Raw genomic sequence first — 44,405 nt, forward strand, 5'->3', positions numbered from 1 at the left:
AAGAACTTGTGCTGAGCATCTGCCGCTACAGCCCCCGAGGCACCAAAGCCGTAGAACTCCACACGCTGAGCCTGCGCCATGGCGCTCACCGCCTGCTGCAGCGCCAGCGGGTCGAGGTGCTCGCGCACCTCCATCAGGGTGTGCAGGGTGGTGTCGAAGATTTTCAGGCTGTAGTCGGCGACCGAGTCGTCTTCGTGGATGGCGAACTGGCCGAAGCTGGCCCCGGCGGCCAGGCTCTGCGCCAGCTTCAGCTTGAGGTCCTGAAAGCCCGTGCAACCGATGGCCCTGCAGAAACGCACGATGGTGGGTTCGCTGATACCTACGCTGTGCGCCAGGTCGGCCATGGAGCTGTGCATGACGGCAGCCGGGTCGAGCAGCACGTGGTCGGCCACTTTCAGTTCCGATTTGCGCAGCAGGTGGCGCGATTGGGCGATATGTTGCAACAGATTCACGGGCTGGACTCGGTTATGATCGGCTGGCCGGGTTGTAGCTTTCTTGTAGTTATACTACATGGACGCCAACCCGCCCAGTTAAACGAACGTGGAGAGTGGCGGTTTGACTATTCCTTGCGACATTCTGGTATTCGGCGGCACCGGCGATCTGGCCCTGCACAAACTGCTTCCGGCGCTCTACCACCTGTTCCGCGAGGCCCGCCTCAACCCTGCAGTACGCGTCATCGCACTGGCCCGCCGCAACCTGCCACGCAATGACTACCTGAAGCTCGCCGAGCGCCACTGCCGGGCACAGGTTGCCCGTACCGATTTTGACGAAGAAGTGTGGCAGCGTTTTTCCGCACGCCTCGACTACTTCCCCATGGACGCGTCACAGAGCGCCGATTTCGGCCGCCTGGCGCGCTACCTGGGTGAACCCGGCGGGCTCACGCGCATCTTCTACCTGGCCACCGCACCCAAGCTGTTCGTCCCCATTGCCAACCACCTGCACACCGCCGGCCTGGCCGACGGCGAAGCACGCATCGTGCTGGAGAAGCCGATCGGCCACTCGCTGGAGTCGGCCACCGCCATCAACGAAGCGATTGGCGCGGTGTTCGAAGAAACCCAGGTATTCCGTATCGACCACTACCTGGGCAAGGAAACCGTGCAAAACCTGATGGCGCTGCGCTTTGCCAACGCCCTGCTGGAGCCGGTGTGGCGCAACAACCAAGTCGATCACGTGCAGATCAGCGTGTGCGAAACCCTGGGTGTAGAGAACCGGGGCGGCTACTACGACAAGGCCGGCGCGATCCGCGACATGCTGCAAAACCATTTGCTGCAGTTGCTGTGCCTGGTGGCCATGGAGCCACCTGCGCAGTTCGAGGCCGAAGCGGTACGCGATGAAAAAGTGAAGATACTGCGCGCGCTCAAGCCGATCACTGGCCAGGACGTGCAGGACAAGACGGTCCGTGGCCAATACGGCCCGGGGCGCATCGGCGGCCAGGAAGTGCCGGCCTATTACTTCGAAAAAGACGTCGACAATGACAGCGACACCGAAACGTTCATCGCCATCGAGGCACACATCGACAACTGGCGCTGGGCTGGGGTGCCGTTTTACCTGCGCACGGGCAAGCGCATGGCACGGCGCTCGTCGCAAATCGTCATTCAGTTCAAGCCGGTGCCCCATGAGCTGTTCAACGGTGGCCAGGTGAACCAGCTGCTGATCCAGTTGCAACCAGAGGAACGCATCAGCCTGCGCATGATGACCAAAAGCCCAGGTAAGGGCATGCGCCTTGAGCCGGTCGACCTCGACCTGAACCTGGCCCAGGTTTTCAGCCAGACCCGCCGCTGGGAGGCTTACGAGCGCCTGTTACTGGATGTGCTGGAGGGCGACTCCACGCTGTTCATGCGCCGTGATGAAGTAGAAGCCGCCTGGGCCTGGATCGACCCCGTGATCAAGGGCTGTGAAGAACACTTCCAGGCCCCACGCCCGTATGCGGCTGGCAGCAACGGGCCAGAGCAGGCTACCAGCCTGCTGGCACGCCATGGCAGGGTCTGGCATAGCTGAAAAGTTTCATGCTGTGGCTGGGCTGGGGCTTGTTGCAGGCTCTGGTCGGAAGGCGCATTTCGCCCTTCGTACTAATGGAGCTGCAGACATGATCAACAGCAAGAACTGGAAAGCCCAACATGACAGGATGCCCCCAGGGGCGCGGGTGCGGGTTGCAGGTTCCGTCACCGTCGCCAACCCTGGCGTCGACCCCGTGCTGGTCAAGCGCGACGGGCAACCGGGTACCCTGGCCCTGGACCTGGAATTGAAATCGGAAGGCGGCAGCTTCATCCAGGTGTTGTGTGACAAGGAGGTGCATTTCGAGATGCCAACCGGCGCTGAAGCCATCGCCAGCGTGGAAATTTTCCACGAAGGCGCGCTGCTTGCCGAGATCGACGAAATCCTGATCACTGCTTGATTTCGCTGACAACCGCCACGTCGGCTTGCACGCCCGGCGCGGCGGCCTTGCGCATGCACCGTTCGGCGCTTGGGCAGGTGAGTATTTATACAGTACCATTTACCCCTTCCCTGCCGCGCCCTAGAATGGCCGGATGCACACAGACGACCTCTCCCTCCTGCTGAACTCCCTCAACGATGCCCAACGCCAGGCCGTAGCGGCCGCGCTTGGGCGTCAACTGGTGCTTGCCGGCGCCGGTTCCGGTAAAACCCGCGTGCTGGTGCACCGTATCGCCTGGCTGATCCAGGTAGAGCAGGCCTCGCCGCACTCGATCCTGTCGGTGACGTTCACCAACAAGGCCGCCGCGGAAATGCGCCAGCGGATCGAGCAATTGCTGGGCATCAACCCAGCTGGCATGTGGGTCGGCACCTTCCACGGCCTGGCCCATCGCCTGCTGCGGGCACACTGGCAGGAAGCGCGGCTGGTGCAGAACTTCCAGATCCTCGACAGCGACGACCAACAGCGCCTCATCAAGCGGGTGATGCGCGAGCTGGGCCTGGATGAACAGAAGTGGCCGGCCCGCCAGGCCCAGTGGTTCATCAACGGCCAGAAGGACGAGGGGCTGCGCCCGCAACATATCCAGGCCGGTGGCGATCTGTTCCTGGCCACCATGCGCGAGGTGTATACCGCCTACGAGCAGGCCTGCGAACGCGCCGGGGTGATCGACTTTTCCGAGCTGCTGTTGCGCGCACTGGACCTGTGGCGTGACCACCCCGGCCTGCTGGAGCATTACCAGCGGCGCTTCCAGCACGTGCTGGTCGACGAGTTCCAGGACACCAACGCCGTGCAGTACGCCTGGCTGCGCCTGTTGGCACGCGGTGGCGCCAGCCTGATGGCGGTGGGCGATGACGACCAGTCGATCTACGGCTGGCGCGGCGCCAAGATCGAGAACATCCACCAGTACACCGCCGACTTCCCCGACGCCGAAATGATCCGCCTGGAGCAGAACTACCGCTCCACCGGCGGCATCCTCAAGGCTGCCAACGCGCTGATTGCCAACAACAGCGGGCGCTTGGGCAAAGAGCTGTGGACCGACCTGGGTGAAGGCGAACCCCTGACCCTGTACGCGGCCTACAACGAGCACGACGAAGCACGCTACGTGGTGGAAACCATCGAAGGCCTGATCAAGCAGGGTAACGCGCGCAACGACATCGCCATCCTGTACCGCTCCAACGCCCAGTCACGGGTGCTGGAAGAAGCCTTGCTGCGCGAACGCGTGCCGTACCGCATCTATGGCGGCCAACGCTTCTTCGAGCGCGCCGAAATCAAGAACGCCATGGCCTACCTGCGCTTGATCGAAGGGCGTGGCAACGATGCCGCACTGGAGCGGGTAATCAACGTACCCCCACGCGGCATTGGCGAAAAAACCGTCGAAGCCATCCGCGAGCACGCCCGCCACAGCCAGCTTTCCATGTGGGGGGCCATGTGCCAGCTGATCGCCGCCAAGGCGTTGAAAGGCCGCGCCGCCAGCGCATTGGGGGCCTTCATCGAACTGATCGAAGGGCTGGCTGCCAAGGTTGCGGACATGCCGCTGCATACCATGACCCAGACCACCATCGAGCAGTCCGGGCTGATTACCTATCACCAGGAAGAAAAGGGTGAAAAGGGCCAGGCACGGGTAGAAAACCTTGAGGAACTGGTCAGCGCAGCGCGCAACTTCGAATCCACCGAAGAAGATGCCGACCTCTCTCCGCTCTCGGCTTTCCTCGGCCATGCTTCGCTGGAAGCCGGCGACAGCCAGGCGGACGAACATGAGGACAGCATCCAACTGATGACCTTGCACAGCGCCAAGGGCCTGGAGTTCCCCTACGTATTCCTGGTCGGCATGGAAGAAGGGCTGTTCCCGCACAAGATGAGCCTTGAGGAACCTGGCCGCCTGGAAGAGGAACGCCGCCTGGCCTATGTCGGCATCACCCGTGCGATGCGCCAACTGGTCATGACATATGCCGAGACACGCCGCCTGTATGGCAGCGAAACCTACAACAAGGTGTCGCGCTTCGTTCGCGAAATTCCACCGGGGCTGGTTCAGGAAGTACGCCTTTCCAACAGCGTCAGCCGCCCGTTCGGCGCCCCCAAGACAGCCACCAACAGCCACCTGTTCGACAATGCCAACATCCCGCAAACCGCCTTCAACCTCGGCCAGCGGGTGCAGCACGCGGTGTTTGGCGAAGGTGTGATCCTCAACTTCGAGGGCTCCGGCGCCCAGGCACGGGTGCAGGTGAATTTTGCCGAAGGCAGCAAATGGCTGATGCTGGGGTATGCCAAACTCGAGGCGATCTGACGCCTGTGCCAGTACCGTTCCTTGCAGCGGCTGCCTTTTTGGGGGCGCGCTCAAGGGCGGTGGTGCCGGCGTTGTAACATTCAGGCAAAAGCTGGAAACATTATGTCGCTGGTCATGTGCCCGGGAACCTGTGCACCATGACGCGCGTGCAATCCACAACAGGGGATATCCCAATTATGCAACGTTTTCTTAGCATCGCACTGGCGCTTTGCGTCGGCCTGACGCTGAGCCTGGACGCCAACGCCAAGCGTTTCGGCGGCGGCAAGAGCTCGGGCTCCGCGCCTATTCACCAGACCCGCCAGGCCACACCAACCGCGCCAGCCGCCGCGCCGACCGCACCTGGTCGTGCCGCCCCGGCCGCCAGCGGTGCTTCGCGCTGGTTGGGCCCACTCGCTGGCCTGGCCGCCGGCGGCCTGCTGGCGTCCATGTTCATGGGCGACGGTTTCGAGGGCTTCCAGATCATGGACTTCCTGATCGTGGCGCTCATCGCCTTCCTGGTGTTCCGCTTCATTGCCGCGCGTCGTCGCCAGCAGCAACCGCAAATGGCAATGCCAGGCCACGCGCCGATGCAGCGTGAAGCCCACGGCCAGCCTGCACAGCCGTCGGTGTTCGGTGGTTCGGCCGCGCCTGCCGCCGCCCCGGTGATCAACGCACCTGCCTGGTTCAACGAACAGAGCTTCCTGGCTGCCGCTCGCAACCACTTCCAGTCGCTGCAGCAGCACTGGGATGCCAACGAGATGGACAAGATCGCCGAGTTCGTCACGCCGCAGATGCTTGAGTTCCTCAAGCGTGAGCGCGCCGAGTTGGGTGATGGCTTCCAGTCCACCTACATCGACAACCTCGAAGTGCAACTGGACGGCGTCGATGACCGCCCGGACCGCACCGACGCCACCCTGACCTTCCGCGGCGTGTCGAAAAACTCGCGCTTCGACCAGGGCGAAGTGTTCAGCGAAAGCTGGCACATGGTGCGTGCCCCAGGTGAGAACCAGCCTTGGCTGGTAGCCGGTATCCGTCAAAACAGCTAACCGCTGCGCGCCGTACCAAGAACCCCGGGCCTGCCCCGGGGTTTTTGCTTTTGTCAGAGTGGCCTACTAGGGTATAACGCGCAAAGTTGTCATCTAGGTCAGAGGAAGTGAACCGTGGAAGAAGTGATCGAACAACTCCGTGAAGCCAACGAGCCGGTACCGGTACCTTTGGAGCTTCCCGATGAGGACCAGCTGGTGGAGATCGAAGAGCAGCTGTTCATCAACATTCCATACGTGTTCAAAGAGTTTTTGCTGACTGTGAGCGATGTGGTGTACGGCTCACTGGAGCCGGTAACTTGCACCGATCCACAGTCGCACACCTACCTGCCCGATGTGGCGGCCAACGCCTGGGATGCCGGCGTACCGCGTGAGCTGATCCCGTTGTGCCAGGACGGCGACAACTACTACTGCGTCGAGGAAGATGGCACCGTGGTGTTGTGGGATGCCGAGGAAGAGCTGGTCGGTGAGGACAGCTGGGAATCGGTATGGCACTGGGCACGGGATGTGTGGCTGGAAAGCTGATCTTCCCCACCAATTCCGGTGCAGCGGCGCCTACAGGTACCCACAACGGCCAAGCGTGTGGTGAACCGGTAGGCGCCGCTGTCGCTGCGGCCGGGTGGCACTCAGTGCGAGTTCTCGCGGCTGTTCTCCAGCGTTTCCAGCAAGGCGATCTGCATGCGCGTGTGCACGCGAATGAGCCAGCGCCACAGCAAGGCCACCACCACCGCAGCGACCACGGCAATCACCAACAGCAATTCGTTGGTCGGCAAGATGCTCGCTGACAATGCCGACAACAGCAGGAAAATCACCAGTAACGACAACAGCGGAATCACTTCGGCAATCACCCGCCGCACCCGCTGGGTATGCCGCCCGGCCATTTCCGGCTTCACGCCCATCTCGGCCAGCAGCATCGACAGCGCCTTGAGCTTGCGGTAGGCCGCGATCAGGAACGGCAGCGACAGCAATAACGCCGCGCCCCAGATCATCGCCTTCTGCTGGCTGATGTCGCTGACCCATTCGCTGAGCCAGTTACCGATGCGCCCGGCAAAATAGCCGCCGCTGAAGAAGATCGCGATCACCAGCGCCAGGTTCACCCCAACCTGCAGGAGGATGCGCCGGATCATTGCCGCGAGCATGGCACCCTCGCCCTGCGGTTGAATGTTGCGCAACCACTCGCCATACAACGACAGCACCCGCGCCAGGCGCCCGGGCACGACATTGCCCAGTTTTTGCGAAAGCGGGTCGGCTGCGCGGATCAGGTAGGGCGTAAGCAGGGTGGTGATAGCCGATACGGCGACCGCCACGGGGTACAGGAAGTCGCTGGTTACCTGCAGGGTCATGCCCAGCGCGGCAATGATGAAGGAGAATTCGCCAATCTGCGAAAGCCCCATGCCCACGCGCAGCGAGGTACGCCCATCGTTACCGGCAATGAACGCGCCCATGCCGCAGGACACCATCTTGCCCAATACCACCGCCAGGGTAATGACCACAATCGGCCAAGCGTATTCGACCAGCACCTGCGGGTCGATCATCAAGCCGATGGCGACGAAGAAAATGGCGCTGAACAGGTCGCGTACGGGTTCGATCAGGCGCTCGATCTTCAGCAACTGGCGTGACTCGGCCATGATCGCGCCAATCAGGAAGGCGCCCAGGACCATGCTGTATTCCAGCTTGACGACCAGCAGGCAGAAGCCGAAGCACAGCCCCAGCACGGTAATCAGCAACATCTCGTTGCTCTCGAACCGGGCCACATAGGCCAGCAGGCGCGGCACCAGCAGAATACCGATGACCAAGGCAACGATCATGAACAACGACAGCTTGCCGACAGTGGAGAATACCTCCCCCGAGCTGACCGTGCCGCTGACGGCGATACCTGAGAGCAGGGCAATGATGCCAATGCCAAGAATGTCCTCGACGATGAGCACGCCAAAGATCAGCTGGGCAAAGCGCTCGTTCTTCATCTTCAGGTCGTTGAGCGCCTTGACGATGATGGTGGTCGAGGAAATGGCCAGGATGGCACCCAGGAACAGCGAGTCCATGGTGTTCCAGCCAAACCAGCGGCCGATCTCGAAGCCGATCCAGATCATCAGCACAATTTCGAGGAACGCCGCGATGAACGCCGTGGCGCCCACCTTGAACAACTTGCGCAGGCTGAACTCGAGCCCCAGGCAGAACATCAGGAAGATCACCCCCAGCTCGGCGAGGGTCTTGATGGTGTCTTCGTCGTGGATAAGGCCGAATGGCGGGGTGTGCGGGCCGATGATGAAGCCGGCGACAATATAACCAAGCACGACCGGCTGTTTGAGGCGGTGAAACAGGATGGTGACCACGCCAGCGACCAGCATGATGACTGCCAGGTCCTGGATGAAGCTGATGGCATGCATGGCGTGATACTCCTTTTCTCGTCTTTTATGAATGCCTGGGCAAACCGCTCCTCTGCCGGGGCAAACCTGAGCGAGCAGCAAGTACATACTGTATTGAATGCAGGAACGCCCATGGTGCATGGGCGTACTCAGGTTAACATCGCGATCGGCTGCAAAAAGCCGGCGCAATATGCAGAAACAGATCGGCTGGAAAAGCGCCGCTGATGGCATGATCAGCGTGACCGCTACGCCCCCGGCAACGTCCCGTAGCAACGAGGCAAATTCACAAGAGGGAAAAACCGTGTCAGCAGATCACCCCCTCCATTCGCCCGATTCAGCGCAACCTAACCGTGAGCACCTTATGGAACCTGGAAACGCCCAGCTGAGCATGACCGTCCTGATGACCCCGGACATGGCCAACTTTTCTGGCAACGTACATGGCGGCACCCTGCTCAAATACCTCGACGAAGTGGCCTATGCATGCGCCAGCCGTTATGCAGGCAGCTATGTGGTGACATTGTCGGTGGACCAGGTGATCTTCCGCGAGCCAGTACACGTGGGCGAGCTGGTGACGTCCCTGGCGTCCGTCAACTACACCGGCAATACCTCGATGGAAGTGGGCATCAAAGTGGTGACCGAGAACATTCGCGAGCGCTCGGTGCGCCACTCCAACAGCTGCTTCTTCACCATGGTAGCGGTGGACGACAATCGCCGCCCTGTGCCGGTACCGCCGCGTCAGCCGCAAAGCAGCGAAGAAAAGCGCCGCTTCCTGCAGGGGCAGCAGCGCCGCCAGATCCGCCAGGAACTGGAAAAGCGCTACCAGGACCTGAAAACCGACGCTATTTAAAAAGCCAGCAACTGCGCTTCGAAGCGCACACGCGGGTGGGCGATGCGATCCTGGGCCCGTACCAGCTGCAGCTCGTAGCTGGCGCAGGCCTGGGTTTCCAACAGCACTTCATGCACCGCGGCGGCAGTGAACTCGAATGCCTGCACCCAGCTGTCGCCCAGCAATACCCTGGCCAGGAACAGCCCGGAAGTCAGGTCGCCGACCCCCACTGGCTGACGCGGAAACGCCAGCAGCGGGCGCCGCAGGTGCCAGCAGTGCTGGGCCGTCACCAGCAGCATTTCGAACTGGTCCTCGCACCGCCCGGGGTAGGCCAGGTGCTTGACCACGACCACCTGCGGCCCGCGCTGCAGCAAGCTGCGCGCCATGTGCACGCAATCCTCCAGTGACTGCGCGCGGCGCCCACAGAAGCTGTCCAGCTCCAGCTGGTTGGGGCACAGGATGTCGGCCTTGGCCACCGCTTCGTCGAGCAGGAACTGGCTGACCTCTGGCGGTACGATGCAACCCTTCTCGGCGTGCCCCATGACCGGGTCACAGAGGTACAACGCCTTGGGGTTCACCGCTTTGATCCGCTGTACCCCGGCCAGGATCGCCCGCCCTTGTTCGGCACTGCCCAGGTACCCGGAAAGCACCGCATCGCAGTGCCCCAGTTCACCGATGTTGGAAATACCTTCGACCAACGCAGGAATTTGCGCTGGAGCAAGCACATCGCCCGCCCACTGGCCATACTGTGTGTGGTTGGAGAACTGCACGGTATTGAGCGGCCACACGTTGACCCCGATCCGCTGCATGGGGAACACCGCGGCGCTGTTGCCGGCGTGGCCGAACACCACATGGGACTGGATGGCGAGCAGGTGCGGAGTACGTTTCATGCGGGTGTTTTCCAAAGCTGTTTCAAAGAATGGTGCGCGACGCAGTATGAACTCGATTGTTACCTGTACGACAGGCCAGGGACGCAGTTAAGCTGGATCTACCTGTTTGGAGCATAAGCAAATGTTGACCCTGGAGAACCTCTTCGTCCTGATGCTGGTAGCCACGGCAGGCGCCTGGTTGTGGCACAACCATGGGTTGCGCGAGAAAGCCCTGGAACGGGTCAAACAGCATTGCGCCAAACTGGACCTCGAGTTGCTTGACGACGCCGTGGCGCTCAAGCGCATCGGCTTTGTGCGCGATGCCAATGGCCGCAAGCGCCTGGCCCGCATCTATGCCTTCGAGTTCACCGTCACTGGCGAGCAGCGCCACCCCGGTAGCGTGACACAGTTCGGTGCGCACAGCGTGCAGATAGAACTGGCACCCTACCCGTTCGAGATCAAGACCCCGCCGCGCACCGACAACGTTATCGAGATGCAGCAATGGCGCCAGGAACACAACCGCTGGCGTAACTGATCAGCTGATGCAGCATTCACGCAAAGCGGCCTGCAGCGCCGCTTGCGATTGCGCCTGATCGAAAATCAGCTCGATGCGGCTGTCCCGGCGCCACTCGCTGGGCTGCCAGGCGGGCAAGCCCCCATCCAGCCCGTTGAAAGCCTGCCACCCCTCCGGACTGTGGATAACCCCCTTGGCGCGTCGCCAGGGCAAATTTTGCAAGAACGTGCTTAACCGCTGTGGATAAAACTGCTGGCTGGGGTGCCAGCGCCAGCCAATACTCCAACCACCCTCGCCATGCTGGGCCAGGCAGACCGGCTGGGTGGGGTCGGCCCAGACCGCACCTGGGGTTATTTCCAGATTGTCGACAATCCTGACGGCGGAAAGCGGGCTGTCAACAATCTGTGAAGGTGCCTGGGGTAGGCCACGAAACGCTACTTCACCCTGCACCGCCCACAGCACTCTCCTGTCGATAAATTTATTACTTATCAACAACTTAGTTGATTCATCCACAGCCTCTGACTTATTCAGAATCACACATTCGCAGGCGTTCAACGCCTGATGTTGCGCATCGGAAAGCCGCTGGTTGCGAACCACCGCCTGAGCATCCAAAACCATGACAAGTGGCTGAATTGTCAGCACTCCAACCCATGGCGCTGCCTGCAGCTGTGCCTGCAATTGCAACGGGTGACCCAAACCTGAAGGCTCGATGAACAAACGGTCAGGGCGTGATTTGCGCAATAGACGCCCTAGCCCGACCTGAAACGGCATACCGTTCACGCAGCACAGACAACCACCGGCCACTTCACCAATGGCTACACCGTCTTCATCCCGGCTGAGCAACGCCGCATCCAGGCCAACCAGGCCGAATTCATTGATCAGCACCGCCCAGCGCTCATTGGGCGGCCGCTGCGCCAGCAAATGGCGGATCAGGGTGGTTTTGCCGGCGCCGAGCGGGCCGGCAATCACGTGGGTAGGTATGTTCTGCAGCATGGCCTGGTTCAAACAGTGGCAAAGCCTAACTATGCGCCGTCAGGCCAACCAGTCAAGGCTCAGCAGCAGACGCCCCTGCTGGCCCGAAGGCGAGCGGTGAACCAGACCTGCGCCTTCGTTGCCTTGCCAGTTCTCGCCCTTGAGCAGCGCGACATCACCGGCTTGCAGGGTTTGAATTTTATCCACAGGGGGCTGTGCTGTGTGTAACTCCCGCCGGTGGCTGATCGCCTCAGGCAACCATTCACTGCCCGGCCCCACGTAGGTTGTGAGCAAGCGCAATGGTACGTTATCCACATGGAAGCGCGGACACATGGGGCCATCCAGCACGCGCAGGCGTAAACCCACACGGCGCGCACCCACCAGGCAGGTGTAGGCCGCGACCAGCCAGGTCACATCGGCTACAAATGACTCATAGCCATGCAGGTCAGCGGCTTCGCGCAGCAGGTCCGGCAGGACCGGCGCGTGCTGCTCGTCCACCTCGATTACCCGTTGGTCGGTCAAAGGCTGGCCAAGGCTGAGTACCAGTTCAGCAAAGTCCTGCAACTGCGCCGGCAGCCGCCGCCGCCACACGGCCAGGTTGACACCATCCTGCAGGACCTCAGCCAATATTTGCGGCGTTTCGCCAAACACCTGAAAGATATCCACAGGCCTGAATGCCAGGCTCATGCTGCGGACTCCGCATGCCACGGTCCGAACGGATCGGGCAGCCGCAACCAGCCCATATGCCCAAGCTGCATTTCCTCGTCGGTCAACAAGCACGCGTCAAGGGCTGTGGATAACTTGGCAAAGTCGATGTTCTGCCCAATGAACACCAATTCCTGGCGGCAATCGCCGGTTTCAGCGGTCCAGTGTTTAAGGATTGCACTGGTGTTATCCACATCCTCAGGCCACTGGTCGCGCGGTACGAAGCGCCACCAGCGCCCCGCCAGCCCATGGCGCATCATCCCGCCCGCTTGCGACCAGCTACCGGCTTCCTGGTACTTGCTGGCCAACCAGAAAAAGCCTTTGGAACGGAGCAAGCGGCCGTTGGTCCAGTGCGTGTGGATAAAATCGTAGAACCGTTGTGGATGCAGCGGGCGCCGCGCTTGCCAGGTCATGGCTGCAATCCCGTACTCTTCGGTTTCCGGTACGTGCTCGCCGCGTAGCTCCTGCAACCAGCCTGGCGCCTGGGCCGCCTGGTCGAAGTCGAACAGGCCCGTATCGAGAATGCGCTCCAGTGGCACCTGGCCCATGACCATCGGCACGATCTCTGCCCGCGCATTGAGGCTGCGCAAAATGGCCACGAGCTCTTCGCGCTCATGCTGGCTGATCAGGTCGATCTTGCTCAGCAGCAGTACATCGGCAAATTCCACCTGTTCGATCAGCAGGTCACTGATCGAGCGCTCATCGTCCTCGCCCAATGTTTCGCCACGGCTGGCCAGGCTGTCTGCAGCCTGGTAATCGCGCAGGAAGTTCAGGCCATCGACCACCGTGACCATGGTGTCCAGCCGGGCCATGTCGGACAAGCTGCGGCCTTGTTCGTCGCGGAAGGTGAAAGTCTCTGCTACCGGCAGTGGCTCTGAAATGCCCGTGGACTCGATCAGCAGATAGTCAAAGCGCCCTTCTGCGGCTAACCGCGCTACCTCTTCTAGCAGGTCCTCACGCAGGGTGCAGCAGATGCAGCCGTTGCTCATCTCGACGAGCTTTTCTTCAGCGCGGTTGAGGCTGACGTTGCGCTGCACCTCGCTGGCATCGATGTTGATTTCGCTCATGTCGTTGACGATGACGGCAACCCGCAGGTTGTCACGGTTACGCAATACATGGTTGAGCAACGTGCTTTTGCCGGCACCCAGAAAGCCGGACAGCACAGTAACGGGAAGACGATTGGACATGGCGAAACCCCTTCAGGCGAGCGCATTCGAAACGATGCATTGCACAATGTTATAAAGTAACAATACAATTTCGCCAAGTCGTTCTCGACGGACGAATGCTCACCAGGGACAAAACATGAAACTGTCACGCGCCATGGCATTGGTGTTGTTCGCCATGCCCACCTCACTGGTTGCCATGCCGCAGAGCACTGCACTGGCGTTGTGTACCCGCAGCGCCACGCTGCTCTCCTGCCAGGACGGCAAAGGGAGTTACTACAGCGTACGCACGCACGGCAATGAACTTTTCCTGCGCGGTTTCGACTCGGTCACGCGGCGGCTATGGGCTCAAACCAACAGCCGTTACGGTTCGTTGACCTTCTTCACCGGCCTGGCCAGTGATGGCGAAGCCTGGGTGGGTTACAGCCGCCGCGTAGGCTGGACCACGTTGAACCGGGTGTCCAGTTCCAGCGGGCAACGTTTCAATTTGCATTGCAGCATGATCGGCGGCTGCCGCTGACACCTTTTTCTGTGGAAACCCCAATGAACCAGCACACGCTCCCCGATATCGCCTCACAGACTCATGCGTTCGCCTTGCCACTGAACTGGGTGGGCATGTGTGGCATAGCCTTGCCCGTGCAGTTCGAAGGGCGCCCCGCTGCTGCCACCGTCGACGCAGGCGTCAGTCTGATAGACGGCCATTCACGTGGCATCCACATGTCGCGGCTCTACCTTGCATTGGAGGCCCTGGAAAACCAGCCCCTTACGCCGCTGGCAATTCGGCAGCTTTTGGCGGATTTTTTGACCAGCCACGAAGGGCTGTCTTCCGCTGCTTATCTGCGCCTGGGCTTTGATCACCTGCTTAAAAGACCAGCCTTGATCAGCCCATTGGCAGGCTGGAAGAGCTATCCCGTGACCATCGATGCACGCATCGAGAATGAAATGTTCCACGTGGAACTATCCGTTAGCGTGCCCTATTCGTCCACCTGTCCATGTTCGGCGGCGCTTGCCAGGCAACTGATACAACAGCAGTTCCAACAGCAATTCCCCGGGTCGCAGGTCGACACCGCGGCGGTAATGAACTGGCTGGGCACTGCCGAAGGCATCGTCGCTACCCCACATAGCCAACGCAGTAGCGCGAAAATTCAGGTACGGCTGCGCAGCAGCCAGCGTGATCTGCCGATTACCGAGCTGATTGATTGCATCGAAATGAGCTTGGGCACAGCGGTACAGACTGCGGTCAAGCGTGCAGACGAACAGGCCTTCGCTTTAGCCAACGGGCAAAACCTGATGTTCTGTGAAGATGCTGCCCGGCGCCTGCACCAGGCGCTGCGACAATTGGAGTGGAGTGCTGCTTTCAGGCTGCGGGTGGAACATGCAGAAAGCCTGCATGCCCACGACGCTGTTGCCACCAGCCAGTGGCAGTGGGACCTCAACTGCGCGGTTTGACCGTACCGCAATCACTGCCCAGCCACACCGCACGGGTGTTCATGCTGCCTTGCTGCTGAACACCCGACGCGTTGAAGGTGCCACTGACCTGGGTGGTGAATTCCCGATCACTGAGGAACGTCGCCTGGCCACTGCCCTGTGCCTTCGGGCAACTGAACTCGAACTTCCACACGTTGCCGGTACGGTCTGTGATTTTCTGCGTGCAACCGGATTTGGGATCCTGCAGCGGGATGTCGTTGGTCGCCACCTGTTCGGCGGTCAGGCAGGAACGCACGCCATTACCAGCCACCGTCACCCCTTGTTTGGCCAGCACGCCTTCCATCATCGCGCGCTGCTCCGGCGGCAGGTTCTTGAGCTGGCCCAGCATGAACCCCATGTCAGGTAACGGCTTGCCATCGACCTGCATGTTGCTGGTGGTCAGCTCCCACAAACCGGGTTGCAGCATCTGGGCATGCACCAGCGGGCTGCTCATACCGAGGACCAGGGCCAACAGTGGCAGACGAATCTTCATGGGTGAACACTCCTGAAAAAAGCCGGCCAAGCGGGCCGGGCTGAGCCTTAGACGCCAAAACCATCCGCAGGTTGCAAGGTGCACCGGGAACGTGTTCTGTTAGCCAACAGTACTCGGTGAGCAGGATGCATATGGATTACCACAGCCCCTATTTCTTTGGTTATGTAATTGGCCTGATTCATCTACTGGGTATCGTAGCCGCACTGCACGCGTTGTTCACGGTGCGCACGGCCCAAGGCGCAATTGCCTGGGCGATGCCGTTGTTCTTCATTCCTTATTTCACCCTTATACCGTACTTGGTGTTCGGCGCCCGTTCGTTCAATGCGTATATCAAGGCGCGGCGCCAAGCCAACCAGGAAATGCACGTTGCAATGGCCAACCTCAACTGGCGACCATGGGTTGAAGAAGCCCTGACCGCCCGCGAGTCGGAAAGCTACGCCGCGCTACGCGCCATGCCCAAACTGGGGCGCATGCCTTGCCTGGCGAACAACCAGGTGAAGCTGCTGATCAATGGCAAGGCCACCTTCGATGCCATTTTCGCGGCCATCGAAAAAGCCCGCGATGTGGTGCTGGTGCAGTTCTTCATCATCCATGACGACAAACTCGGCAAGGCATTACAGCACCTGCTGCTGCGCAAGGCGGCTGAAGGGGTTCAGGTGTTTGTGCTGTACGACCGTGTCGGTAGCCATGCCTTGCCAGCCAGCTATAGCCAGGCGCTGCGTGATGGCGGCGTACAGGTTCACGCTTTCGCCACCCGGCGTGGTTGGTTCAACCGCTTTCAGGTCAACTTCCGCAACCATCGCAAGATCGTGGTGGTGGATGGCTTGGTCGGTTTCATCGGCGGGCATAACGTAGGTGACGAGTACCTGGGTGAAGACCCGCAGCTTTCACCATGGCGCGATACTCATGTGCAGATCGGCGGGCCAGTGCTGGCCTGCCTGCAAGAGTCGTTCGCCGAAGACTGGTACTGGGCCTCGCGCCAGCTGCCGCCGCTGATTCTGCCAGATGCCTACCCGGACGACGGCGTGCTCTGCCAGGCCTTGGCCAGTGGGCCGGCGGACCCACAGGAAACCTGCGCACTGTTCTTCCTTGAAGCCATTCACTCCGCCACGCGCAGGGTGTGGATAACCACCCCCTACTTCATCCCTGACGAAGCGGTGTTCGCGGCATTGCGCCTGGCAGCACTGCGAGGGGTGGATGTGCGCGTATTGATCCCGGCACGCCCCGACCACCGGGTTGTCTATGCCGCCTCCAGCCTGTTTGCCTTCGAAGCGGTACGCGCAGGCGTACGCATGTTCCGCTACCAGCCGGGTTTCCTGCACCAGAAGGTGGTACTGGTAGATGACGAGGTGAGCGCAATCGGCAGTGCCAACCTGGACAACCGTTCATTCCGCCTGAACTTCGAGATCACCCTGCTGACGGTCGACCGTGGCTTTGCCGACCAAGTGGAACGTATGTTGAATGAAGACTTCGAGCAGGCGCGCGAGATAACCGTTGAGGACAGCCGCGACACCCACCGGCTACAGCAATTGGGGATGCGCATTGCACGCTTGATATCCCCAATCCTGTAACCGGTGCCGCCGGCCAGAGGTAGGTGTCAGCGGTACAGATCCTCGCGTGTCCAGGGCAGGTCGTGATGCCCGTCGGCATAGGGCTTCACTGCCAGAATCTGGTGCAGGTTGATCCAGCCCTTCTGAAACGCATAGGCACACCCGGCCAGGTACAAACGCCAGATGCGCAGGGTTTTCTCGGGGACAAGTGCCGCCGCCTTGTGCAGCTGGTTCTCCAGATTCTCGCTCCAGTGGTGCAGGGTCTTGGCGTAGTGCAGGCGCAAGCTCTCCACGTCCACCACCTCCAGCCCTGCTTCGCAGATGCTGGCACTGATCATCGACAGGTGGGGCAGCTCACCATGTGGGAACACGTAGCGATCGATGAACTCGCCTGCACCTCGCCCCACCGGCCGACCATCCACATGCTTGGCGGTGATGCCGTGGTTCATCACCAGCCCCCCTTCCCTCACCGCACCGAACAGCTTCTGGCAATACAACGCCAGGTTGGCATGGCCGACATGCTCGAACATGCCCACGCTGACAACCTTGTCGAAGCGGCCGTCTTGCGGCAGGTCGCGGTAATCGAGTATCTGTAAATCGACCTTGTCGCTCAGACCCTCTGCCTTGACCCGCTGGCGGCCGAGCTTCAACTGTTCTTTGCTGAGGGTGATGCCGAATACCTTGGCGCCATACTCACGGGCAGCGAAACGCGCCAGCCCTCCCCAGCCACAGCCCACATCGAGCAGATAGTCGCACGCATCGAGCCGCAGCTTGCGGCACAGGTGCTCGAACTTATCTTGCTGCGCCTGATCGAGGGTATTGTCCGGCTCGCGAAAATAAGCGCACGAGTACACCATGTCCTGGTCCAGCCACAGCTGGTAGAACTCATTGGAAACGTCGTAGTGATAGGAAATGGCCTGGGCGTCGGTGGTCTTGTCATGCGCCAGGCGCTGGGGCGGCGTGTCGTCTTCGTCGGTAAGCAGTGCCTCACTCAGCTCATCGCAAACGCGTATGGCCTCACCGATATCGCCTTCCAGTTCCAACTTGCCTTCGACGAATGCCGTGCCCAACTGGTCCATGCTCGGGTGGGTCAGCTGGCTGATCAACTGGGGTTCCCTGACCAGTATGGTGACCTGCGGGCTGGGCCCGAGATCGAAGTGGTTGCCGTCCCAGAGTTTCAGCCGCAGCGGTAGATGCAAGCTCTGCAGTGCCGGTGGAAGTTGCGCAAGCATGAACGACCCTCCTATCCGTAATTGGCCACGACGCCCGAAATTTCGAACGTCGTCGAATCAGAGTAGTTCATCCATGGGATGTTTCCTCCCGATCAGACCATGGTCTAGACCCTGCCGCGCTGGTATGCGCAGCGAATTGTATACAATTCCACGGGCTCAGCCTAACCTAATGCCCCTGTCGCGTTTCTACATCCCTGGAGTTGAACCATGAAGACCTATGACGTGGTGATCATCGGCGGCGGCCCTGGCGGCTACAACGCAGCCATTCGCGCTGGCCAACTTGGGCTAAGTGTCGCCTGCGTGGAGGGCCGCTCGACCTTGGGCGGCACTTGCCTGAACGTCGGCTGCATGCCGTCCAAGGCACTGCTGCATGCTTCCGAACTCTACGAAGCCGCCAGCGGTGAGGCGTTCGCCCACCTCGGCATCGAAGTCAAACCTACGCTGAATCTCGCCCAGATGATGAAGCAGAAGGACGAGAGCGTGGCCGGCCTGACCAAAGGCATCGAGTACCTGTTCCGCAAGAACAAGGTCGACTGGGTCAAGGGCTGGGGCCGCCTGGATGGCGTCGGCAAAGTGGTCGTGAAGGCGCAGGACGGCAGCGAAACCACGCTGCAGGCCAAAGACATCGTCATCGCCACCGGTTCCGAGCCGACGCCGCTGCCAGGCGTGACCATCGACAACCAGCGCATCATCGACTCGACCGGCGCGCTGTCGTTGCCGCAGGTGCCCAAGCACCTGGTCGTCATCGGTGCCGGGGTGATCGGCCTCGAGCTGGGGTCGGTGTGGCGCCGGCTGGGTAGCCAGGTCACGGTCATCGAATACGTCGATCGCATCTGCCCTGGCACCGACAGCGAAACCGCCAAGATCCTGCAGAAGGCATTGGCCAAGCAAGGTATGGTGTTCAAGCTGGGCAGCAAAGTGACCCAGGCCACCGCCAGCGCCGACGGCGTGGCCTTGACCTTGGAGCCTGCAGCGGGTGGCGCGGCAGAAACACTGCAAGCCGATTATGTATTGGTGGCGATCGGTCGCCGCCCCTATACCAAAGGCCTGAACCTGGAAAGCGCAGGCCTGGAAACCGACAAGCGCGGCATGCTTGGCAACGAACACCACCGCACTTCAGTGCCCGGGCTCTGGGTAATCGGCGACGTCACTTCCGGGCCGATGCTGGCGCACAAGGCCGAAGACGAAGCAGTGGCCTGCATTGAGCGCATCGCCGGCAAACCGCATGAGGTCAACTACAACCTCATCCCTGGCGTGATCTATACCCGGCCGGAGCTGGCCAGCGTGGGCAAGACCGAAGAGCAGCTGCAGGCCGAAGGGCGTGAATACAAAGTGGGCAAATTCCCCTTCACGGCCAACAGCCGCGCCAAGATCAACCACGAGACCGAAGGCTTCGCCAAGGTACTTGCCGATGCCAAAACCGACGAAGTGCTGGGTGTGCACCTGGTGGGCCCGAGCGTCAGCGAAATGATCGGTGAATTCTGCGTGGCCATGGAGTTCTCGGCCTCGGCCGAAGATATCGCCCTCACCTGCCACCCCCACCCCACCCGCTCCGAAGCGTTGCGCCAGGCAGCGATGAATGTGGATGGCATGGCCATGCAGGTTTGAGTCGACTACGCCGAGGGTAACAGCGAGCGGGAGCTTGCGTCCGCTGCTTCCCCCTTCGGCGCAGGCAAGCGTTTGGTGCGTTGCAGTTACTCGATCCTGCTGGTTGATGAATACTGCTCAGCGCTGCCTTGCAGACCCCGGCAACAGATACGCTGCACCGCCGGGGTCGGCAGGCTTCAGGCCACCGAGGCTTGACGCGGCACGCGCACGCTCAGCATGCCCGACAACGAGATCAACCAAAGCACCAGAAACACGCAGGCAATTGCCAGGTTCGAGGTCAGCGGCAAAGCGCTGACCAGCGCCGAGGCCAATGACCCGAATACCAGCATCAGGCAGCCTTGCAGGCTGGCGGCAACACCGGCGCGGTCGGGGAACAGCGACATCGAGTTGGCCATGGCGTTGGAGAAGATGAAGCCCTGACCGAACGCGACCAGCATGATGCCGCCCAGGATCAAGACCAGGTGAAGGTCCTTTGCCTGCGTGGCGATGGTCACCACGCCGAGCAGAAACACCGCCATTCCTGCCCTCATCAGCAGCCGCGGCTTGACCTGCCGGATAAGCGCACGGTTGACCAGAGTGCCCACCAGGTAGCAGCTACCCACAGCCAGCGCGGTGGTGCCAAAGTACTGCGCGCTGTGCCCCAGGCGTTCCTGGACGATGTGTGGGCCGAACACGTTCCATAGCAGAAACGCCGAGAAGCTCGAGCCGAGCACAACCACCGAGGCCCGAAAGCGGCTGTCCGCCAGGATCGAGCGGTAGCCGGCACAGGTTTGCAAAGCGCTGCGTCTGTTCATGGCGGGCAACGACTCCTTGAGCCCTGCCAGCACGAAGGCCAACACGATCACGGCGTATACCGCGTACAGGACGAAGTTGTAGCGCCAGCCAAGGTGCACTTCGATCACCCCGCCAATGTACGGCGCGATCACCGGCCCCAGGCCGAAGGCCAGGCTCAGGTAGATGATCGCTACGTAGAAACGCGGCCCTTTGACGATGTCCACCAGCAGCGCTCGGGCAACTACCTGACAGGCGCCGATGGCGAAGCCTTGCAGGGCGCGGGCGAGCAGGAGCATCTCGATGGACTTGGCCACGGTTGCCAACACGCTGCCCGCGAGGAACACCAATAGCCCCAATTGCACCGCCGGCCGCCGCCCACGGGCATCGGCCATGATGCCGAAGAACAGCTGCCCCAGTGCATAGAACAGCAGGGTGATGGTGATGGTGTTCTGCATCAGCGCCGGGCTGGCTGACAGTTCACGGCCAATGGAGGGGATACTCGGCGCGTACAGGTCGATGGCGATACCGCCCACGCTGTTGATCAGCGGCGCCAGGAAGACAATGAAATTCTCGTAACGCTTGGTCGCGTTCATGCTTACCTCCGGCGCACCGGGCAGCGGATGCCCGGCGCGCGTCGTGGTCAGGCCGAGGCCTGGCGGTTGAAAGTGGGCAGGGCCTTGTTTGTGGTAGGAACCCCGATTGACCTGCGGATCCTTGACCAGGGATTGATCGGCGCTGCGAAACGACGCGAAGGCTCGGGGGTGGCGTCGTAGTGGCTGAGGTAGTGGCAATCATGTAGCCCACGGTCGGTATCCATTCAGTTTTCAAGCTGCGAAACACACGCTCCATCGGCGCGTTATCCCAGCAGTTTCCACGACGGCTCATGCTTTGGCGCATGCGGTAACGCCAGAGCCGCTGGCGGAACTGACGGCTACCATATTGCGAGCCCTGATCCGAGTGAAACAGAAGGCCTTGAGGCCTTCCACGCTGTTCATAAGCCATGTCCAACGCTTTGATGACCAGAGATCCGCATCCGGCTTGTTCGACAGCGCCCAGCCCACCACTCGGCGCGCATAAAGATCCATAACGACACCCAGGTAATGCCACCTCCCTTGAGCCCAGATGTAGGTGATGTCGCCACACCAGACCTGATTCGGTGCCGGCACATCAAACTCTCGATTCAAGATATTCGGAATGTCAGGCTGCTCAACCGTCGCTCGTTTGTAGGCATGTCATCCAGGTTGTTTGCTGACCAGCTCCAGTTCCCGCATCAAGCCTCGCACCTTGAACCGCCCGATCTGCTCGCCGTCTTCCTGCATCATCGACACGATGCTGCGGCTACCGGCAGCGCTTCGACTTTGCGTAAACAGTTCGTTAACCCGGCTGCGCAACCGAAGCCGCTCAACGTCTGGAGTTCGGCGCCTGAGACGGTGGGCGTAGTAACACGAACGAGTGACATCAAAGACTCCGCAAAGCCAATCAACCGGCTCGTGAGGGCTCAGTTGATCAATCAGCGCTTGCGCTCGTGCTCTTCCGACATCAAGAGCGCGGTAGCCTTTTTTAAAATGGATTTCTCCCGCTCAAGTCGAGCGATTCGAGCTTCCAATTCCTGGATTTTCTGTTGCTCAGGCGTCAGCGCCTTACTTTACGGAGTAACGCCGGTGCGCTCCTGCTGCAGTTGATTGACCCAGCGACGCAACGCGGACTCGACCACCCCAAGCGAGCGGCTGGCTTCGATATGGCTATAGCCTTGATCGAGCACGAGGACTGCGGCCTCGCGTTTGAATTCAGCGGAAAAGGAACGACGTTGTTTGGTCATCAGACACCTCTATCTGGCGAGCATTCTCGCCTAAATGGGTGTCCGGTTTCATTAGACCACTACATCTAATACTTTCTCGAATCGAAGCGACGGGCGTCGAATTGCGCATAGTGCAGGAGGTGGAGAACCTACAAGCTGCTCTAGGCTTGACCAAGTCCGGCGTAGGACTGACATTCGTACCCCACAGCGTCGGCGCCGAGCAACGCCAAGGCATCGTTTTCTTACCGATTCGTCGTGAACCGCTGCACTCTCCCTTGAGTGCGGCCTGGCTGCCAGGATCTCAGTCGCTCGCCCTGCGCAACTTCCTTCCCCTGCTTACCATGGTTGGGCAAGGCCGCCACGTTTCACCGCCCCCCGGCAACCGGGATGATGGCTCCAGTGATGTAACTCGCTGCCTCTGAGGCCAACCAGCACACGCAATCGGCGACCTCCTCCGGCGATCCTGCTCTACCTGCTGGTAGTGCAGCCGCCATTTCGGTCAGCCGCTCGGGCTTGCCGGCGGCGGCGTGCAAATCTGTCTCGATCAAACCTGGGGCTACCGCGTTGACCCGGATGCCCTCGCTGGCCACCTCCTTGGCCAGGCCGCGGGTCAGACTGTCGATAGCTCCTTTGGTCGCTGCATAGTGGATCCACTCCCCGCCGCCACCCAGCTCGGCGGCCCGAGAAGAGAGATTGACGATGACCCCGCCCACTCCGCCATGGGAACGCCCCATGCGCCGTACTGCTTCGCGAGCACACATGAATGACCCGAAAACGTTGACTTGGAATACATGTTCAAGACGTTCGTAGGACAGCGTTTCAAGCCTGGAGAACCCTTCGGTGATGCCAGCGTTGTTAACCAGCAGCGCAAGGGGAGCGGGACGTTGGTCGAGCGCTTGGAACAAAGCGTGCACAGACTCGGGCGAAGCTATGTCCAAATGGCAGCTCCAAGCTACACCGCCTGCGCCACAGATTGCGCCCACCACAACTTGCGCCGCTTCTGCGTCGCGCTCGTAGGTCAGGCACACCTCATATCCTTTGTGCCCGAGCTGCCGAGCTACAGCCGCACCTATTCCGCGACCTCCACCCGTTACCAATGCCAAGCGTTTCATGGTGATCTCCTTATCCGATCCAAGGAACCTTCGAGCGCACTCGACGTTTGTCGTCACTCTACGCCAAAATCTTTAAACCTATCGTACCTGCCGCCGGTGAGCGACTCGCGGATTAAGGTTTCTAGCAGGTTTGGGCATTTGACTAGCCTGCGCATACAACCACTCTCTGTCGTGACGATGCAGCCAGGTGTAAAGCGATTGGCATTCGCGGCTCAAGCCCCCGCGCCTATCCGTTACTCAACGGTAACCGACTTGGCCAGGTTACGCGGCTGGTCCACATCGGTGCCTTTCAGCACAGCCACGTAGTAAGACAGCAACTGCAGCGGAATGGTGTACAGGATCGGCGCTAGGGCATCGGCGATGTGCGGCACCTGGATCACGTGGGTGCCCTCGCCATTAGTCATGCCCGCATGTTCGTCAGCGAACACCACCAATTCCCCACCACGGGCCCGTACTTCCTGCAGGTTGGACTTCAGTTTCTCCAGCAGTTCGTTGTTCGGCGCAACGGTCACCACCGGCATATCGTTGTCCACCAGTGCCAATGGGCCATGCTTCAGTTCGCCAGCTGGGTAGGCTTCTGCGTGAATGTAGGAGATTTCCTTGAGTTTGAGTGCGCCCTCCATCGCCACCGGGTACTGGGCGCCACGGCCGAGGAACAGGGTGTGGTGCTTGTCGGCGAACAGCTCGGCGATTTTCTCGACGGTGGCGTCCATGGCCAAGGCTTCGCCAAGGCGCGTCGGCAGGCGGCGCAGCTCTTCGACCAGGTCGGCCTCGACACCGGCCGGCAAGGTGCCGCGGACTTGGCCGAGCGCCAGCGTCAGCAGCATCAGCGACACCAGCTGGGTGGTGAAGGCCTTGGTCGAGGCCACACCGATTTCCGGGCCAGCGAGGGTCAGCAGGGTCAGGTCGGACTCACGGACCAGCGAGCTGATACCCACGTTGCAGATCGCCAGGCTGCCGAGGAAGCCCAGCTCCTTGGCGTTGCGCAGGGCAGCGAGGGTGTCAGCGGTTTCGCCAGATTGCGAAATGGACACAAACAGGGTGTCTGGCTGCACCACCACCTTGCGGTAGCGGAATTCACTGGCCACTTCCACCTGGCAAGGGATGCCGGCCAGGCCTTCGAGCCAGTAACGGGCGACCATGCCTGCGTGGTAGCTGGTACCGCAGGCAACGATCTGCACATTGCGCACTTTGGCAAACAATTCTGCAGCCTGGGGGCCGAAGGCCTGGACCAGAACGTGATCTTTACCCAAGCGCCCTTCCAGCGTGCGCTGAACCACGGTTGGCTGCTCGTGGATTTCCTTGAGCATGAAGTGGCGGTAGTTACCCTTGTCGGCGGCCTCGGCGCCTTCATGGTACTGCACGGTTTCGCGCTGGACTTCGTGCCCGGCCTGGTCCCAGATGGTGACCTGATCGCGACGGATCTCGGCGATATCGCCCTCTTCCAGGTACATGAAGCGGTCGGTCACCTGGCGCAGGGCCAGTTGGTCGGATGCCAGGAAGTTTTCGCCCAGGCCCAGGCCGATCACCAGGGGGCTGCCGCTGCGTGCGGCGAGCAGGCGATCAGGCTGGTGGATGCTGACCAGCGCCAGACCGTAGGCACCGTGCAGGCGTTTCACGGCCGCCTTCAGCGCATCTGCCAGGTTCGGCACGCTTTTCAGGGTATGGTGAATCAGGTGCACGATGACTTCGGTATCGGTCTGCGAGGCGAAGACATAGCCCAGGCCCTTCAGTTCTTCGCGCAGCTCTTCGTGGTTCTCGATGATGCCGTTGTGCACTACCGCTACTTCATTAGCAGAGAAGTGCGGGTGGGCATTGCCTTCGGTGGGTGCACCATGCGTCGCCCAGCGGGTGTGGGCGATACCCAGCCGGCCACTCAGCGGCTCGGCAGCAACGGCCGCTTCCAGCTCGCTGACCTTGCCGATGCGGCGGCGACGCTGCAGCTGGCCGTCCTGGGTGAGCACGGCCAGGCCGGCGCTGTCGTAGCCACGGTACTCAAGCCGCTTGAGGCCTTCGATCAGGATGGCGGTGATATTACGTTCGGCGACGGCACCAACGATTCCACACATGAATTATTGCTCCTGGCTGATCGCGGCACAGATCAGGTTGATGCCGCGGGCTTGAATGTGTTCGCGTGCCGCTGTGGGCAGGCGTTCATCTGTAATAAGGGTATGCACGCTGCCCCAGGGCAGCTCGAGGTTGGGGATCTTGCGCCCCACCTTGTCCGACTCGACCATCACGATCACTTCGCGGGCGACCTCAGCCATTACCCGGCTCAGGCCAAGCAACTCGTTGAAGGTGGTGGTGCCCCGCGCGAGGTCGATGCCATCGGCACCGATGAACAACTGGTCGAAATCGTAAGACCGCAGGACCTGCTCGGCGACCTGCCCTTGGAACGATTCGGAGTGCGGGTCCCAGGTTCCGCCGGTCATAAGCAGTACCGGTTCGTGCTCGACCTCGCTGATGGCGCGAGCCACATTCAACGAATTGGTCATCACCACCAGGCCGGGCTGGCGGCCCAGTTCCGGAATCATAGCGGCGGTCGTGCTACCGCTATCGATGATGATCCGAGCATGCTCGCGTATACGACCCACCGCTGCACGGGCGATAGCTTTTTTGTAGGCAGAGACCGGGTGCGCGGGTTCGCTGAGCATTTCCTGCGGTACCGGTACTGCACCGCCGTAACGGCGCAGCAGCAGGCCGTTCGCCTCCAGCGCGGCAAGGTCCTTACGAATGGTCACTTCCGAGGTTTCGAAACGCTTGGCCAAGGCATCCACACTCACTTCGCCCAGCTCGCTAAGCATGGCCAGGATGTTGTGGCGGCGTTGAGGGGTGTTTCGTTTCGACATGATCAGTTAAATTTCGTTTCGAAAGATAATGGTTGCAATCAAAACCTAAGATGAGCGATTCGTCAAGCTGTGCATAACTTTACTGGCGGCAATTTTTCTTGGCTTGTCCGCAACGCCGGCACCGCGATGTATAGCACCGGCTTTGCCGGTGTTCGCGGGCTTGCCCGCTCCCACACGGGCCGCGCCCACACATCGGGTTGCATAGAGCACAAAAAAAGCCGACTTACTCACATAGGTCGGCTTCGAGGGAAGCAGCTGTGGATAAATCAGCTCTTCTTGATCTTCTCCGGCCGCTTCCAACCTGGGATGTTGCGCTGGCGTGCCCGGGCCACTGCCAGATCACCTGCTTCAACAGCCTGCGTAATGGTAGAACCAGCGGCGGTAGTGGCGCCGGCCTGGATCTCCACAGGCGCTACCAGCGAGTTGTTCGAACCGATGAATACATCCTCACCCATCACTGTCTTGAACTTGTTGGCACCGTCGTAGTTGCAGGTGATGGTACCTGCGCCAATGTTGGTACGGGCGCCGATTTCGGCATCGCCCAGGTACGTCAGGTGGCCAGCCTTGGCACCCTCTCCAAGGTGAGCGTTTTTCAGTTCTACAAAGTTACCCACATGGGCTTTGGCATCCAGCACGCTGCCAGGGCGCAGCCGAGCAAACGGGCCGGCATCGCTGCCCTCGCCCATCACCGCACCTTCAAGGTGACTGTTGGCCTTGACCACAGCCCCTTTGCGCAGGGTCGTGTTCTTGATTACACAGTTGGGACCGATCTGCACATCGTCCTCGATGACCACTTTGCCCTCGAGTACAACGTTGATGTCGATCAGCACGTCACGACCGACGGTCACCTCACCGCGCACGTCGAAGCGCGCCGGGTCACGCAGGGTTACACCCTGGGCCATCAGGCGACGCCCTTCACGCAACTGGTAGTGGCGCTCCAGCTCGGAAAGCTGGCGACGGTCGTTGGCCCCCTGCACTTCCATTGGATCGTGTGGCTGCTCGGTAGCCACCACCAAACCATCGGCCACCGCCATGGCGATGACGTCGGTCAGGTAATACTCACCCTGGGCGTTGTTGTTTGACAGACGACCCATCCAGTCAGCCAGGCGCGCCGCTGGCAGCGCCAGAATGCCCGTGTTGCCTTCGTTGATCGCTTTTTGCGCTTCGCTGGCATCCTTGTGCTCAACGATGGCGGTGACATTGCCTTGCTGATCGCGAACGATGCGGCCATAGCCGGTCGGGTCGTCGAGGGTGACTGTGAGCAGGCCCAGTTGCTGGTCATTGGCCTTGGCCAGCAGCCGCTGCAGGGTCTCCACTTCGATCAGCGGCACGTCGCCGTACAGTACCAGCACAGTATCGGCAGTCAGCGCTGGCAGTGCCTGTGCAACGGCGTGGCCGGTACCCAGCTGTTTGTCCTGCATGACGAAATTCAGGTCATCGGCGGCCAGGCGCTCGCGGACCAGTTCGGCACCATGGCCAATGACCACATGAATACCTTGCGGCTGCAGCTGGCGCGCGCTGTGGATAACATGGCCGAGCATGGAGTTGCCGGCGACCGGGTGCAGCACCTTGGGGAGCGCCGAACGCATGCGCGTGCCTTGGCCTGCGGCGAGAATAACGATATCGAGGGACATTACTGGCTACCAATCCTGGGCGGTCAGCTGCGTGACCAGAATAGAAATTCGGAAAAAGAAAAAGGGTAGCCGAGGCTACCCTTTAACTCAATCGCACTGGCAGTAAGCGGCCTGGGCCGGATTATTTACCTCTGCGCATTTGCTGGACAGTACGCAGCTGAGCAGCCGCCTCGGCCAGACGTGCGGCTGCAGCGCCGTAGTCGAAGTCCGAGCCTTTAGTGTTCAGCGCGTTCTCGGCAGCCTTGAGGGCTTCCTGAGCCTGAGCTTCGTCCAGGTCGGCAGCACGTTGCACGGTGTCGGCAAGAACCTTCACCATGTTCGGCTGCACTTCGAGGAAGCCACCGGAGATGTAGAACACCTCTTGAGTGCCACCCTGCTTGGTCAGCGTGATCGGACCTGGCTTGAGATTGGTGATCAGCGGCGCGTGGCCTGGAGCGATACCCAGATCGCCCAGGTTGCCGTGCGCTACTACCATCTCGACCAGGCCGGAGAAGATTTCTCCTTCCGCGCTGACGATGTCGCAATGGACTGTCATAGCCATCTGCTTGCCTCAACCTGATTAGCGCCCCTTGCGGGGCGCCGGGATTACAGTTTCTTGGCTTTCTCGATCGCTTCGTCGATGCTGCCGACCATGTAGAACGCTTGTTCTGGCAGGTGGTCGTAGTCACCTTTGAGGATGCCGCTGAAGCCAGCGATGGTGTCTTTCAGGGAAACGTACTTGCCTGGCGAACCGGTGAAGACTTCGGCCACGAAGAACGGCTGCGACAGGAAGCGCTGGATCTTACGAGCGCGGGCTACCAGTTGCTTGTCGCTTTCGGACAGTTCGTCCATACCCAGGATCGCGATGATGTCCTTCAGCTCTTTGTAGCGCTGCAGAACATACTGAACGCCACGAGCGGTCTCGTAGTGCTCGTTGCCGATCACGTTCGGGTCCAGCTGACGCGAAGTCGAGTCCAGTGGGTCGACCGCTGGGTAGATACCCAGGGAGGCGATGTCACGGGACAGAACGACGGTGGCGTCCAAGTGGGCGAAGGTGGTCGCTGGCGACGGGTCGGTCAAGTCGTCCGCAGGTACGTATACGGCCTGAACGGAGGTGATCGAACCTTCCTTGGTGGAGGTGATGCGCTCTTGCAGAACGCCCATCTCTTCAGCCAGGGTCGGCTGGTAACCTACTGCAGAAGGCATACGGCCCAGCAGTGCGGATACTTCGGTACCGGCCAGGGTGTAACGATAGATGTTGTCGACGAACAGCAGAACGTCGTTACCTTCGTCACGGAACTTCTCAGCCATGGTCAGGCCGGTCAGCGCTACGCGCAGACGGTTTCCTGGTGGCTCGTTCATCTGGCCGTACACCAGGGATACTTTATCGATAACGTTGGAGTCGGTCATCTCGTGGTAGAAGTCGTTACCCTCACGAGTACGCTCACCCACACCAGCGAACACGGAGTAACCGCTGTGTTCCATGGCGATGTTACGGATCAGTTCCATCATGTTAACGGTCTTGCCGACGCCGGCACCACCGAACAGACCAACCTTACCACCCTTGGCAAACGGGCAAACCAGGTCGATAACCTTGATGCCGGTTTCCAGCAGGTCGTTGCCGCCTGCCTGGTCAGCGAACGAAGGCGCTGGCTGGTGGATACCGCGACGCTCTTCTTCGCCGATCGGACCGGCTTCGTCGATCGGGTTGCCCAGTACGTCCATGATGCGGCCCAGGGTGGCCTTACCAACAGGAACGGAGATGGCAGCGCCGGTGTCGACGACATCCAGACCGCGCTTCAGGCCTTCGGTCGAGCCCATCGCAATGGTACGAACCACGCCGTCGCCCAGCTGCTGCTGAACTTCCAGGGTGGTTTCCGCGCCTTGTACTTTCAGCGCGTTGTAAACACTCGGCACGACGTCACGTGGGAATTCCACGTCGATGACGGCGCCGATGATTTGAACGATACGTCCGCTACTCATAGCTGGATCCTCTGATTTTTTGAACCGTTAAACCGCGGCAGCGCCGCCGACGATTTCCGAGATCTCCTGGGTGATCGCAGCCTGACGCGCCTTGTTGTAGATCAATTGCAGCTCTTTGATCAAATCACCGGCGTTGTCTGTGGCGTTTTTCATGGCGATCATCCGGGCTGCTTGTTCAGCAGCGTTGTTCTCGACCACCGCCTGGTAGACCTGCGACTCCACGTAACGCACCATCAAGCCGTCCAGCAGCTCTTTTGCGTCGGGTTCGTACAGGTAGTCCCAGTGGTGCTTGAGTTCCTGATCCGGGGTTGCCACCAACGGTACCAATTGCTCGACCGTCGGTTTTTGGGTCATGGTGTTGATGAACTTGTTCGAAACCACCGAGAGGCGATCGATACGGCCGTCCATATAGGCGTCCAGCATCACTTTGACGGAGCCGATCAGATCATTGATCGACGGCTCTTCGCCCAGGTGGCTGATCGCGGCTACAACGTTGCCGCCAAAGATGCGGAAGAAAGTCGCACCCTTGCTGCCGATCACGCACAGGTCGATTTCCACGCCCTGTTCGCGGTTTTCGCTCATGTCCTTGACCAGGGCCTTGAACAGGTTGGTGTTCAAGCCACCGCACAAGCCACGGTCACTGCTCACCACGATATAACCGGCGCGCTTTACAGGGCGCTCGATCATGAACGGGTGGCGGTATTCCGGGTTGGCGTTGGCCAGATGACCGATCACCTGGCGGATACGCTCCGCGTAAGGACGGCTAGCAGCCATGCGCATTTGTGCCTTGCGCATCTTGCTGACCGCCACTTTCTCCATGGCGCTGGTAATTTTTTGCGTGCTTTTGATGCTCGCAATCTTACTGCGAATCTCTTTTGCGCCTGCCATGTATCACCTATCAGGTTAGCAAGCGGGGGCCGGAGCCCCCGCTGCGGCTTACCAGGTCTGGGTGGCCTTGAACTTCTCGATACCGGCTTTCAGGCCTGCGTCGATTTCGTCGTTGAAGTCACCCTTCACGTTGATCTTCGCCATCAGTTCGGCGTGATCACGGTTGAAGAAGGCGATCAGTGCTTGCTCGAAGCTACCGACCTTGGAGACTTCCACGTCAGTCAGGAAACCACGCTCAGCGGCGTACAGCGACAGAGCCATGTCCGCGATGGACATCGGCGCGTACTGCTTCTGCTTCATCAGCTCGGTTACGCGCTGACCATGCTCCAGCTGCTTGCGGGTCGCTTCGTCCAGATCGGAAGCGAACTGGGCGAATGCAGCCAGTTCACGGTACTGAGCCAGAGCGGTACGAATACCACCGGACAGCTTCTTGATGATCTTGGTCTGAGCGGCACCACCTACGCGGGATACCGAAACACCGGCGTTCACTGCAGGGCGGATGCCCGAGTTGAACATGGCCGATTCCAGGAAGATCTGACCGTCGGTGATGGAAATCACGTTGGTCGGAACGAACGCGGAAACGTCGCCAGCCTGGGTTTCGATGATCGGCAGGGCGGTCAGGGAACCGGTCTTGCCAGTGACTGCACCGTTGGTGAACTTCTCGACGTATTCTTCCGAAACGCGCGATGCACGCTCCAGCAGACGGGAGTGGAGATAGAACACGTCGCCTGGGTACGCTTCACGTCCTGGCGGACGGCGCAGCAGCAGGGAGATCTGACGGTAGGCAACGGCCTGCTTGGACAGGTCATCGTAAACGATCAGTGCGTCTTCACCGCGGTCACGGAAGAACTCGCCCATGGTGCAGCCGGCGTATGGCGCCAGGAACTGCAGTGCGGCGGATTCCGAAGCACTGGCAACAACCACGATGGTGTTGGCCAGGGCGCCGGTTTCTTCCAGCTTGCGAACGATGTTGGCAACGGTGGAGCGCTTCTGGCCGACAGCAACATAAACACAGAAAATACCGGAGTCTTTCTGGTTGATGATGGCGTCGATGGCCATGGCGGTCTTACCGATCTGACGGTCGCCAATGATCAGCTCGCGCTGGCCACGGCCGACAGGGATCATGGCGTCGACGGACTTGTAGCCAGTCTGTACAGGCTGGTCTACCGACTTACGCCAGATCACGCCTGGAGCCACTTTCTCGACCGCGTCGGTCTGGGTGTTGCCCAGCGGACCTTTGCCATCGATCGGGTTACCCAGTGCGTCAACGACGCGACCCAGCAGTTCCTTACCAACAGGAACTTCCAGGATGCGGCCGGTGCACTTGGCGCTCATGCCTTCGGCGAGGGTGTCATAGGCACCCAGGATCACTGCACCTACGGAGTCTTGCTCCAGGTTCAGGGCCATACCGTAGACGCTGCCAGGGAACTCGATCATTTCGCCGTACATGACGTCGGCCAGACCGTGGATCCGCACGATACCGTCGGATACCGAAACAACGGTACCTTCGTTACGGGCTTGGGAGCTCACATCGAGGTTGTCGATGCGGCCCTTGATGATTTCACTAATTTCGGAAGGATTGAGTTGCTGCATTGCTCTGCTGCCCCTTCAAACTCAAGATTTCAATGCTTCGGCCAGTTTCGCGATTTTGCCGCGAACAGAGCCATCGATTACCAGGTCACCTGCGCGGATGACGACGCCGCCAATCAGGCTGGCATCCTCCGACGCGTGCAGGCGCACTTCCTGGCCTAACCGTGCACTGAGAACCTTGGCGAGTTTGTCTTGCTGTTCTTGGTTCAACGCGAAGGCACTGGTGACTTCCACGTCCACGGATTTCTCTTGCTCGGCCTTGTACAGGTCGAACAGGGCGGCAATCTCCGGCAGAAGCAGGAGACGGTCGTTTTCCGCGGCAACATGAATGAAATTCTGTGCCTGTGCATTGAACTTGTCACCGCACACGTCAATGAACGTGGCGGCCTTTTCTGCGCTCGTCAGTCGCGGGGCCTTGAGCAGGCGCTGCATGGTGTCGTCTTGCGACACCGCAGCAGCCAGGCCGAGCATGGCTGACCAATTGGCCAGTTGCTGATGGGCCTGGGCGTGCTCAAAGGCAGCCTTAGCGTAAGGTCGGGCCAACGTGGTCAGTTCTGCCATGATCGCCCTCGCTTAAATTTCAGCGGCCAGTTTGTTAACCAGCTCCGCATGCGCGTTTTGATCGATTGTGGCGCCAAGGATCTTTTCAGCACCGCCAACGGCCAGGGCACCCACTTGGGCACGCAGGGCGTCTTTAGCACTGTTCAGTTCCTGTTCGATCTCGGCCAGAGCCTGAGCCTTCACACGGTCAGCTTCGACGCGGGCCTGTTCACGGGCTTCCTCGACAAGCTGAGCAGCGCGTTTCTTGCTTTGCTCAATGATTTCGGCTGCCTGTGCCTTAGCTTCACGCAGTTGCTGACCCGCTTTTTCTTGGGCCAGCTCCAGGTCGCGAGCTGCGCGGTTGGCAGCGTCCAAGCCGTCGGCAATCTTCTTTTGGCGCTCTTGCAGAGCAGTGATGACCGGAGGCCATACGTACTTCATGCAGAAGAGTACAAAAATCAAGAAGGCAACGGATTGGCCAATCAGGGTTGCATTAATATTCACGCCAACACCTCGCTCGGTCTTTGGTTCATCACAGCTATCAACTCGTGGTTACGAGTGATTAGCCGGCGATTTGACCAACGAACGGATTCGCGAAGGTGAAGAACAGAGCGATACCAACACCGATCATGGTTACGGCGTCGAGCAGACCGGCAACGATGAACATTTTAACCTGCAGCATTGGAACCATTTCTGGCTGGCGAGCAGCGCCTTCCAGGAATTTGCCGCCCAGCAGGCCGAAACCAATGGCGGTACCCAGAGCACCCAGGCCGATCAGCAGAGCAACAGCGATAGCGGTCAGACCAACTACAGTTTCCATCTTTCCTCCCGACTTTTACGTCGTATTGGTTAGGTTTTTAAGTTGAAGCGGTAAAACAAATCGTTTGGTACAGCATGCCCTTGCGGACTTTTTAAGCCCTCCCCCCAAACGAGCGGGGAAGGCTATCAGACACGCCAGGCGGTCTTAATGGTTATCTTCGTGCGCCATCGACAGGTAGACGATGGTGAGCATCATGAAGATGAAAGCTTGCAGGGTGATGATCAGGATGTGGAACACCGCCCACGCCCATTGCAGCACGACACCCAGGCCGCTCAGCCACAGCAGGCCGGAACCGAACATGACCGCGATCAGGATGAACACCAGTTCGCCGGCATACATGTTGCCGAACAGACGCAGTGCCAGCGAGATCGGCTTGGCGATCAGGGTGACGAATTCGAGCAGGAAGTTGACCGGAATCAGCAGGATCTGCACGAAGATGTTCTTGCTGCCGAACGGGTGCAGGGTCAGCTCACCGATGAAGCCGCCCAGGCCCTTGACCTTGATGCTGTAGAAGATGATCAGCGCGAATACGCAGAACGCCATGGCCAGGGTCGCGTTCGGGTCGGTGGTCGACACGGCGCGGAACGGAATGTGCGGATCACCGGAGATCAGGATGGCCAGCTGAGGAATCCAGTCGACCGGTACCAGGTCGACGGCGTTCATCAGGAATACCCAGACGAAGATGGTCAGCGCCAGCGGTGCGATGACCGGGCTACGGCCGTGGAAGGAGTCCTTCACGCTGCCGTTGACGAAGTCGACCATCACTTCCACGAAGTTCTGCAGGCCGCCAGGCTGGCCGGAGGTGGCCTTCTTGGCCGCCATGCGGAAGATCAACAGGAAGATCAGACCCAGCGCGACGGACCAACCCAGGGTGTCCAGGTGGAACGCCCAGAAGCCCATTGCCTTGGCTTCTGCAGCCGAATGGGCAAAGCCCCAGCTGCCGTCTGGTAGTTGACCGTAGGTCAGGTTCTGCAAGTGGTGCTGGATATAGCCCGAAGCGGTTTCTGCTGCCATGGTTGCCTCAAACGCCCTAAGGTCTCGAAAGTCTTTTATTCATCAGCAGGGGCGCGAACCAGCTGACCAAAAGGGTCAACACGAAGACGCCGAATACTGCTAGCGGCGCCAGTGGCTTCACTCCTGCGAAGGTCAGTGCAAAAAGCACTGCCGTCAAAATCATCTTGCCTGCCTCGCCAGCGTAGAACGACTTGACGATGGCTTGTGCCGCCCGAGCTCCGCTAAAGCGAAAAGCCTTCCAGGCGAAATACACGTTGGGCAGCCAGGCAATCAAACCTCCGCAAAGGCCTGAATATCCACTGACCGCCCCTTTCCACTGCCACAACACCAGGGTCGCCAGCAGGAATACGACAAATTGAGCCAGCAGTACCGGAAAAACCGCCCAGCGATGGAAAGGCAGGCGGTTTGGCGTGCGGATTTCCATCACAACTGCTCCTCGGAAGTCGACCAACAAGTCAGTGATGACTTGGCATAATTTGTGCCGACAAAATGCGCGCAGAGTATAGGGGTGGTTTAACCCCTATTCAACTCTTCGGTAGTGATTTCCGACTGCCCGCTACAACAGCAATTGTTTCAGCGGATGTGTGCAAGCACACCTTGCAACTCGTCAAGCGAGTTGTAGCGAATAACCAATTGGCCTTTGCCCTTGTTGCCGTGGCGAATCTGCACAGCCGAGCCCAGGCGCTCTGCGAGCCGCTGTTCAAGGCGCGCGATATCCGGATCAGGTTTGCCCGGTTCGACCGGTTCAGGCTTGTCGCTGAGCCACTGGCGAACCAGTGCTTCAGTTTGGCGCACGGTGAGACCACGTGCGACAACATGACGCGCCCCCTCTTCCTGGCGATTCTCATCCAACCCGAGCAATGCGCGGGCGTGACCCATTTCCAGGTCGCCGTGGGCGAGCATGGTCTTGATCGCCTCAGGCAAGGTAATCAGGCGCAGCAGGTTGGCCACGGTGACCCGCGACTTGCCGACCGCATCGGCCACCTGTTGCTGAGTCAGTTCGAACTCCTGCTGCAGCCGCTGCAGGGCCAGCGCCTCTTCCAGCGGGTTGAGGTCTTCACGCTGGATGTTCTCGATCAGTGCCATGGCGATGGCGGCCTCGTCGGCCACTTCGCGGACCATGGCCGGGATGGTGTCCAGGCCGGCCTGCTGGGTGGCACGCCAACGGCGCTCACCGGCAATGATCTCGTAGCGGTTATCGCCGATCGGGCGCACCACGATCGGTTGCATCACCCCATGGTTGCGAATCGAGTGGGCAAGTTCTTCCAGCGCCTGTGGGTCCATGTCCCGGCGTGGCTGATATTTGCCACGCTGGATCAGTTCGACCGGCAGGTGCTGAAGCTCCTTTTGGTCGATCTTCACAGCCTGCTCTTCGAGCGCGCTCACGGTAGGACCACTGAGCAGTGCATCCAACCCACGTCCGAGACCCCGTTTCTTGACGGCCATACGGATTCCTTAAGTTGTCTGTGCAGTGCGCGACTGACGGCGTTGCCGGCGAACCAGTTCCCCAGCCAGCGCCAGATAAGCCAGGGCGCCACGCGATTGCTTGTCGTAGGCCAGGGCCGGCATGCCGAAGCTGGGCGCCTCGGCCAGGCGAATGTTGCGCGGAATGACCGTGTCGTAAAGCTGGGGCCCGAAGTGCTCCTTGAGCTGGGCCGACACATCGTTGTTCAGGCTCAGGCGGGGATCGTACATGGTCCGCAGCAAGCCCTCGATCTTCAGCTCCGGGTTCAGCCGGGCAGCGATGCGCTTGATGTTATCCACAAGGTCACTGAGACCCTCCAGTGCGTAGTACTCGCACTGCATGGGGATGATCACGCCATCGGCTGCGACCAGGGCGTTGAGCGTAAGCATCGACAGCGACGGCGGGCAATCGATCAGGATGTAGTCGTAGTTGTCACGGATGGGCGCCAGCGCGTTGCGCAGGCGGCTTTCCTTGACCTGCATTTCCAGCAGCACCACTTCGGCGGCGGTCAGGTCGCGGTTGGCCGGCAGCAGCTGAAAACCACCGTGCTCGGAGTAATGCATGGCCTGGGCCAGGTCGCACTCCCCGATCAGCAGGTCGTAGACCGAGTGCTCGAGTTCGTGTTTGTCCACACCGCTGCCCATGGTGGCGTTGCCCTGCGGATCGAGGTCGATCAGCAGCACACGACGCTTGGTTGCGGCCAGCGAGGCGGCGAGATTGATACAGGTGGTGGTCTTGCCTACACCACCTTTCTGGTTCGCGATTGCGAATACCTTAGCCATTGATGCGCGTGTTCCCAGTCATGCCTTGCGGCGCAGTATCAGCAGATGGCGCTGGCCCTGGCAACCTGGAACGGTCAGGGCCTGTTCGCTTTCCACTGTGAAGTCTGCGGGCAATGCTACCAGTTCATCGGCAGGATGCAGCCCCTTCATTGCAAGCCATTGCGTCCCGGTGTCGCCCAGGTGGCGGGTCCAGTTGGTGAAGTTCTCCATGCTGCTGAAGGCACGGGAGATGATCCCATCGAACGGTTGTGCAGGTTGGAACGCCTCGACCCGGCTGTGGATAACCGTGAGGTTGTCTAGCTTGAGTTCCATTTTCACCTGGGTCAGGAAGCGGGTTTTCTTGCCATTGGCATCGAGCACGGTCACCCGCTTGTGCGGGTGCAGGATAGCCAAAGGAATACCAGGCATGCCACCACCACTGCCGACATCCAGCCAGTTGTCCCGCGCGCTGTGGATAAACGCCATGACGCTCAGGCTGTCGAGCAGATGCCGCGAAACCATCTCGTCTGGGTCGCGCACGGCGGTCAGGTTGTAGGCTTTGTTCCATTTGATCAACAAGGCCAGGTAGCCGAGCAGTTTTTCATGCTGCTCGGCACTCAGTTCTACACCAAGCTGCCGCGCACCTGTGGACAACTCTTCAGCATGTTGCGGGGTAACCAGGGCACTCAAGCGCTTTGCTCCAATTCGCGGCCAGCGCCGCGTTTTTTCAAGTGAATCAGCAACAGGGAAATCGCCGCCGGGGTCACGCCTGGAATGCGCGATGCCTGGCCCAGGGTTTCCGGGCGGGTCTGGCCCAGCTTGCCCTGGATCTCCTTCGACAGGCCGGAAATGGTCGTGTAGTCGATATCCACAGGCAACCGGGTGTCCTCGCTGGCACGCAGGCGAGCGATCTCATCCTGCTGGCGATCGATGTAACCGGCGTACTTGGTGCGAATCTCGACCTGTTCGGCGACCTGTGGATCGATTGCCTCACCGCCGGTGGCCTCGATCAGGCCGGCGTAGTCGATTTCCGGGCGGGCCAGAAGGTTGAGCAAGCTGTACTCGTGGCTGAGCGGCGTGCCGAACTTATCCACAATGGCTTGGCCTTGTTCGGTATTGGGTCGTACCCAGGTCGACTTCAGGCGCTGCTCCTCGCGCTCGATACCGTCGCGCTTGGCGCAGAAGGCCGCCCAGCGCTGGTCATCGATCAGGCCCAGTTCACGGCCCTTTTCGGTCAGACGCAGGTCGGCGTTGTCTTCGCGCAGAATCAGCCGGTACTCGGCACGCGACGTAAACATACGGTACGGCTCCTGGGTGCCCAGGGTAATCAGGTCGTCGACCAGTACGCCGATGTAGGCCTCGTCACGGCGAGGGCACCAGCTGTCACGGCCTTGTGCCCGCAACGCGGCGTTGGTCCCGGCCAGCAGGCCCTGGGCGCCGGCTTCTTCGTAACCGGTGGTGCCATTGATCTGGCCGGCGAAGAACAAGCCGCCGATGACTTTGGTCTCGAGGCTGTACTTGAGGTCACGCGGGTCGAAGTAGTCGTACTCGATGGCATAGCCAGGGCGCACGATGTGGGCGTTTTCCATGCCACGGATCGAACGGACCAGTTCCAGCTGCACGTCGAACGGCAGCGACGTGGAAATACCGTTCGGGTACAGCTCATGGGTGGTCAAGCCCTCGGGCTCGATGAACACCTGGTGGCTTTCCTTGTCGGCGAACCGGTGGATCTTGTCTTCGATCGATGGGCAGTAGCGCGGGCCCACACCTTCGATCACGCCCGAATACATGGGCGAGCGGTCGAGGTTCGAGGCAATGATCTCGTGGGTACGCGCGTTGGTATGGGTAATCCAGCAACTGACTTGGCGCGGGTGCATTTCGGCATTGCCCATGAACGACATCACCGGTATGGGCGTATCGCCTGGTTGCTCGGTCATGACCGAAAAATCCACCGAACGACCGTCGATACGTGGTGGCGTACCCGTTTTCAAGCGGCCCACGCGCAGTGGTAGCTCGCGCATACGGTGTGCCAGCGCGATCGAAGGCGGATCACCGGCACGACCACCTGAATGGTTTTGCAAGCCGATGTGGATCAGGCCGCCAAGGAAGGTACCGGTGGTCAGTACCACCGATTCGGCAAAGAAACGCAGACCCATCTGGGTCACCACGCCTTTGACCTGATCCTGCTCGACGATCAGGTCATCGCAGGACTGCTGGAATATCCACAGGTTTGGCTGGTTCTCCAGGATTTCACGAACCACCGCCTTGTAGATGGCGCGGTCGGCCTGGGCACGGGTTGCCCGTACAGCTGGACCTTTGCGGTTGTTCAGAACGCGGAACTGGATGCCGCTCTTGTCGGTAGCCAATGCCATGGCGCCACCCAGGGCATCGATCTCTTTGACCAGATGGCTTTTGCCGATACCGCCGATAGCGGGGTTGCAGCTCATGTGACCGAGGGTTTCCACGTTATGGGTCAACAGCAGGGTTTTCACACCCATGCGTGCTGACGCAAGCGCAGCCTCGGTACCGGCATGGCCGCCGCCGATGACGATCACTTCAAAACGGGAAGGGAAATCCACCACGCACCTCGTGCCTGTTTTTGCGAATAGAGAAGGTAAGCCGACAAGTATAGGGACTTACCCCCCCTTAAAGAAACCGTCTGAGCAAATTTTGACCAGTCTGTGGATGAGTGGCACACAACAGAAATCAAAGAAGAGAAATTTATAAAAGCTTTGTTTTTATGTTTATTCTTATGCACAGCCTTATCTGTGGATAAACCTTTGCAGGCTCTGAATTACGTAATGTACAGAGAAATTAAACCCTGTGGTTGGAGTGGCCTGAGGGGTATGGATAACGTGATTTAGCCTGTGGATTAAATGCCTGTTTACCCACAGGGGGTTTGGTCCTCAGAAAAAAAGCATGCTTATCAACGGTGCTGAAGGCGGGTTTTCCACAGGGCTCCTGAACGCATTTCCAAGCTTGTGTATGAAAAATTGTGAGCCTGTACTGGCCTTCTGGCAGGTAAACCCTTTCCCACAGGAGGGCGGAACAAGCATGGCAAGCAGGAAGCTTGTGGGTGCTGGCAGGCCGGCACGGCAGATGCGTGAATTCCAGGCAAAAAAAAGCCGCTCCCGAAGAAGCGGCCATTGGCAGTGCCCGGCTGTGGATTATTTGCCAATACAGAAGCTGGAGAAGATCCGCCCCAGCAAATCATCCGAACTGAATGCCCCGGTGATCTCGCCCAACGCATGCTGGGCCTGACGCAGGTCTTCCGCCAACAGCTCTCCCGCGCCCGCCAGGGTCAGTTGTGCGCGGCCATGCTCCAAGTGCTCACTGGCCTGGCGCAACGCTTCCAGGTGGCGCCTGCGGGCGCTGAAACCGCTCTCGGCAGTCTGTTCATAACCCATGCAGGCCTTCAGGTGGTCGCGTAGCAGCTGCAGGCCTGCGTCATTGCCCTTGGCGCTGAGGGTGATCGTGACGTGGCCATCATCGCTTTGTTCCAGCCCTACCCGCTCGCCACTCAGGTCTGCCTTGTTACGGATCAGCGTAACCTTCGCCGGGTCTGGCCGCTGGTCGAGAAACTCTGGCCACAGGGCAAACGGGTCGCTGGCTTCGGGCGCTGTGGAGTCGACCACCAGCAATACCCGGTCAGCCTCGCCAATGGCCTTCAGCGCCCGTTCCACACCAATCTTTTCCACATGGTCATCGGTGGCCCGCAACCCGGCGGTGTCCACCACATGCAGCGGCATGCCATCAATGTGGATATGTTCGCGCAAAATATCCCGTGTGGTGCCGGCAATGTCGGTGACGATCGCCGCTTCGCGCCCGGCCAGCTGGTTCAGCAGGCTGGATTTACCGGCATTGGGCCTGCCGGCGATAACCACCGTCATGCCGTCGCGCAGCAATGCACCCTGCCCGGCCTCGCGCTGCACGGTGGATAACTCTCGGCGTACGGTATCGAGCATCGAAAGCACGTGGCCGTCGGCGAGGAAGTCGATCTCTTCTTCAGGGAAGTCGATCGCTGCCTCGACGTAGATGCGCAATGCGATCAACGCCTCGGTCAAACCATGCACACGCTTGGAGAACTCGCCCTGCAGCGAGCGCAGGGCGTTGCGGGCCGCCTGGCTGGAGCTGGCCTCGATCAGGTCGGCAATAGCTTCGGCCTGCGCCAGGTCGAGCTTGTCGTTGAGGAATGCGCGCTCGCTGAACTCACCTGGGCGGGCCAGCCGACAGCCAACTTGTACACAGCGCTGCAGCAGCATATCCAGCACCACCGGGCCACCGTGGCCCTGCAGCTCAAGCACGTCCTCGCCGGTGAACGAATTGGGCCCGGGGAAGAACAACGCGATCCCTTCGTCCAGTACCAGCCCGTCCTCATCGCGGAAGGGGCCGTAATGGGCGTGGCGCGGGGTAAGCGTACGGCCGGTGATCAATTGCCCAGCCTTGGCGGCCAGGGGCCCGGACAACCTGACAATCCCCACCCCGCCGCGGCCCTGGGCGGTGGCGATGGCTGCGATGGTTTCACGCACAATGTTCATGCTCGAAAGCCTCTACGACAATAACGACAGATAGCAAAAACGCCCCACTAGGGGGCGTTTTTATTTACAGGCTAGCGTAGCAGCCCGTCAGGCAGCAGCTTTTTTCGTGGCTGCTTCGATGCGACGTGTGATGTACCACTGCTGCGAAATCGACAAGCAGTTGTTCACAACCCAGTACAGCACCAGACCCGCTGGGAACCACAGGAAGAAGAAGGTGAAGATGATCGGCATCATTTTCATCACCTTGGCCTGCATCGGATCCGGCGGCGTTGGGTTCAGGCGTTGCTGGATGAACATGGTGGCGCCCATGATGATCGGCAGGATGAAGAACGGATCCTTGATCGACAGGTCGGTAATCCACAGCATCCATGGCGCCTGGCGCATTTCAACGCTTTCCAGCAGCACCCAGTACAGGGCCAGGAACACCGGCATCTGCACCAGGATCGGCAGGCAGCCGCCCAACGGGTTGATCTTCTCTTTCTTGTACAGCTCCATCATCGCCTGGGACATCTTCTGGCGATCATCACCGAAGCGCTCTTTCAACGCGGCGAGTTTCGGTGCAACGGCACGCATGCGCGCCATGGAACGGTAGCTGGCAGCCGACAACGGGAAGAACAGGCCTTTGATCAGCATGGTCAGCACGATGATCGACCAGCCCCAGTTGCCCAGCAGGCTGTGGATATGTTGCAGCAGCCAGAAGATCGGCTGGGCGATGAACCACAGGAAGCCGTAGTCGACGGTCAGTTCCAGGCCTGGGGACAATTCCTTGAGCTTGGACTGGATCTTCGGACCGGCATACAGCATGGCGCTGGTTTCAACCTTGCCACCGGCAGGTACGTTCAGTGCCGGGCCGGTGTAGCCGATGATGTAGTTGCCCTGGCTGTCCTTGCGCGTCTGAACAACGTTGTTGTCCGACTTGGCCGGGATCCACGCGGTCACGAAGTAGTGCTGCAGCCAGGCTACCCAGCCACCAGACACATTTTCTTTCAAATTGCCCTTGTCCATGTCCTTCATCGAGACCTTTTTGTAAGGCTCGGAAGCTGTCCACAGGGCTGCACCCAGGTAGGTGGCGGTGCCGGTCGCAGTGCTCGAAGACGGATCGCCGCTGGCGTCACGCTTGAGCTGGGCAAACATGTTGCCGCTCCACGGCTGGCTGCTCTGGTTGTCGATCAGGTAGCTGACATTCAGGTCGTACTCACCGCGCTTGAAGCTGAAGCGCTTGATGTAGTTGACGCCGTTGTCGCTGAACTTCAGGTCGACCACCAGTTGCTGCTGGCCGTCAGCCAGTTGGTAGCTTTTCTGCTCGGCGGCATACAGTGGGCGGCCGCTGGCGCGGGCATCCGGGCCGTTGGCGCCGGTCAGGCCACTTTGTGCCAGGTAGACACGCTCACCACCATTGTCGAACAACTGGAACGGGATGTCCGGGTGGTCCTGGCGGCGGGGGTATTTCGGCAGGTTCAGCTGGACGATGTCACCTCCAACCGGGTCGATAGCCAGCTCAAGGACGTCGGTCTTGACGCGGATCAGGTCCTTGCTGAGTGCGACCGGTGCCAGTTCGGCAGGGCTGGAGTCGGCGTTGGCGCTCGGTACATCGGCGCTGGCACCGTTGTTACCGGCCGGCACGCCATCGGGCAAGCCCGGCGCAACAGTGCTGGCAGCAGTATTCTGAGTCGGCAAGGCAGCTTGGCCGTAGTCATCGTTCCACTTCAGGACCATGACGTAGGACACGACTGCCAGCGCGGCGATCAGGATCGTGCGTTTAATATCCATGATTACTCGGCTATCGAAGAAGTTCGGGAGGAAGGAGCGGGTGGAACGGGGTCGAAACCGCCTGCATTCCACGGATGACAACGCCCCAGGCGACGAACAGCCAGCCACCCACCACGCCACAAGCCATGATTTTCGATGGCTTCGTAGGCGTAACAGGAGCAGCTGGGGAAGAAACGACAGTGGCTGGCCATCAGAGGACTAATGGCGTAACGGTAAAACTGGATCGGAACGAGCGCCAGTTTACGCATCTTGGCTGTCTACCCCTGCGCAATTGGCGGTGACTACTGGTGCTGGGCGGGAGCGCGCCAGGCGTTTCCAGAGTTTGCCAAAGTGTTGGTGCAATTCCGGGTTTTCTACTTCACCCAATCCCTTGCGCGCGACGATCACGATGTCCAGGCCGGCGAGTAACTGCTGGTTCAGACGAAAGGAATCGCGCATCAAGCGCTTGAGGCGATTGCGTTGAACGGCGAGTTTGACGCTTTTCTTGCCGATCACCAGGCCCAGCCGTGGGTGATCGAGGCCGTTCTCGCGAGCAAGGATCAGCAGGTTTTTCCCTGGAACCTTGCCGGTTGGGGAGTCGAAGACCGCTTTGAAATGCCGGGGTGTAAGCAGTCGCTTTTCCCGACTGAAGTCCTGACTCACCACCTGTGCCGAAAAATCAAATGGCCAGACGCTTACGGCCTTTGGCACGACGACGCGACAGAACAGCGCGGCCGTTCTTGGTAGCCATACGGGCACGGAAACCGTGAGTGCGCGCGCGCTTGATGGTGCTTGGTTGGAAAGTACGTTTCATGGCGTGTTACCTGGTTTGTCGACGACGGGCCGGGATGGCCCCCTTTTTACGAGACCGGCGATTCTAGAGAAAGCAAGCCCGTAGGTCAATTTCCAACCAGTCTTTCCCTATAGAGCATGTGATGGACGGCAACTGCTCGGCCATGACCCCAGGGTGCTTGATCGAAGGTACGCGTTGGGGACAACATGAAAAAAAAGAAGAGAGATATAAAAAGCTTTTCTGATAAACCTATAAAGCTTAGGTGGATAACTTTCTGTGGATAACCTACTTCAGGCCACGGTTAATGGGATGTACAGCGTTTCATAAGTATGTTCTGAACCCGTGCTGCGCTTGTTTCGTAGGTGGTCGCAACCTGTGGATTAAATCGCCTGTTATACACAGGTGGATTATCCACAGGCTAGAACCCAGGGTTGTGCATAGCCCTCATGGCGGGTTATCCACAGAGCTTATCAACACCGCCTTCATGCCAATCTGGTCGATAAATGGCTGATTTGTCATGGTTACTCATGTGTCCACATGTGGATAACTGGACGCTCGACCGGTACAATGGCGGTTTGTTTTTGCCTCATCCGGCTTTCAAACTCAGGGGATATCC

44 protein-coding genes and 1 pseudogene (1 of these 45 cut by a window edge) are annotated in these 44,405 nt (G+C 60.0%); 13 read left to right on the forward strand and 32 right to left on the reverse strand.

Features of this window, described 5'->3' with window-relative positions; translation table 11 throughout:
* Nucleotides 1-452: the 5' portion of a transcriptional regulator HexR gene (gene hexR, locus AACG97_RS27700; RefSeq protein ID WP_009683527.1), read on the reverse strand. The gene continues 415 nt to the left of window position 1, outside the view; the window shows 452 of its 867 coding nt (coding positions 1-452); the start codon lies at nucleotides 450-452; its stop codon lies beyond the left edge, outside the window.
* Nucleotides 453-555: 103 nt separating this feature from the next.
* On the opposite strand from hexR, the gene zwf reads away from it, so the two are divergent.
* The 5 genes from zwf (at nucleotide 556) to AACG97_RS27725 (ending at nucleotide 6,262) form a co-directional block, all read left to right on the forward strand.
* Complete coding sequence (gene zwf, locus AACG97_RS27705; protein ID WP_197884907.1) at nucleotides 556-1,998, forward strand: glucose-6-phosphate dehydrogenase; 1,443 nt, start codon at nucleotides 556-558, stop codon at nucleotides 1,996-1,998.
* A gap of 88 nt (nucleotides 1,999-2,086) precedes the next feature.
* Nucleotides 2,087-2,395: a hypothetical protein gene (locus AACG97_RS27710; RefSeq protein ID WP_009683530.1), complete on the forward strand. Its 309-nt coding sequence runs from the start codon at nucleotides 2,087-2,089 to the stop codon at nucleotides 2,393-2,395.
* A gap of 133 nt (nucleotides 2,396-2,528) precedes the next feature.
* Complete coding sequence (uvrD, locus tag AACG97_RS27715; RefSeq protein WP_009683531.1) at nucleotides 2,529-4,715, forward strand: DNA helicase II; 2,187 nt, start codon at nucleotides 2,529-2,531, stop codon at nucleotides 4,713-4,715.
* 176 nt (nucleotides 4,716-4,891) lie between these two features.
* A complete protein-coding gene (locus AACG97_RS27720) occupies nucleotides 4,892-5,740 on the forward strand; it encodes a Tim44 domain-containing protein (protein ID WP_115295151.1) in 849 nt (282 codons plus the stop codon).
* Nucleotides 5,741-5,854: 114 nt separating this feature from the next.
* Complete coding sequence (locus tag AACG97_RS27725) at nucleotides 5,855-6,262, forward strand: SMI1/KNR4 family protein (RefSeq protein ID WP_054913664.1); 408 nt, start codon at nucleotides 5,855-5,857, stop codon at nucleotides 6,260-6,262.
* Between the two features lie 101 nt (nucleotides 6,263-6,363).
* On the opposite strand, the gene AACG97_RS27730 is transcribed toward AACG97_RS27725, so the two are convergent.
* Nucleotides 6,364-8,124, reverse strand: a complete 1,761-nt coding sequence (locus tag AACG97_RS27730) for a cation:proton antiporter (protein ID WP_009683534.1) — start codon at nucleotides 8,122-8,124, stop codon at nucleotides 6,364-6,366.
* Between AACG97_RS27730 and AACG97_RS27735 the strand changes: the two genes are divergently transcribed.
* Both AACG97_RS27735 and AACG97_RS27740 read left to right on the forward strand, forming a co-directional pair.
* Nucleotides 8,119-8,328 carry a hypothetical protein gene (locus tag AACG97_RS27735; RefSeq protein WP_125854445.1) on the forward strand — a complete coding sequence of 70 codons (210 nt, stop codon included), beginning with the start codon at nucleotides 8,119-8,121 and terminating at the stop codon, nucleotides 8,326-8,328. The genes AACG97_RS27730 and AACG97_RS27735 overlap by 6 nt on opposite strands.
* 136 nt (nucleotides 8,329-8,464) lie before the next feature.
* Nucleotides 8,465-8,950: an acyl-CoA thioesterase gene (locus AACG97_RS27740; RefSeq protein WP_232555022.1), complete on the forward strand. Its 486-nt coding sequence runs from the start codon at nucleotides 8,465-8,467 to the stop codon at nucleotides 8,948-8,950.
* On the opposite strand, the gene pdxY is transcribed toward AACG97_RS27740, so the two are convergent.
* On the reverse strand, nucleotides 8,947-9,819 hold the full coding sequence (gene pdxY / locus AACG97_RS27745) for a pyridoxal kinase PdxY (RefSeq protein ID WP_009683537.1): 873 nt from the start codon (nucleotides 9,817-9,819) through the stop codon (nucleotides 8,947-8,949). The genes AACG97_RS27740 and pdxY overlap by 4 nt on opposite strands.
* A 121-nt stretch (nucleotides 9,820-9,940) precedes the next feature.
* Here pdxY and AACG97_RS27750 point away from each other — a divergent pair, with 121 nt between their 5' ends.
* On the forward strand, nucleotides 9,941-10,333 hold the full coding sequence (locus AACG97_RS27750; RefSeq protein WP_009683538.1) for a DUF3301 domain-containing protein: 393 nt from the start codon (nucleotides 9,941-9,943) through the stop codon (nucleotides 10,331-10,333).
* Here AACG97_RS27750 and AACG97_RS27755 read toward each other — a convergent pair whose 3' ends face one another.
* The 3 genes from AACG97_RS27755 to zigA are packed head-to-tail and all read right to left on the reverse strand — an operon-like array spanning nucleotide 10,334 to nucleotide 13,176.
* The gene (locus AACG97_RS27755) at nucleotides 10,334-11,305 is read right to left on the reverse strand and encodes a CobW family GTP-binding protein (RefSeq protein ID WP_197884909.1); all 972 of its coding nucleotides are present in this window, start codon (nucleotides 11,303-11,305) and stop codon (nucleotides 10,334-10,336) included.
* 39 nt (nucleotides 11,306-11,344) lie between these two features.
* A complete protein-coding gene (locus AACG97_RS27760) occupies nucleotides 11,345-11,971 on the reverse strand; it encodes a DUF1826 domain-containing protein (protein WP_197884910.1) in 627 nt (208 codons plus the stop codon).
* Nucleotides 11,968-13,176: a zinc metallochaperone GTPase ZigA gene (zigA, locus tag AACG97_RS27765; RefSeq protein ID WP_197884911.1), complete on the reverse strand. Its 1,209-nt coding sequence runs from the start codon at nucleotides 13,174-13,176 to the stop codon at nucleotides 11,968-11,970. The genes AACG97_RS27760 and zigA overlap by 4 nt, the downstream gene beginning before the upstream one ends.
* A gap of 115 nt (nucleotides 13,177-13,291) precedes the next feature.
* Between zigA and AACG97_RS27770 the strand changes: the two genes are divergently transcribed.
* Nucleotides 13,292-13,672 carry a glutamine synthetase gene (locus AACG97_RS27770; protein WP_197884912.1) on the forward strand — a complete coding sequence of 127 codons (381 nt, stop codon included), beginning with the start codon at nucleotides 13,292-13,294 and terminating at the stop codon, nucleotides 13,670-13,672.
* 23 nt (nucleotides 13,673-13,695) lie between these two features.
* Entirely contained in the window at nucleotides 13,696-14,601 is a 906-nt protein-coding gene (gene folE2 / locus AACG97_RS27775; RefSeq protein WP_144189554.1) for a GTP cyclohydrolase FolE2, read from the forward strand.
* On the opposite strand, the gene AACG97_RS27780 is transcribed toward folE2, so the two are convergent.
* Complete coding sequence (locus AACG97_RS27780) at nucleotides 14,585-15,112, reverse strand: DUF3617 domain-containing protein (protein WP_009683544.1); 528 nt, start codon at nucleotides 15,110-15,112, stop codon at nucleotides 14,585-14,587. The two genes, folE2 and AACG97_RS27780, sit on opposite strands and share 17 nt — an antisense overlap.
* Before the next feature lie 131 nt (nucleotides 15,113-15,243).
* Here AACG97_RS27780 and cls point away from each other — a divergent pair, with 131 nt between their 5' ends.
* Nucleotides 15,244-16,683 carry a cardiolipin synthase gene (cls, locus tag AACG97_RS27785; protein WP_009683545.1) on the forward strand — a complete coding sequence of 480 codons (1,440 nt, stop codon included), beginning with the start codon at nucleotides 15,244-15,246 and terminating at the stop codon, nucleotides 16,681-16,683.
* Nucleotides 16,684-16,709: 26 nt separating this feature from the next.
* Here cls and cfaB read toward each other — a convergent pair whose 3' ends face one another.
* A complete protein-coding gene (gene cfaB, locus AACG97_RS27790) occupies nucleotides 16,710-17,894 on the reverse strand; it encodes a C17 cyclopropane fatty acid synthase CfaB (RefSeq protein ID WP_115295163.1) in 1,185 nt (394 codons plus the stop codon).
* Nucleotides 17,895-18,101: 207 nt separating this feature from the next.
* Here cfaB and lpdA point away from each other — a divergent pair, with 207 nt between their 5' ends.
* Nucleotides 18,102-19,502 carry a dihydrolipoyl dehydrogenase gene (lpdA, locus tag AACG97_RS27795; protein ID WP_225786187.1) on the forward strand — a complete coding sequence of 467 codons (1,401 nt, stop codon included), beginning with the start codon at nucleotides 18,102-18,104 and terminating at the stop codon, nucleotides 19,500-19,502.
* A 176-nt stretch (nucleotides 19,503-19,678) separates the two neighbouring features.
* On the opposite strand, the gene AACG97_RS27800 is transcribed toward lpdA, so the two are convergent.
* Together AACG97_RS27800 and AACG97_RS27805 are read right to left on the reverse strand one after the other, a co-directional pair.
* Nucleotides 19,679-20,869 (reverse strand): multidrug effflux MFS transporter, encoded by a 1,191-nt coding sequence (locus tag AACG97_RS27800; protein WP_197884914.1) that lies wholly within the window; start codon nucleotides 20,867-20,869, stop codon nucleotides 19,679-19,681.
* A 193-nt stretch (nucleotides 20,870-21,062) separates the two neighbouring features.
* Nucleotides 21,063-22,095, reverse strand: a pseudogene (locus AACG97_RS27805) (IS3 family transposase); the annotation flags it as partial.
* A gap of 38 nt (nucleotides 22,096-22,133) precedes the next feature.
* Here AACG97_RS27805 and AACG97_RS28235 point away from each other — a divergent pair.
* Nucleotides 22,134-22,496: a LysR substrate-binding domain-containing protein gene (locus AACG97_RS28235; protein WP_225786186.1), complete on the forward strand. Its 363-nt coding sequence runs from the start codon at nucleotides 22,134-22,136 to the stop codon at nucleotides 22,494-22,496.
* Here AACG97_RS28235 and AACG97_RS27810 read toward each other — a convergent pair.
* The 22 genes from AACG97_RS27810 to rpmH all read right to left on the reverse strand — a co-directional run bounded on the left by AACG97_RS27810 (nucleotide 22,440) and on the right by rpmH (nucleotide 43,810).
* The gene (locus AACG97_RS27810) at nucleotides 22,440-23,186 is read right to left on the reverse strand and encodes an SDR family oxidoreductase (RefSeq protein ID WP_009683552.1); all 747 of its coding nucleotides are present in this window, start codon (nucleotides 23,184-23,186) and stop codon (nucleotides 22,440-22,442) included. The two genes, AACG97_RS28235 and AACG97_RS27810, sit on opposite strands and share 57 nt — an antisense overlap.
* 233 nt (nucleotides 23,187-23,419) lie before the next feature.
* Nucleotides 23,420-25,255 (reverse strand): glutamine--fructose-6-phosphate transaminase (isomerizing), encoded by a 1,836-nt coding sequence (glmS, locus tag AACG97_RS27815; RefSeq protein ID WP_054914016.1) that lies wholly within the window; start codon nucleotides 25,253-25,255, stop codon nucleotides 23,420-23,422.
* Between the two features lie 3 nt (nucleotides 25,256-25,258).
* A complete protein-coding gene (locus AACG97_RS27820) occupies nucleotides 25,259-26,038 on the reverse strand; it encodes a DeoR/GlpR family DNA-binding transcription regulator (protein WP_225786208.1) in 780 nt (259 codons plus the stop codon).
* Between the two features lie 263 nt (nucleotides 26,039-26,301).
* Nucleotides 26,302-27,669, reverse strand: a complete 1,368-nt coding sequence (gene glmU / locus AACG97_RS27825) for a bifunctional UDP-N-acetylglucosamine diphosphorylase/glucosamine-1-phosphate N-acetyltransferase GlmU (protein ID WP_029886843.1) — start codon at nucleotides 27,667-27,669, stop codon at nucleotides 26,302-26,304.
* 121 nt (nucleotides 27,670-27,790) lie between these two features.
* Nucleotides 27,791-28,210 (reverse strand): F0F1 ATP synthase subunit epsilon, encoded by a 420-nt coding sequence (locus AACG97_RS27830; RefSeq protein WP_029886844.1) that lies wholly within the window; start codon nucleotides 28,208-28,210, stop codon nucleotides 27,791-27,793.
* A 44-nt stretch (nucleotides 28,211-28,254) separates the two neighbouring features.
* On the reverse strand, nucleotides 28,255-29,631 hold the full coding sequence (atpD, locus tag AACG97_RS27835; RefSeq protein WP_338464343.1) for a F0F1 ATP synthase subunit beta: 1,377 nt from the start codon (nucleotides 29,629-29,631) through the stop codon (nucleotides 28,255-28,257).
* Between the two features lie 27 nt (nucleotides 29,632-29,658).
* Nucleotides 29,659-30,519: a F0F1 ATP synthase subunit gamma gene (gene atpG, locus AACG97_RS27840; protein WP_009684663.1), complete on the reverse strand. Its 861-nt coding sequence runs from the start codon at nucleotides 30,517-30,519 to the stop codon at nucleotides 29,659-29,661.
* A gap of 48 nt (nucleotides 30,520-30,567) precedes the next feature.
* Nucleotides 30,568-32,112, reverse strand: coding sequence for a F0F1 ATP synthase subunit alpha (gene atpA / locus AACG97_RS27845; RefSeq protein WP_009684664.1), 1,545 nt, complete (start codon nucleotides 32,110-32,112; stop codon nucleotides 30,568-30,570).
* A 21-nt stretch (nucleotides 32,113-32,133) separates the two neighbouring features.
* Complete coding sequence (locus AACG97_RS27850) at nucleotides 32,134-32,670, reverse strand: F0F1 ATP synthase subunit delta (protein WP_003253191.1); 537 nt, start codon at nucleotides 32,668-32,670, stop codon at nucleotides 32,134-32,136.
* A gap of 12 nt (nucleotides 32,671-32,682) precedes the next feature.
* Nucleotides 32,683-33,153 carry a F0F1 ATP synthase subunit B gene (locus AACG97_RS27855; protein ID WP_003253189.1) on the reverse strand — a complete coding sequence of 157 codons (471 nt, stop codon included), beginning with the start codon at nucleotides 33,151-33,153 and terminating at the stop codon, nucleotides 32,683-32,685.
* 58 nt (nucleotides 33,154-33,211) lie between these two features.
* Nucleotides 33,212-33,469: a F0F1 ATP synthase subunit C gene (atpE, locus tag AACG97_RS27860; RefSeq protein ID WP_003097235.1), complete on the reverse strand. Its 258-nt coding sequence runs from the start codon at nucleotides 33,467-33,469 to the stop codon at nucleotides 33,212-33,214.
* Between the two features lie 144 nt (nucleotides 33,470-33,613).
* A complete protein-coding gene (atpB, locus tag AACG97_RS27865) occupies nucleotides 33,614-34,483 on the reverse strand; it encodes a F0F1 ATP synthase subunit A (RefSeq protein WP_003253188.1) in 870 nt (289 codons plus the stop codon).
* Nucleotides 34,484-34,499: 16 nt separating this feature from the next.
* Entirely contained in the window at nucleotides 34,500-34,907 is a 408-nt protein-coding gene (locus AACG97_RS27870) for a F0F1 ATP synthase subunit I (RefSeq protein ID WP_009684665.1), read from the reverse strand.
* Between the two features lie 149 nt (nucleotides 34,908-35,056).
* On the reverse strand, nucleotides 35,057-35,929 hold the full coding sequence (locus tag AACG97_RS27875) for a ParB/RepB/Spo0J family partition protein (protein WP_115295205.1): 873 nt from the start codon (nucleotides 35,927-35,929) through the stop codon (nucleotides 35,057-35,059).
* A 9-nt stretch (nucleotides 35,930-35,938) separates the two neighbouring features.
* Nucleotides 35,939-36,730 carry a ParA family protein gene (locus AACG97_RS27880; RefSeq protein WP_009684667.1) on the reverse strand — a complete coding sequence of 264 codons (792 nt, stop codon included), beginning with the start codon at nucleotides 36,728-36,730 and terminating at the stop codon, nucleotides 35,939-35,941.
* A gap of 18 nt (nucleotides 36,731-36,748) precedes the next feature.
* Nucleotides 36,749-37,399, reverse strand: a complete 651-nt coding sequence (rsmG, locus tag AACG97_RS27885) for a 16S rRNA (guanine(527)-N(7))-methyltransferase RsmG (RefSeq protein WP_009684668.1) — start codon at nucleotides 37,397-37,399, stop codon at nucleotides 36,749-36,751.
* The gene (gene mnmG, locus AACG97_RS27890) at nucleotides 37,396-39,288 is read right to left on the reverse strand and encodes a tRNA uridine-5-carboxymethylaminomethyl(34) synthesis enzyme MnmG (protein ID WP_009684669.1); all 1,893 of its coding nucleotides are present in this window, start codon (nucleotides 39,286-39,288) and stop codon (nucleotides 37,396-37,398) included. The genes rsmG and mnmG overlap by 4 nt, the downstream gene beginning before the upstream one ends.
* A 588-nt stretch (nucleotides 39,289-39,876) precedes the next feature.
* Nucleotides 39,877-41,247, reverse strand: coding sequence for a tRNA uridine-5-carboxymethylaminomethyl(34) synthesis GTPase MnmE (gene mnmE, locus AACG97_RS27895; RefSeq protein ID WP_115295207.1), 1,371 nt, complete (start codon nucleotides 41,245-41,247; stop codon nucleotides 39,877-39,879).
* Nucleotides 41,248-41,334: 87 nt separating this feature from the next.
* Nucleotides 41,335-43,017, reverse strand: coding sequence for a membrane protein insertase YidC (yidC, locus tag AACG97_RS27900; protein ID WP_009684671.1), 1,683 nt, complete (start codon nucleotides 43,015-43,017; stop codon nucleotides 41,335-41,337).
* A 2-nt stretch (nucleotides 43,018-43,019) separates the two neighbouring features.
* Nucleotides 43,020-43,265: a membrane protein insertion efficiency factor YidD gene (gene yidD / locus AACG97_RS27905; protein ID WP_009684672.1), complete on the reverse strand. Its 246-nt coding sequence runs from the start codon at nucleotides 43,263-43,265 to the stop codon at nucleotides 43,020-43,022.
* Complete coding sequence (gene rnpA / locus AACG97_RS27910; protein WP_029886846.1) at nucleotides 43,258-43,662, reverse strand: ribonuclease P protein component; 405 nt, start codon at nucleotides 43,660-43,662, stop codon at nucleotides 43,258-43,260. Before rnpA ends, yidD begins: the two co-directional genes overlap by 8 nt.
* Nucleotides 43,663-43,675: 13 nt before the next feature.
* Complete coding sequence (gene rpmH, locus AACG97_RS27915; protein ID WP_003253163.1) at nucleotides 43,676-43,810, reverse strand: 50S ribosomal protein L34; 135 nt, start codon at nucleotides 43,808-43,810, stop codon at nucleotides 43,676-43,678.
* Nucleotides 43,811-44,405: the final 595 nt, after the last annotated feature.

The organism is Pseudomonas sp. Nvir (assembly GCF_963778085.1).
Classification (GTDB): domain Bacteria; phylum Pseudomonadota; class Gammaproteobacteria; order Pseudomonadales; family Pseudomonadaceae; genus Aquipseudomonas; species Aquipseudomonas juntendi.

What these genes read in the sequence shown, in the direction of transcription:
- AACG97_RS27710 (WP_009683530.1), top strand. Translation starts at nt 2,087, where the DNA reads ATGATCAACAGCAAGAACTGGAAAGCCCAACATGACAGGATGCCCCCA.
- uvrD (WP_009683531.1), top strand. Translation starts at nt 2,529, where the DNA reads ATGCACACAGACGACCTCTCCCTCCTGCTGAACTCCCTCAACGATGCC.
- AACG97_RS27720 (WP_115295151.1), top strand. Translation starts at nt 4,892, where the DNA reads ATGCAACGTTTTCTTAGCATCGCACTGGCGCTTTGCGTCGGCCTGACG.
- AACG97_RS27735 (WP_125854445.1), top strand. Translation starts at nt 8,119, where the DNA reads ATGCATGGCGTGATACTCCTTTTCTCGTCTTTTATGAATGCCTGGGCA.
- AACG97_RS27730 (WP_009683534.1), bottom strand. Translation starts at nt 8,124, where the DNA reads ATGCATGCCATCAGCTTCATCCAGGACCTGGCAGTCATCATGCTGGTC.
- AACG97_RS27740 (WP_232555022.1), top strand. Translation starts at nt 8,465, where the DNA reads ATGGAACCTGGAAACGCCCAGCTGAGCATGACCGTCCTGATGACCCCG.
- pdxY (WP_009683537.1), bottom strand. Translation starts at nt 9,819, where the DNA reads ATGAAACGTACTCCGCACCTGCTCGCCATCCAGTCCCATGTGGTGTTC.
- AACG97_RS27750 (WP_009683538.1), top strand. Translation starts at nt 9,941, where the DNA reads ATGTTGACCCTGGAGAACCTCTTCGTCCTGATGCTGGTAGCCACGGCA.
- AACG97_RS27755 (WP_197884909.1), bottom strand. Translation starts at nt 11,305, where the DNA reads ATGCTGCAGAACATACCTACCCACGTGATTGCCGGCCCGCTCGGCGCC.
- AACG97_RS27760 (WP_197884910.1), bottom strand. Translation starts at nt 11,971, where the DNA reads ATGAGCCTGGCATTCAGGCCTGTGGATATCTTTCAGGTGTTTGGCGAA.
- zigA (WP_197884911.1), bottom strand. Translation starts at nt 13,176, where the DNA reads ATGTCCAATCGTCTTCCCGTTACTGTGCTGTCCGGCTTTCTGGGTGCC.
- AACG97_RS27770 (WP_197884912.1), top strand. Translation starts at nt 13,292, where the DNA reads ATGAAACTGTCACGCGCCATGGCATTGGTGTTGTTCGCCATGCCCACC.
- folE2 (WP_144189554.1), top strand. Translation starts at nt 13,696, where the DNA reads ATGAACCAGCACACGCTCCCCGATATCGCCTCACAGACTCATGCGTTC.
- AACG97_RS27780 (WP_009683544.1), bottom strand. Translation starts at nt 15,112, where the DNA reads ATGAAGATTCGTCTGCCACTGTTGGCCCTGGTCCTCGGTATGAGCAGC.
- cls (WP_009683545.1), top strand. Translation starts at nt 15,244, where the DNA reads ATGGATTACCACAGCCCCTATTTCTTTGGTTATGTAATTGGCCTGATT.
- cfaB (WP_115295163.1), bottom strand. Translation starts at nt 17,894, where the DNA reads ATGCTTGCGCAACTTCCACCGGCACTGCAGAGCTTGCATCTACCGCTG.
- lpdA (WP_225786187.1), top strand. Translation starts at nt 18,102, where the DNA reads ATGAAGACCTATGACGTGGTGATCATCGGCGGCGGCCCTGGCGGCTAC.
- AACG97_RS27800 (WP_197884914.1), bottom strand. Translation starts at nt 20,869, where the DNA reads ATGAACGCGACCAAGCGTTACGAGAATTTCATTGTCTTCCTGGCGCCG.
- AACG97_RS27810 (WP_009683552.1), bottom strand. Translation starts at nt 23,186, where the DNA reads ATGAAACGCTTGGCATTGGTAACGGGTGGAGGTCGCGGAATAGGTGCG.
- glmS (WP_054914016.1), bottom strand. Translation starts at nt 25,255, where the DNA reads ATGTGTGGAATCGTTGGTGCCGTCGCCGAACGTAATATCACCGCCATC.
- glmU (WP_029886843.1), bottom strand. Translation starts at nt 27,669, where the DNA reads ATGTCCCTCGATATCGTTATTCTCGCCGCAGGCCAAGGCACGCGCATG.
- AACG97_RS27830 (WP_029886844.1), bottom strand. Translation starts at nt 28,210, where the DNA reads ATGGCTATGACAGTCCATTGCGACATCGTCAGCGCGGAAGGAGAAATC.
- atpD (WP_338464343.1), bottom strand. Translation starts at nt 29,631, where the DNA reads ATGAGTAGCGGACGTATCGTTCAAATCATCGGCGCCGTCATCGACGTG.
- atpG (WP_009684663.1), bottom strand. Translation starts at nt 30,519, where the DNA reads ATGGCAGGCGCAAAAGAGATTCGCAGTAAGATTGCGAGCATCAAAAGC.
- atpA (WP_009684664.1), bottom strand. Translation starts at nt 32,112, where the DNA reads ATGCAGCAACTCAATCCTTCCGAAATTAGTGAAATCATCAAGGGCCGC.
- AACG97_RS27850 (WP_003253191.1), bottom strand. Translation starts at nt 32,670, where the DNA reads ATGGCAGAACTGACCACGTTGGCCCGACCTTACGCTAAGGCTGCCTTT.
- atpE (WP_003097235.1), bottom strand. Translation starts at nt 33,469, where the DNA reads ATGGAAACTGTAGTTGGTCTGACCGCTATCGCTGTTGCTCTGCTGATC.
- atpB (WP_003253188.1), bottom strand. Translation starts at nt 34,483, where the DNA reads ATGGCAGCAGAAACCGCTTCGGGCTATATCCAGCACCACTTGCAGAAC.
- AACG97_RS27870 (WP_009684665.1), bottom strand. Translation starts at nt 34,907, where the DNA reads ATGGAAATCCGCACGCCAAACCGCCTGCCTTTCCATCGCTGGGCGGTT.
- AACG97_RS27875 (WP_115295205.1), bottom strand. Translation starts at nt 35,929, where the DNA reads ATGGCCGTCAAGAAACGGGGTCTCGGACGTGGGTTGGATGCACTGCTC.
- AACG97_RS27880 (WP_009684667.1), bottom strand. Translation starts at nt 36,730, where the DNA reads ATGGCTAAGGTATTCGCAATCGCGAACCAGAAAGGTGGTGTAGGCAAG.
- mnmE (WP_115295207.1), bottom strand. Translation starts at nt 41,247, where the DNA reads ATGAACATTGTGCGTGAAACCATCGCAGCCATCGCCACCGCCCAGGGC.
- yidC (WP_009684671.1), bottom strand. Translation starts at nt 43,017, where the DNA reads ATGGATATTAAACGCACGATCCTGATCGCCGCGCTGGCAGTCGTGTCC.
- yidD (WP_009684672.1), bottom strand. Translation starts at nt 43,265, where the DNA reads ATGCGTAAACTGGCGCTCGTTCCGATCCAGTTTTACCGTTACGCCATT.
- rpmH (WP_003253163.1), bottom strand. Translation starts at nt 43,810, where the DNA reads ATGAAACGTACTTTCCAACCAAGCACCATCAAGCGCGCGCGCACTCAC.